This window comes from Nitrosomonas sp. Nm166 (assembly GCF_900112825.1).
Classification (GTDB): domain Bacteria; phylum Pseudomonadota; class Gammaproteobacteria; order Burkholderiales; family Nitrosomonadaceae; genus Nitrosomonas.
The window spans coordinates 1-57671 of the sequence record NZ_FONE01000005.1 but is presented as its reverse complement, the minus strand read 5'-3'; the positions used below and the strand labels follow the sequence as shown (position 1 = coordinate 57671).

General features: G+C 49.4%; 38 protein-coding genes and 1 pseudogene (1 of these 39 running past the window's edge). 19 read left to right on the top strand and 20 right to left on the bottom strand.

Annotation, left to right across the window (positions count from 1 at the left end; translation table 11 throughout):
* On the top strand, positions 1-323 hold the 3' portion of the coding sequence (locus tag BM021_RS02545) for a VOC family protein (protein WP_090718536.1). 103 nt of this gene lie to the left of the window's left edge; 323 of the gene's 426 nt are visible here — the last part of the coding sequence; the start codon falls outside the window, past its left edge; its stop codon occupies positions 321-323.
* Between the two features lie 308 nt (positions 324-631).
* On the opposite strand, the gene BM021_RS02540 is transcribed toward BM021_RS02545, so the two are convergent.
* A complete protein-coding gene (locus tag BM021_RS02540; RefSeq protein WP_143074279.1) occupies positions 632-997 on the bottom strand; it encodes an outer membrane protein assembly factor BamE in 366 nt (121 codons plus the stop codon).
* Positions 998-1282: 285 nt separating this feature from the next.
* On the opposite strand from BM021_RS02540, the gene BM021_RS02530 reads away from it, so the two are divergent.
* Positions 1283-1660: a VOC family protein gene (locus BM021_RS02530; RefSeq protein WP_256207736.1), complete on the top strand. Its 378-nt coding sequence runs from the start codon at positions 1283-1285 to the stop codon at positions 1658-1660.
* Positions 1661-1664: 4 nt separating this feature from the next.
* Here BM021_RS02530 and BM021_RS02525 read toward each other — a convergent pair whose 3' ends face one another.
* The 9 genes from BM021_RS02525 to BM021_RS02485 form a co-directional block, all read right to left on the bottom strand.
* A complete protein-coding gene (locus tag BM021_RS02525; protein WP_143074278.1) occupies positions 1665-3872 on the bottom strand; it encodes a penicillin acylase family protein in 2208 nt (735 codons plus the stop codon).
* 85 nt (positions 3873-3957) lie between these two features.
* Entirely contained in the window at positions 3958-5589 is a 1632-nt protein-coding gene (locus tag BM021_RS02520) for a fatty acid--CoA ligase (protein WP_090718522.1), read from the bottom strand.
* Between the two features lie 21 nt (positions 5590-5610).
* Positions 5611-8757, bottom strand: coding sequence for an efflux RND transporter permease subunit (locus tag BM021_RS02515; protein ID WP_090718519.1), 3147 nt, complete (start codon positions 8755-8757; stop codon positions 5611-5613).
* A 49-nt stretch (positions 8758-8806) separates the two neighbouring features.
* Positions 8807-10084, bottom strand: a complete 1278-nt coding sequence (locus tag BM021_RS02510) for an efflux RND transporter periplasmic adaptor subunit (protein WP_090718516.1) — start codon at positions 10082-10084, stop codon at positions 8807-8809.
* Positions 10071-11438, bottom strand: a complete 1368-nt coding sequence (locus tag BM021_RS02505) for an efflux transporter outer membrane subunit (protein ID WP_218147800.1) — start codon at positions 11436-11438, stop codon at positions 10071-10073. The genes BM021_RS02510 and BM021_RS02505 overlap by 14 nt, the downstream gene beginning before the upstream one ends.
* Before the next feature lie 68 nt (positions 11439-11506).
* Positions 11507-12484 (bottom strand): alpha/beta hydrolase, encoded by a 978-nt coding sequence (locus tag BM021_RS02500; RefSeq protein ID WP_090718510.1) that lies wholly within the window; start codon positions 12482-12484, stop codon positions 11507-11509.
* Between the two features lie 54 nt (positions 12485-12538).
* Positions 12539-14797: a TonB-dependent siderophore receptor gene (locus BM021_RS02495; protein WP_090718508.1), complete on the bottom strand. Its 2259-nt coding sequence runs from the start codon at positions 14795-14797 to the stop codon at positions 12539-12541.
* Between the two features lie 66 nt (positions 14798-14863).
* Positions 14864-16165 (bottom strand): lysine N(6)-hydroxylase/L-ornithine N(5)-oxygenase family protein, encoded by a 1302-nt coding sequence (locus tag BM021_RS02490; protein WP_090718505.1) that lies wholly within the window; start codon positions 16163-16165, stop codon positions 14864-14866.
* 10 nt (positions 16166-16175) lie between these two features.
* Positions 16176-17279, bottom strand: a complete 1104-nt coding sequence (locus BM021_RS02485) for a GNAT family N-acetyltransferase (RefSeq protein ID WP_256207735.1) — start codon at positions 17277-17279, stop codon at positions 16176-16178.
* Between the two features lie 298 nt (positions 17280-17577).
* Here BM021_RS02485 and BM021_RS02480 point away from each other — a divergent pair, with 298 nt between their 5' ends.
* On the top strand, positions 17578-19248 hold the full coding sequence (locus tag BM021_RS02480; RefSeq protein ID WP_090718503.1) for a cyclic peptide export ABC transporter: 1671 nt from the start codon (positions 17578-17580) through the stop codon (positions 19246-19248).
* Between the two features lie 3 nt (positions 19249-19251).
* Positions 19252-20511, top strand: coding sequence for a PepSY-associated TM helix domain-containing protein (locus BM021_RS02475; RefSeq protein ID WP_090718500.1), 1260 nt, complete (start codon positions 19252-19254; stop codon positions 20509-20511).
* Positions 20512-20905: 394 nt separating this feature from the next.
* Here the strand turns inward: BM021_RS02475 and BM021_RS02470 are convergent, their stop codons facing one another.
* Entirely contained in the window at positions 20906-23902 is a 2997-nt protein-coding gene (locus BM021_RS02470; protein WP_218147799.1) for a YncE family protein, read from the bottom strand.
* 211 nt (positions 23903-24113) lie between these two features.
* Between BM021_RS02470 and BM021_RS15930 the strand changes: the two are divergent.
* A pseudogene (locus BM021_RS15930) lies at positions 24114-24909 on the top strand (phage integrase N-terminal SAM-like domain-containing protein).
* A 241-nt stretch (positions 24910-25150) separates the two neighbouring features.
* Here BM021_RS15930 and BM021_RS02460 read toward each other — a convergent pair.
* The 6 genes from BM021_RS02460 to BM021_RS02440 all read right to left on the bottom strand — a co-directional run bounded on the left by BM021_RS02460 (position 25151) and on the right by BM021_RS02440 (position 27858).
* Positions 25151-25576 carry a hypothetical protein gene (locus tag BM021_RS02460; protein WP_177186279.1) on the bottom strand — a complete coding sequence of 142 codons (426 nt, stop codon included), beginning with the start codon at positions 25574-25576 and terminating at the stop codon, positions 25151-25153.
* Positions 25518-25772 (bottom strand): hypothetical protein, encoded by a 255-nt coding sequence (locus BM021_RS16545; RefSeq protein ID WP_177186278.1) that lies wholly within the window; start codon positions 25770-25772, stop codon positions 25518-25520. Before BM021_RS16545 ends, BM021_RS02460 begins: the two co-directional genes overlap by 59 nt.
* On the bottom strand, positions 25694-25912 hold the full coding sequence (locus BM021_RS15400; RefSeq protein WP_177186277.1) for a hypothetical protein: 219 nt from the start codon (positions 25910-25912) through the stop codon (positions 25694-25696). Before BM021_RS15400 ends, BM021_RS16545 begins: the two co-directional genes overlap by 79 nt.
* Before the next feature lie 159 nt (positions 25913-26071).
* Positions 26072-26800, bottom strand: a complete 729-nt coding sequence (locus BM021_RS15925; protein ID WP_256207734.1) for an energy transducer TonB — start codon at positions 26798-26800, stop codon at positions 26072-26074.
* The gene (locus tag BM021_RS02445; protein WP_090718490.1) at positions 26797-27204 is read right to left on the bottom strand and encodes an ExbD/TolR family protein; all 408 of its coding nucleotides are present in this window, start codon (positions 27202-27204) and stop codon (positions 26797-26799) included. The genes BM021_RS15925 and BM021_RS02445 overlap by 4 nt, the downstream gene beginning before the upstream one ends.
* Before the next feature lie 3 nt (positions 27205-27207).
* On the bottom strand, positions 27208-27858 hold the full coding sequence (locus tag BM021_RS02440) for a MotA/TolQ/ExbB proton channel family protein (RefSeq protein ID WP_090718488.1): 651 nt from the start codon (positions 27856-27858) through the stop codon (positions 27208-27210).
* 578 nt (positions 27859-28436) lie between these two features.
* On the opposite strand from BM021_RS02440, the gene BM021_RS02435 reads away from it, so the two are divergent.
* The 11 genes from BM021_RS02435 to BM021_RS02390 all read left to right on the top strand — a co-directional run bounded on the left by BM021_RS02435 (position 28437) and on the right by BM021_RS02390 (position 39879).
* Positions 28437-29018: a DJ-1/PfpI family protein gene (locus BM021_RS02435; protein WP_090718485.1), complete on the top strand. Its 582-nt coding sequence runs from the start codon at positions 28437-28439 to the stop codon at positions 29016-29018.
* A gap of 139 nt (positions 29019-29157) precedes the next feature.
* Positions 29158-30006, top strand: coding sequence for a hypothetical protein (locus BM021_RS02430; RefSeq protein ID WP_090718482.1), 849 nt, complete (start codon positions 29158-29160; stop codon positions 30004-30006).
* 15 nt (positions 30007-30021) lie between these two features.
* Positions 30022-31059: an RNA 3'-terminal phosphate cyclase gene (gene rtcA, locus BM021_RS02425; protein WP_090718480.1), complete on the top strand. Its 1038-nt coding sequence runs from the start codon at positions 30022-30024 to the stop codon at positions 31057-31059.
* A gap of 2 nt (positions 31060-31061) precedes the next feature.
* The gene (locus BM021_RS02420) at positions 31062-31337 is read left to right on the top strand and encodes a DUF504 domain-containing protein (RefSeq protein WP_090718477.1); all 276 of its coding nucleotides are present in this window, start codon (positions 31062-31064) and stop codon (positions 31335-31337) included.
* The gene (locus BM021_RS02415) at positions 31334-32212 is read left to right on the top strand and encodes a M28 family peptidase (RefSeq protein ID WP_090718475.1); all 879 of its coding nucleotides are present in this window, start codon (positions 31334-31336) and stop codon (positions 32210-32212) included. Before BM021_RS02420 ends, BM021_RS02415 begins: the two co-directional genes overlap by 4 nt.
* Positions 32213-32537: 325 nt before the next feature.
* The gene (locus BM021_RS02410; RefSeq protein ID WP_090718470.1) at positions 32538-35510 is read left to right on the top strand and encodes a type I restriction endonuclease subunit R; all 2973 of its coding nucleotides are present in this window, start codon (positions 32538-32540) and stop codon (positions 35508-35510) included.
* A 15-nt stretch (positions 35511-35525) separates the two neighbouring features.
* Positions 35526-36740 carry a restriction endonuclease subunit S gene (locus tag BM021_RS02405; RefSeq protein WP_090718468.1) on the top strand — a complete coding sequence of 405 codons (1215 nt, stop codon included), beginning with the start codon at positions 35526-35528 and terminating at the stop codon, positions 36738-36740.
* Entirely contained in the window at positions 36737-37324 is a 588-nt protein-coding gene (locus tag BM021_RS15700; protein ID WP_218147798.1) for a DUF1016 N-terminal domain-containing protein, read from the top strand. The genes BM021_RS02405 and BM021_RS15700 overlap by 4 nt, the downstream gene beginning before the upstream one ends.
* Positions 37272-37733: a PDDEXK nuclease domain-containing protein gene (locus BM021_RS15695; protein ID WP_218147797.1), complete on the top strand. Its 462-nt coding sequence runs from the start codon at positions 37272-37274 to the stop codon at positions 37731-37733. The genes BM021_RS15700 and BM021_RS15695 overlap by 53 nt, the downstream gene beginning before the upstream one ends.
* A 67-nt stretch (positions 37734-37800) precedes the next feature.
* Positions 37801-39408 (top strand): type I restriction-modification system subunit M, encoded by a 1608-nt coding sequence (locus BM021_RS02395; protein WP_090718465.1) that lies wholly within the window; start codon positions 37801-37803, stop codon positions 39406-39408.
* 159 nt (positions 39409-39567) lie between these two features.
* On the top strand, positions 39568-39879 hold the full coding sequence (locus BM021_RS02390; protein WP_256207733.1) for a YgjP-like metallopeptidase domain-containing protein: 312 nt from the start codon (positions 39568-39570) through the stop codon (positions 39877-39879).
* Positions 39880-39893: 14 nt separating this feature from the next.
* Here the strand turns inward: BM021_RS02390 and putA are convergent, their stop codons facing one another.
* Positions 39894-43010: a bifunctional proline dehydrogenase/L-glutamate gamma-semialdehyde dehydrogenase PutA gene (putA, locus tag BM021_RS02385; protein WP_090718462.1), complete on the bottom strand. Its 3117-nt coding sequence runs from the start codon at positions 43008-43010 to the stop codon at positions 39894-39896.
* A gap of 706 nt (positions 43011-43716) precedes the next feature.
* Here putA and BM021_RS02380 point away from each other — a divergent pair.
* Positions 43717-44352: a hypothetical protein gene (locus tag BM021_RS02380; RefSeq protein ID WP_090718460.1), complete on the top strand. Its 636-nt coding sequence runs from the start codon at positions 43717-43719 to the stop codon at positions 44350-44352.
* Between the two features lie 162 nt (positions 44353-44514).
* Here BM021_RS02380 and BM021_RS02375 read toward each other — a convergent pair whose 3' ends face one another.
* Positions 44515-46752: an NAD(P)-binding protein gene (locus tag BM021_RS02375; protein WP_090718457.1), complete on the bottom strand. Its 2238-nt coding sequence runs from the start codon at positions 46750-46752 to the stop codon at positions 44515-44517.
* A gap of 438 nt (positions 46753-47190) precedes the next feature.
* On the opposite strand from BM021_RS02375, the gene BM021_RS02370 reads away from it, so the two are divergent.
* A complete protein-coding gene (locus BM021_RS02370; RefSeq protein ID WP_090718454.1) occupies positions 47191-47517 on the top strand; it encodes a DUF4156 domain-containing protein in 327 nt (108 codons plus the stop codon).
* 111 nt (positions 47518-47628) lie between these two features.
* Positions 47629-48678 (top strand): endonuclease/exonuclease/phosphatase family protein, encoded by a 1050-nt coding sequence (locus BM021_RS02365; RefSeq protein WP_090718451.1) that lies wholly within the window; start codon positions 47629-47631, stop codon positions 48676-48678.
* A gap of 21 nt (positions 48679-48699) precedes the next feature.
* Here the strand turns inward: BM021_RS02365 and BM021_RS02360 are convergent, their stop codons facing one another.
* Positions 48700-57627 (bottom strand): amino acid adenylation domain-containing protein, encoded by an 8928-nt coding sequence (locus BM021_RS02360; protein WP_218147796.1) that lies wholly within the window; start codon positions 57625-57627, stop codon positions 48700-48702.
* Positions 57628-57671 lie beyond the last annotated feature (44 nt).

The following is a 57671-nucleotide window of genomic DNA, read 5'->3' as shown; positions in this document are numbered from 1 at the left end:
TGCGTTATAAAGACAGCCCGGAACCACCGCCGCCAGGCATGCTGCCGCCGGGATTTGAAAACAAGGTGATGCACGCAAGCTTCCGTATCGGCGACAACATCCTGATGGCCTCAGACGGCTGCGAGAAAGGCCAGCATTTCAGCGGTTTCTCGCTTTCAATCTCAGTTGCTACGGAAGTCGAGGCAGACCAGTTTTTCACCGCATTATCCGATGGTGGACAAGTAGAAATGCCCTTAGCCAAAACATTCTGGTCACCGCGCTTCGGTATGCTCACCGATCGTTTTGGCATCAGCTGGATGATCAACGTCGTGGCAGCAGAATGATGTAACCGTTGATGAATCCACCGGGATATGGTCATCAGAGGATGGCTATATTCGCTGGTATTTATTTAAAAAATTTATTCGTGATTATCTGGGCCACAACAAATCCCGCTACCAGTGCAATCACTGAATAAAAAACAAGTTCTATCATCTCAGTCATTGGATGTCCTATATTTCTTACTTAAATCAAACCCGATTTAATTCTCTGCTGGGTTCAATTCTCCGCTCCTTGGGGCGAAAGCTGGTTGAAAACCAGCAGATTGAAAAGCGCAGTTAATACCCCGCTGCTTGCGGCGGGGTGCTTTATTCTTTTATTCAGAAGACCAATGCTTCAGCATTCCATCCTTATCAAAGAACAGATAAATTCCATTTCCAATACCAAGAAAATCGGATCCCGTCACTAAATTATCTGATCCAAAAGTAATATACTCCCACGTGTCTCCACTCGGGCTTCTGCGTGTCCCAAAGCACCATTTACAGGGCAGCCCCCAAGAAGCAATGACTTGTTCTTTTGTCATGCCAACCATGAGCTCTCTGTAATCGACTGCCTTGCGTATTTCTTCCGTGGTACTGGCATCAGATAATACCGCTTGCCTGATTCTATATTCTCTCACCGATCCACATCCGTTCAGCAATATGATGGCTGCTATTAAGACAATAGAGAGTTTGTTATTCATAAAAGGAAACATCTACAGAATGACCAAATTTAATGCACAACCTGATAAGGATTGCTTGTATATCCCATCATACTTTACTTTTCGGATAAATAACAACGCACTATTTCTGAATAGTTCAGCCTTGCTTGCTTTTGATATTGATTAATATGATCATAATAGAAAAGGAAGTCTAATTATTTCAGTCTCGGATTCGGCTTACTTCTAAAGATTTAAATGAACATTTTTTTCTTCAGTATTTTTTTAAATGCTTAAGAAATTTTTCGCCAGATACTCTTCGAAGGAAAAATGATGACTATTACACTTAATCACACCATCGTACCCTGCTTTAATAATGTGGAATCTGCAAAATTTTATTGCAGGCTGTTTGGTTTTGAATATGCCGGCGAGTTTTCACATTTCGTGGTCGTACGGGTAAATGATACCCTGAGTCTGGATTTTGACAATCGAGAAAAATTTGACTCAAATCACTACGCATTTAAGGTTTCGGAGCAGGAATTTGATGAGATATTCGAACGAATACAGATCGAGAATATTAAATATGGCAGCGGCCCTGGCGAAGCCGATAATATGTCTATCAATCACAATTTTGGCGGCCGTGGGGTTTATTTTCGTGATCCGAATGGACATTTACTGGAAATGCTTACGGCTGATTATGTGTTGTAGTAGTTCAGATTTGATCTGAACTACTACTGTAAGGTACCAAGACCTCACGCATTGCCACATTCGACTCAATCTCATCCAATGTACGCCAGGCGGGACGGAGCTGCTGCTTGGCGGCCAGACGCAATTGGTCGCCTATCTCAAAAACGCTGTTCTGAGTGGCATTACCATAGGTTGTGAGCACCTGAGCACGAACAGGCTGCGAGAATTCAACCAGCGCGATATAAGTATCACCAGAGAATGACTTAAGTTTGCCATCTTCATCCGGCTCATAAACAATTTCACGAAAAACGCCTAGTACAGTGCCGGCACCGTTACCAGGCAAATCAATCTTGCCGCGGCGCAGGCGGGCAATATCGCCCCACGCCACATCGAGTGCACCTTCAGTTGCCTGCAACTTACCGGCAGCATCATGCAGGGCCAGTAGCGCCAGCGGTACATCCGCCAAGCCATGCGGCGTAGTCAGTGGCTGGGCCGGGTCAAAAGGTTGAGCATAGAAAAGACCACCGACAAGCTGACCATAGGTAAAATTGTTATCGGTATCAGCATCGGCGGCTTTGGCAATTGTTCTTTCCAGCCATTTCTCGAACCAGATACCGAAAAGCCATGCTCCCTGGCTTGCTGCCAGATATTGACGGTCCCAGCGATCCAGCACATCGGCAGCCTGCTGCAGCAACTGGTCGCCACTCCCGCGCGCAGCAGCAACTAACTCATCGAGCAACTGATCAGCAACCAGTGCGCGTGTCGAATGTTTGGCAGCAATCAATTCCGCGTAACTCATCTGCTTATGGGCGTTCAGCATCTGTAATCCGCGCAGCTCGCGATTATTGGTCACATCAGCCGCGATGTTAGGAGAGTAATGGCTTTTGTCGAGGAAAGGCATCGTCATGTACCAGGGTGCGCCATTGGCATTCTGTACCCAACCACTGGCAGGATCAATCGATTTGGGCAAATCCGCATAGGAATGCGTCTCGCTCCAGATCAGACTCGAATCATCTCCAGGAACAGGTGCTCGCCAGAATATTACATCGCCCGTAGTCCGCACGGGAATAATGCCATTGAAGGCAAGCATAATATGCTTGTCAGCATCCGCATAAATCACATTGAATAAGGGCAGATGCTGACCTCGCAGCACATCCTCAAATTCTTTCAGGTTACGCGCATGCCCCATTTCCCACCACTGCCGGTTCATACCGGCCAGCAATGACGTTTCCAATAAGGCAAAGCGCACCGCCAGAATCTGGTCATCTGTCTCGATTACTGGTCCCTGTTTGGACCGGCGGATGAATAAAGATTCGCTTGTCATGCTGCCGTCCTGCTGGCGGATTTGAATAACTTCGATAGTGACATTAAAAGGTTGTGCCAACCCATCTAGCAAATAACCATCATCCAGCGTAGCGCCTGCCCGCTTCAGTTGATAGAGATCACAACCATCCATCGTATTGACAGTATGCGTCCAACCCAGGTGATCGTTAAAAGCAATCTGTAAAACAGGAGAACCCACCAGTGCTGTACCATAAAGATTAACATTCGGCAGCAGAAAGTGTGACTCATAGAACATCTCTAGTCCATGCCAACTCAGATGTGGGTTGGCAAGTAACATGGCATTACCGCTGGCTGAATAAGTAGGGCCTAGCGCCCAGCCATTCGAAGCAACCGGCTGGTCAAAAAAGTCAAAACCCGGCAATACCGCACTGCATTCAGAAGTACCGGCGATAAAAACGGTCATCACACGCGTCGTATGCGCGATGACATCTTGCGGCGTCACCGGCAATACAGCTTTGACCATATCGGAAATGGTCTCCGGATGTTGGCGGGCGAAATCATTGATGCCGGCAGCAAATGCGTCCAGATTGGCGCGGAAGGCAGCATCTTGTTCCATATACCACTTCTCGGCCAAACCAGGAATACCCAGCATCCGCACAGACCGATCCGCGGGCAGGTAACTTTCACCAAAAATCTCTGCACCGCGCCCACGTGCTACGGCATAAAGTTTGAGTAATAAATCTGCATGGCTTCGCATCTGCGCCCAGCCAAAAGCATAGAAGGCATCGCTGTCTTTCTGGACAACAATATGCGGAATGCCCCAGGTATCCCACAAAATTTCCGTACCGTCATGGACCTGTGCAGGTGGCTGGACGGGCTGGCAGGCACTCAGCAACAGAGCTGTCAATAGCACACACCGGAATGAGTGCAGTATGAGTCGGATTTTCATATTGATTTCCTCAATTGAAACTAATTGTCTGATGATGTGATGAAATTCAGCTAAACACAGTAAAAAAATTGGAATCGCAAACTGCTTAATGTCCAACAGAGTGCTCAACACGCAAAGCTTTTTTATCGATTTTGCCTACGCTCGTTTTGGCAATGACATCAACCTGCTTGAATTGCGTCAGCAATGCATGTTTTGAAATCGATCCCTGCTCGATGAATGCACGCAGTTGCTGATAGGCAATTGATTCATTGAACAAATTGTTATCCACGATTAGCAACGCCAGCGGGCATTCTCCCCAGCGTTTATCAGGCATGCCGATCACGGCAACTTCCTTGACACCGGTAACCAGTGCCAAGGCATTCTCCAATTCCAATGATGACACCCATTCGCCGGCGACTTTGATGACATCTTTCAAACGATCGGTAATGCGCAGATAGCCATCCTGCTGAATGACACCGATATCCTGCGTATGCAAGTAATTACCGTGCCAGAGTGCTGCGCTGGCCTCCGGATTATCGAGATAACCCTGCGTCAGCCAAGGCGCACGCACAACGATTTCACCACTGCTTCGTCCGTCATGCGCTTGCGGTTGCATCGCATCATCAACGATTTGCAAATCCACCAGTGGTATTGCACGTCCGGCACAGCATAAGTCAGCCAGCGCATCATCCGTAATTGGGTCTTGCATGCCACGACTGATATTCAATTGCGCAAGCGTCAATATGGGTGCAGTTTCTGATAAGCCGTAGCCAGCGAAACAATCGACTCCCATTTCTAGCGCTTGTTTGGCGAGTGCTTGCGGTAATGCCGACCCACCCACAACCACTTTCCATCCACGAAGATCCACACCTGATGTCTGTGCTGCAGTCAGTATCATTTTCAATAAAGTAGGCACGCAATGCGAGCAAGTAACATGCTCTTCACGGATCAATTTCAGCAACATATCGGGCGCGTAACGCCCAGGATAGACCTGCTTTACTCCAAGCAATGTAGCGATATAGGGAATACCCCAGGCATGCACATGGAACATCGGCGTCAACGGCATGTAAACATCTTCGCTGTGAAATCGCTGCCGAGCTGCCGGTGCCATTAATGCCATACCTGCTGCAAGCGTGTGCAGCACCAATTGCCGATGGGTGTAGTAAACCCCTTTGGGCGCGCCGGTGGTGCCGGTAGTATAAAACATCGTCGCTCGGGTATTCTCATCAAAATCCGCAAAATTCAAACCATCTGTTTGATCCGCCAACCAGGATTCGTACTCATCGTCAAACTGCAGCGTAGTTTGCGGCAGCACTGCCTCCGCCGATGTTCCATCCGTCAGCAAGATAAGCTTTCGTATGCCCGGCAACTGCGTGCGGATACTTTCTATGACCGGGATGAAGTCCGCATGCAGCAGTAACATCGAAGCGTGTGAGTGATTCAAGGTATAGGCAATCTGTGCCGGTGTCAGTTTCGTGTTGACCGTCATCAGAGTCGCACCGTACATCGGTATGGCAAAGTAGCATTCGAGATAACGATGGCTGTCGTGATCCATAACGGCGATCACGTCACCTTGCCGGCAACCACCAGCTGCCAGGGCAGCGCCGAAGCGACCAATGCGAGCATATACCTGGCGATAACTCAGGCGCAATTGATCACGATAAATGATCTCTTGATCGGATGCATTCGCCAAAGGCGTATGCCAGAGTTGTTTCAATAGTAGTGGATACAATGTCATTTTCTCTAATGAGTGAAAGGTTCAACCAAAGTGCTTCTCCCCTGCGCTAACCAGTAATTTCTGACTGGATATTTCCTTCAATATCACACAACTGATCGGCACCAACAGCAAAGTGATCAACGTCGCAAATAAAATACCAAACGCAAGCGTAATCGCCATCGGTAGAATTTTCTCAGCATGCGAACTCTGCTCAAATAGCAGGGGTAATAAGCCAATAAAGGTAGTGGCGGTAGTCAGAAATATGGCTCGAAAACGGGCTTTACCGGCTGATAGCACCGCATCAGCCATGGGTGTACCTTTTTGCACAGCTTCATTGATTTTGGCCACCAATATCAAGCTATCATTAATCACAATTCCTCCCACAGCGAACAATCCCAAATAGGATTCCAGCGTGAGCGGAATGCCCCATAACAGATGTCCCACTACAGAGCCAATGAAACCAAACGGGATAGCCGACATAATGAGTAATGGCTGGGTATACGAACGTAACGGAATAGCCAGTAACGCATAGATTGCCAGCATCGCCAGCGCACCGTAGCTCCATAAAGCAGTCATGGCCTTCTCTTGTTTCTGTCTGGCTTGACCAGGTTCAATCCTGAGGCCGGGATATTGCTTCTCCAGTTCAGGAATCACATGAGCACGCAACTCGGCAAGAATAACTTCAGCATTTGCCTCATCTTTATAAACCTCGGCACTGATTAACTGAATACGCTCACGACCCTGCCGGGTAATCACGGAAAACCCCGCCGCATATTCGGTTTCAGCTACATTAGCAAAAGGAGTAGTGCCGCCGCCGGGAAGCCTGATCGGCATATGGTATAGATCATCCAGAGAACGGCGATGCTCGGCAGGAAAACGCAGCATCACCCTGACTTCATTCCGATCTTGAAAAAAACGTTGTACCTCCAGACCTCCAAAACTATGGCTCACCTGCTCTGTCAAGCTTTGCATCGTTAGTCCATGGAATGCTGCTTCAGGTTTAAGTTTGAGGCGCAATTCCGGTTTACCTGTCTTCATAGAACTGCTAATACTGTGCACGCCGGCATATGATGCCAGCTTGTTTTTAAGCACTTCTCCCGCAGCACTTTGTTGGGCAGGATCCGATGCAATCAGCTTCAATTCAATCGGCTTCGCCCCTTGGCTCGCTGGCATACCGAGGTTCTGCGGCCAGAAGCTCTGGAAAGATATGGTAAAACCAGGTGGTGCTTCGCCAAAACGCTCTTGCCAGCGCTTCTTAATTTCATCCACCCGGGCGCGAATGCGTTCATCAAAGGCTGTCTCAATAAAAACCAGGCTTTCAAGTTCTTCAATGATAATAAGGATATACCGGAAGCTATCGTGCAGCTTCTCATCGGGCGAACCTACACCGAGTTCAGTGTTCAGCTCTCCTCGAATCTCATCAGCGATATATTTCAGCTGCATGACCACCTGTTCAGTCTCAACAAATGGAGTGCCGGCTGGATATTCCAGTTTCCCAATCAAATAATAATCATTGACGGGTGCTTCCAACGTACTTGGCACGCGACCAGACTCCACGAGCGCTCCTGTTATCATCAGCATCACAATAAATCCGGCCAGGGTGATATAGCGCAAATGCAGCAATTTTTGCAGCGTTGGCTGATAGATATGGTTAATAAGCCATTGCAACTTCGCATCTATCCGTTTTTGGATGGCATCAATTGCAGAGGACCAGGCATTTTTATTTGCGGTTGAGGTAAAATCAACAGCCAAATGAGAGGGTAAAATCAGCAGTGCTTCTAGCATGGAAAACACCAGCGTCACAATAATGACCATGGAAACGTTGTACATCAGATTGCCACTCAGTCCCGGCAAAAAAAGCCCGGGGATAAAAGCAATCATCGTGGATAACACCATCATTACCACCAGGGGTGTGACTTCCAACGTTCCGCTGATCGCACCCGCCAAGCCCACTCGTCCTTGCTGCTGATGGGTATAAATATTCTCACCTACAATAATGGCATCATCCGCCAGCACCCCCAGAATTAAAATAAGCGCAGAAATGGAATATGCATTCAAAGAAATCCCCAGCATCGGCATCATCCAGAATGCACCGGCCAGCGAGATTAAAATACCGCTACTCACCCACAAGGCTAAATAGAATCGCAAAGTAAACACCAATATCAGAAAAACCAGAATGAAACCTGATATCGCGTCTTCTATCAGCATATTCATGTATTCATTATATTTGACCGACCAATCTTCCCAGGTAAAGATGTCGACACCTTCCGGCAATTCCGGACGAAATTCTTCGATGACCTGATTAACCGCTTCCACTGTCGCTTTAATTTGATTCTTAGGCAACACATAAACCGTTACGAAACGCTTGCCATCAATATTCATTGCTGCATCTCGTTCGCCGATGGTTTCACGAATCTGCGCAATATCTCCCAGCAACAAACGTGTACCTTGATACGCAGGCCGCAATTCAATGGCCGCAAAATCAGCAACCGTCATTGCCTGATTCTTATTTCTCAGGAGAATGCTGCCATCGATTTTTTTCAATTCACCTGCTGGCAAATTTTTTGAGGCATTTTGAATAGCGGCTGAGACTTCTTCAAAACTGAGTGCGTAGCGACGTAAATCCGATTCAGTGATTTCAATCGACATTTCATAGGGATCCTGCGGCCAATAATAAACCATGCCAATGTCAGGATGCTTGCTCAACCGAGTCCGTAATTGATCGCGTAGGCGCAGCAAAATTACCACATCAATTTCTCCACGCACGGATACATTGACTGCTTGTGTACCCGTCTTGACTTCTTCGATCTTTAATCCTTCGATTGTTTTTGGAAACGTCGGAATGGCATCGATTTTAGCCTGGACAGCAGTTTGGAAACGTGCCGCTGACCCAACTGCCGGATCAAACTCAACAAAAAGCTCACATTTTCCTTGCATAGCAAACGAGTTAATATTCTTGATACCTTCCAACAGGTAGATAGCTTCTTCGATCGGAATGCAGAGCGCCTGCTCCACTTCGCTGGGACCCGCATTCGGATAGAGGATGTCAATTTCTAATTGATTCTGTGGTGCGGGAGGAAGCGTATAGCGATTGACCATCGATAATCCCAGCGCACCACCTGCAATAATGAGTATCATCAATAAGTTGGCAGCAATTGGGTTTTTGGCAAACCAAATAATCAGTTTCATACAATGACCTGCGTACCCATAGATGATTCTTTGGCCATTTTCCCTCCACTCATGGAATTAGATCTTTCGCCGCAGGAGAATTAGATTCTATCGGAGTGACCACCAATCCTTCGATAGGATGAAGCAGGCCAGAGACCAGTATGCGCTCGTTCGCTTGCAAACCGGCTTTGATAATGATTTGTTCGCGCTCCCTTTTTAACACTTCCACATTACGAAAGCGCACCCGGTTTTCCTCATCAATTACTACCACGCGATTATTCGAAAATAGTGCACTCGCTGGCAAAATGACTAAATTATCAAGCCAGCGCCCCTCAATGCTGGCTTCTACATACAAGCCCAGCGGTAAAACGGCCGTGGCTGACTGGGCGCCGGATAATTCTGGTTTCTTGGCAGCCAGACCAAATGGGTCAGGAATTTGGGCAACCACCATCACCATGCCGGTTTCTTTGTCAACAATACCTTCACTGCGCACAATATGACCTGACCACGCCTGCTGCTGGCCTTGGTAATTGGCAGTGAGTCTCACCAGCGCTCCACGTGCGGGTTGAGTACGATTGGGCAATTCCGGAAAATCGACAAAGGCCAGTTCCTGAGTGCTCAAGGGTAAACGAATTTCTGCCAAATCACTGTTGTAAATGACCCCCAAAATGGCACCTTCGCTGAGATATTGCCCCATACCTACTTCCTTGCTGCGTACCCGGCCATCAAAAGGCGCACGAATGTCGGTACGTTGACGCAGTAATTTGGCATTCTTCAACTCTTCCTGTTCAGCTGCCAACTTGGCTTTCTTTTCCTTGAGTTGGGGAATCCTCAGACTCAATGGATTAGGATCTCCCTGCCCCAAATGCCGCCATTCATCGCGTGCCTGCTCGGCTTCCGCTTCTTCGCGTGTCAGTTGATATTGAGCCTCCATCACCCGGGCCTGGGCTTGTGCCACGCGCAGATCGTATTCCGCCGGATCAATCGAAACCAGCAAATCCCCTTTCTTGAAAAAGCCGCCACTGACAAAAGCAGGCGATATCTTGATGATATTGCCTGCCACGCCGGTGACCAAGTCTATTTCCGTTTGCGCCGCGACACGCCCTTGAGATCGCACATCCATGCGTAATCGCTCGGGCTTTACCTGTAAAACCTGAACCGGTGTTGGCGGTTTAACCGTATCTTCCTGCTGATCGGTTTGCGGCGGAAAGCTGACAATAGCGACAACAGCCAAACCTCCTACAATCGCAATGATGAGTGCGATAAGTAATTGCCGACGCACTTTCATAATGATAGAACGATTGAATTCAGAGAGATTAATGGCATCAACGGCATCACACGTCTCCACCCAGTGCCAGGTAAAGATTGATGCGATTGCTGAGCAATTGCCGGGTAACCGATAGGTGGGCCGTCTGAGCGTTGAGCGTACTGCGATAACTATCCAACAAGGTAATGATTTCAATCAAACCATGACGATAGGAATAAACTGCCAGCTTCTGGCTGGATTCGGTTTGTTCGACGGCCTTGCGCAAAGACGCCTCTTGCTGCCGTAACCATTCCTCGGCTGCCAGGGCTTGCTCCACTTCCCGGAATGCATTCAGTGCGGTATTTTTGTAAATATTCAGCGTCTCTTCCGCGCGTGCGCGGTTGCGAAAAATTTCGCCCTCGATACGCCAGCCGGTAAACAAAGGTTGCATCAATCCGGCAAAAACATTCCAGGCCGCGGCTCGAGGATCGATCAGCTCCGTCAGATCGGCGCTGCGTGTACCGCCAGCAGCGGTCAGAGTAATACGCGGCAGACGCAATTTTTCCGAACTGACTGTGCGAAGATCGGCAGCCTGCAGGCGGCTAAACACTGCGACCAGATCCGGCCTGCGCTCCAGCAGCTCGGCAGGTAATCCGGCAGGAATAGTGGCAGGCAACTGCGGCAGTGTGGTTAACCCCATTTCTTCTCCTGCCGGATAATGTCCCAGTAAAATCTCCAGGCGCCGGGTCACCATTTGAATTCTGTTGCTCGTCTGTTTGAGTTGTGCTTGCGCATTTGCCAGATCGGTGAGCGCCAGACGCAAATCCAGGCCACGTACTAAACCACGTTGAAAGCGCCCGCGCACCAGCTTGGCGATAACAGTGCGATCTTTGATCGACTGCTCAACTACTGCTGCTTGCAGCTTTGCTTCCACCAACTCGAAATAGCTCTGTGCCACTCGCGCGGCCAAGGATAGTCGTGCGCCATAATAGTCAGTGTTGGTTGCATCCGCTTCCTGCACCGCAGCTTGCTGAAAATCGCGTATCCGCCCCCAGACATCTACTTCCCAGCTCATACCAAACAACGCTTCGAACACGCTGAATCTTGATGAACCGAAACCCGCTTCGCGGATCTGAACTTGTTGATGGTCCGCAGTAAAGAAAATCTGCGGCCAGCGACCCGATCCATCAATACGCGCCTGCGCGATCGCTGCATCAACCCTTGCCGCCGCCGCTTTGAGTTCATAATTATTAGCCAGCGCAATGTCAACCAGGGCGCTGAGTTGAGCATCGCCAAAAGTCTCCACCCACTGCGTCGGTATGGGTTGACTGAAATCCTTGCCTTCTTCACCCCACTGATTCGGTATCGCCGCACCCACTTCCTGAATATGCCGCTGAGGCAGCATATTACATCCTGCCAGAATAATCAGCACTATCCAAATAAAAATCCTACTCACCCGGATCCATCCACTTCCAATATGACACCTAATCATCAATAACAGCCTAAGAACATAGGATCGCTATGCTAATTCATATTCTGATTGGGGTAAAACGTCTTAGCGAGTGCATGGGCGATATCTTTACGCACTTGATCGGCTTCACTGACGATGTTCCCCAGGCGGGCAAAATCGTGCGTCATGCCAGGATAGATCTTAACCAAGGTAGAAACACCAGCAGCTTTCAATTTATCAGCATACAGAATTCCTTCGTCCAACAAAGGATCGTATTCAGCCAGAGCCAGGAATGCTGGCGCAAGATGACCTAGATTATTCGCTTGCAGCGGCGCAAAACGCCAGTCCACTCGATCGGTTTCAGCGAAAAGATAGTTATTAAACATCCATTGCAGTGTCTCCGCTTCAAGTAAATAGCCTTGCTTAAGGCGCTGATGCGATGCAGTATCTTGCCAGGCGCTGGTACAAGGATACAGCAATACCTGATAGGCTGGCTGTGGCCATTTCTCCTGCTGTGCTGCGATCGCCAGGCCAGTTGCCAATGTCCCGCCCGCACTATCCCCTCCTACTGCCAGACGGGTGACATCCAGATTGTACGCAGTGCCGCTTGACAGCACCCATTGATAGGCGTCTTGAGCATCATGTACAGCAGTTGGAAATCGATATTCAGGCGCTAGCCGATAAGCTACATTCAACACGCAGCAGGGCGTCAGCGCTGCCAGTGACCGACATAATGAATCATGAGAATCAAGACCGCCAATACAATATCCTCCACCATGAAAATAAAGCAATACCGGGAAAGGCCCCGGTTTTCCGATAAACTCAGTCGGCGAATAAAGCCGCGCATTGATCAATTGCCCATCCCGGCAGGCAATATCAAGGGTAGTAACGCTTCCAACCGCTGGGCCGGGAACATCCAGTATCTGTGTGGAGGCATCGTATTCTATCCGCGCCTTTTCAGGCGACAACATATGCATCAATGGTGTTTCTCCGCTTATTGTCCTTGCCTCAACAAGTTCGAGAAACGCTGCCAGATCCGCATCAAGTGACATCAAATGTTCTCCATAAGAATTAGACTGATATAAAAAATAAACTTACGCAACATACTAGAATCTGAACGTCATGGTACCTATCACTGTGCGCTCCGTTCCAAGAAAGTGTCTGCCAAAGAAAGTAGAAGCAATATATTTGTTATCAAATATATTGCTGGAATTGATTGTAAATAACATGGGGCCTTTTTCGTAACGAAGTGTTGCGTCAAATAAGGTAAATGACGGCGTCGAACTTGTATTTTCCTGATCATCAAAAACCTTACCCACATAACGAACACCGCCTCCCAACCCAAACCCCCGCAACCAGTCAATGCCTAATGCTCCAAAGGAATAATCCAGCCAACCGGATGCCATGGTAGTTGGTACTTGTACAGGCATCTTTCCTTTGAAATCAGTATCTTTTATATTTTTCACATCCAGATAAGTAAAGGAACCGATCGCATTCAAACCAGGCAATACTTCTGTACGTGCTTCCAGTTCAACGCCACGTGATCTTACCTCACCTGTCTGCATAAGACGAAAACCCGTTTCATCATTGGGATCCCGCGTCAACACATTTGTTTTGGTCAGATCAAAAAATGCCACAGTGTACAAGCTTCTTCCATTCACCGGCTGATACTTGATACCCGCTTCATACTGTGAACCGCGTGTAGGGTCAAAAGGCTTCCCATCACTGCTAATGCCCGGTTGCGGCAAGAAGGATTGCGAGTAACTAAAATAAGGAGCAATGCCATTTGAGAAAAGATAGGTCAAACCAGCCCGACCGGTAAATGCACTATCCTTGGTTTTTATGGATGCGACATTCAGGAGATCATTATCCTTAGAGTGAATTCTGTCATAACGCCCGCTCAAGGTCAGAATCCAATTTTCCTTATAACGCAGTTGATCTTGAATGTAAAAACCGAGCTGGTCAATTCTCTGATTCAGATTCATTCCCAATACATCGGGCCTGGGGATTGGTTGAGAATACACTGGATTCAAGATGTCAATGGAAGGAGGAATAAAGCCGCTGGCATATCCCTGAAAGTATTTCAGCGCTAGATTGGTCTGATTCCAGTCAGCACCTAACAACATGGTATGGTTAACCGGACCGGTATTCAGCTTTGCCTGCAAGTGGGTATCGAGTACTATTTGATTCAGCCGCTCATTGGTGGCATATGCGTCACGGTCTGCCAGCGTGGGTTGATCAATTGAATTGAATCCGGTCGTAAACAGATCCTGGAAACGCCCCCTTTGCTGGGCATAACGAAAATTCTGCCTCACGGTAAAGATTTCGTTGAAATGATGCTCAATCTGATAGCTGAATGACGCTTGGTTAGCTGCGTATCGGGTGAATTTCGGATCACTTTGCAGTACATTGGTACGAGTGCCATCGGGGGCAGCAATATAGAACGGTGATGCCCCACTGCGATTATTGAGTATATCTCCCATCAATGTAATGGTTGTATCAACGGTAGGTCGCCAGGTTATCGATGGTGCAATATAAAAACGTTCAATCCCTGCCCGTTCACCGCCCGTATTGGGGAATCTGACCTGCGTATCGGTATCAAGCGCCGTCGTAACCAATCGAAACATAATTGTTCCGTCTTTACTTACAACACCTAAATCAGCCGAAATTCTTTTGCGATCGAAATTGCCATATTGAAATTCGATTTCCCGAATCGGGGTGGCGCTCGGACGCTTGGTTACACGATTGACAATACCCCCTGCATCACCACGCCCAAATAACACTGAAGACGGACCACGCAATACATCAATTCGCTCCAACCCATAGGGGTCTGTTATAAACTGGGTAAAAAAACCGACTGCCGAATTACTCAAACCATCCCGGAAATTTGCGGTATTCAGGCCGCTAAAACCCCGCAGCAATAGATATTCAAACCCGCGCCCTTCAAACCCGAATTGATCCACGGTAACACCTGGCACATAACGTAATGCCTCAGTAAAATTTTGTACGCTTCGCATGTCCATTTCACGACGCGTAACAACAGAAATGGATTGCGGTATCTCAATAATCGGCGTATCGGTTTTGGTTGCGGTCATGCTGCGCTTGGCGACATTTCCCACGACTTCTTCGGATGCCTTATCTTTAACGGTTACCGTAGGAAAAACCGGAGGGTTTGATTTATCTGATTCTATCTTGCTTGCTTCTGCAGTATCCTGAGTTTGCTGGGTTTTTGATTCAACAGGCTTGTTTACACCATGTTGCTGCGACTGCGCATGGCTATTAAAAATAAACAATGGTAGAGCAGATAACAGCATTAAATGTTTTAGTTGATTTTTTTGCTTATGGCTTTTTTTATATAACTTCATGATTTAAATAAATCTTCTTATTAATTTTAAAATTAATGACTCAATACCAGAATAAACTTCATGTAACTACACCAGTGCAGAAGACATCGTTCGTTTTGCCTGTAGGCTTTTTGACTGACTGAATAAATTGATAACCGCCTGGGATATTTCACTGGTACGCACGGCCGTCACCGACAGTAAGGTATCGCTCAGGCCATGGCTGGCTTCGCAAGCACCTTGAAGGAAAATTGCTGGTTTGAAATGCAGTGTGCTGCATACCCGATATTGACGATCGACCTTCAAGTCATTGAAATAAGGCATCAATGGGTTTAGCAGCGATTTGTAATGATCACGGTGGTAGCCTGTTGCAAGCACCACTGCGTCATAAGTGACGATACGCTCCTTATTGGTGTTCAAATCCTGCAAAATGAATTGAATCCCTTTGGGCTGTGCGAGTGCTTTTTTGACTACGTGCCGTCGCAAAAAACGGTGCCGCTCAGCACCGGCAACTTTCTGCTGATAAAACACATTAAAGATCTGCTCAATCAAAACCAGATCAGGTGCCGCATAGTTGGTATGCCAGAACTCGTTGAGAATCTTGCTGCGCTCCTGTTCAGGGCTATTGAAAACATAATCGGTAAAATCGGTATTAAAGATCTCATTCACAAAAGGGCTATCATCCGATGGCTTGATCGAACGGGCTCGCATTATCAGATCAATCTGTGTGGTATCAAAGCGATGATGCAAATCCATAAAAATTTCCGATGCACTCTGCCCCGCACCGACCACAGCAATTTTTTGGGCATGCGTATGCTGTGCAATTTCTTTCAAATAGTTATTGGAGTGAAAAACACGCGCATCCCCTTTTAAGGATGAAAAGCAATCTGGAATTCTGGGGTGGCCGCCAATACTGATCACTAAACTGCGGGTCAGCCGTTCATGAACGGTTTGAGCATTGTCACGCGAGCGAACTCGCAGCAATGAAACTTCATCACCTTTTTTTTCCGGAAGCACTTCGATGACTTCTTCGCCATAGGCACAACAGTGATCAAAATGCGCTGCCGCCCATGCCAGATAATCGTTGAATTCACGGCGGCTTGGAAAAAAAGTCTTGAGATTAATGAAATCCTGCAACCGATTTTTTTGGTGCAGATAATTGATGAACGTGAAATGACTGGCAGGATTACGCATGGTGACCAGATCCTTGAGGAAGGAAACCTGCATATGCGCATTATCCAACATCATATTGGCATGCCAGGCAAAGCTGGGCTGTTTTTCGATGAAAAAAGACTCGGCATGATGCCCGGTCTGTTTTTGCTCTTCGAGTGCAATGGCAAGCGCTATATTGGAGGGACCAAAACCAATGCCGATCAAATCATAAATTTTCATAACCAAATCCTCAAGATAAAGATACAGAATAGGGTGACGCAGTAGCACGTGGCACCCATAATTGTTCAGTAAAGAAACGTTCGCGTAACAACATGCCGAGCATTGCGCGCTTGTGTGGGAAATCGAATTCCTTCAGATTTGCATATCCGCATTGCGCAAGATTGCGGATCATCTTGTGATTGTCAGCGCGGGGTTCAATGACAATTCGCTGTGTTCTGTCATCATCTAAAAACAGATAATGCGAGATAGAGGGCAACCAGGCAGTAACGAAAGGTTTGCCTCGCATGCGGGGCTCCCCGATCAGTACATGCCAGCCACGGTCAAAATCATCCACGTCGTAGTAAGGGGCGATGCGATCTTCCTTAGCCCAATAAATTTCGAAATAGCCAAATGGCTCATCATTCAGGCAACCGATAAGATTAATCACATGCGGATCTGCCTGGACGCCTTCAAGATAAGCACGATGCTTGGCAAGGTCACCTGTTTCCTGCCAGAACTCTGCCACCACGGGATCATTCATCCAACAATTGAAAAAGCCTAGATCAGTAGCAGGATCAACGGTTCGGAATGTCAAAACACGACCCAGCCACGTGATATAGCGCTGGTAGACGGTACCCCTGGGCTTTGGTGGCCGTAGCGGATGGCGCCTTCCATGACTGAAGACGTAACGAATCGGAAAAGCCTGGCGGCGGGCTAAGGGATGCCATATCCGGGCTTGTTGCCAAAAAAGCTCTGCATAAACAGACAATTGATTATCTTCAGCAATGAAAATACCTGAATCAAGCAACTCTGCAAACTGATCGACAGGAACAGATAGGCTTAATTTTTTCTGGTAGGGATAATGGGCAAATGCAGCTTCCACTGCCGCCAACAACTCGGTCACTTCAGGCTGCTCTGAATGAGAATCAGCCAGTGCCAGTTTCAGTTGGTCCGATTGTCGGTACAAATGCCAGATCGTTTTTTTCTTGGTAGCGTCATTTTGCACATACAGTGCAGTATTTTCGTGAGTGACCTGGTAACGAATCTGATCCGGACAGCATGACAAGCTTACCGGTAGCATCGGCGATGCTCCCAGTAATTCACCAGACTGATCATTTAATCGACTTAACTCCATTTGTCTTCAAGAAAGTTTGATTGAGTAATACGCTTATCTTATTGGTTGAAGACGAATGAGAAGTATTATTATTTATAAATTTCGTTACTAATAAATATCGATTGCTTGGTTAGGCGTGAGAAATTGAGCACAAAATGTTTATGGTATGGATGAATATTATTCTTGGCTCATTATAAAGAACCAGTGAATTAAATACTTATCATTGAAGACTTACTGAAAGTATTGCGCAGCAGAGTAAACATTTATCCCTGTCATTCGTCTCTCTAAATATATTCTCTTTTATTTAAACGGGTAAGCCATGCTGAAATATCTTATTAAACAATCTAAACCTCTGCTTCTGGGCGCATCGTTTGCAAGCATATTGCATGGTATTCTTAGCGTTTTCTTAATCGCGCAAATCAGTTCTGCGCTTACGACGACAGAGTCTGATTATGAAGAAATGGCATTAATTTTTGCAGTGACTGCACTATGTGTGATGCTAAATTATATAGCGACTGCAATTTTGTTTGAGTGGCTTGGGCAACGTGCTCATTCTGAGCTGCGCAGTTTTATCGCAGAGAAAGTGATTGTGGCAGATTACCGCCAACTCGAGTTACTGGGGGCCGCACGTGTACAATCCGCCCTTTCTGAGCACTGTACCCGGGTTGCCGAATTTTTCGTCAGTTTTCCAGTCATTCTCACCAATGCGGTCATTGTGATTGGCTGTCTGGTCTATATGGCCTTTCTCTCATGGCAGGTTTTTCTTCTCGCAATCCTCGTCCTAGGGTTCGCTTCACTGGGTTATCATCTCGCTCATTTGCGCGCCATTCGGCATCTCGATATTGCCGCCAAGGAGCAGGATAATTTGTTTGCCTATTTCCGCTCACTCACCGACGGCGCAAAAGAATTACGCCTTAATCGCGATAAGCGCATCACTTTTTATGATGACGTACTCAAGCGATCCATTGAGAAAGTGCGCAAAGAACGCACGTTCGGCATGTCTATTTTTGTAGCTTCAGCAGGTTGGGGTAATTTTTTACTGTATGCATTCATTGGTATGGTGTTGTTTCTATTGGTTGGCGATATACCTGATCGAACATTAGTCATGACTGGATATGCATTAATTTTTGTTTATATGATAGGACCGCTCGAAGCACTACTGTTGAATATTCCTCGTGCCAATCTTGCGCAAGTATCCGCTGATCGAATCGAGGAGATTACGGATTCCATGTTCTCCTCGGAATCTCAAACCAGCAAAGTCGAGCTGCCAGCGCTGCAATCGATCGTGTTACAGGGCGTGTTGCATCGTTATTATCATGAACAAAAAGATGAAATGTTTACCTTGGGACCTATTGATTTACAGTTTCACCCAGGAGAAATCACTTTTCTGGTCGGAGGTAACGGTAGCGGCAAAACTACCCTGGCAAAATTACTGGTAGGGCTTTATCCGCCAGAGGAAGGCAAAGTCATTCTCAATGGCAATATTATTGACGATACCAATCGTGACTACTACAGACAGTTTTTCACGACCATCTTTTCTGATTTTCATCTTTTTGATCGATTGCTTGAAACAAGTCATGGCAAAGATCTGGATCAGAAAGGCAATCAGCTGTTGGAAAAACTCCATCTGCAAAATAAAGTAAAAGTTCAGGATGGCGCTTTTACCACCCTCACCTTATCGCAGGGACAACGTAAGCGGCTTGCTTTAGTGGTTGCTTATCTGGAAAATCGTCCATTCCTGGTATTTGACGAATGGGCCGCTGATCAGGATCCTGTCTTCAAAAATATTTTTTATCATGAACTGTTGCCAGAATTACGTGCAATGGGCAAGGCAATACTGGTCATTTCGCACGATGATCGTTACTTTCATCTAGCCGACCGGCTCCTGCGCATGGAAAATGGCCGTTTGACTTTTGATCATCAGAAATTATTTAATAACGAAGCTGAAACCACCATGCCATCCATGATCGCTGTAAATAGCGCAATTTAACCCATGAAAAAATTCATCGAATCCAACCTGTCTGCTGACATCGAGCAGGAAAAACCATCCACTAAATCCAGAACAGGTCGTCAGATCCTCACTCTCCTGCACCGCTGGGCTGGTCTATTTCTGGCAGTGTTCCTGTTTATTTCAGGACTGACCGGCGCGATCATCTCCTGGGATCATGAACTCGATGAATGGTTGAATCCGCAATTGTTTGAAAGACAAAGCGAGGGCGATCCCCTCTCTCCTTTAGTCCTCGCCGACCAGCTTGAAGCATCTGATCCAAGAATACTGATCACCTGGTTACCACTGTCACTCGAACCTGATGAGAACCTGGGACTCGGCGTGATTGGCCGCCTCGATCCCAATACAGGCAAAGCCTTTGATTTAGGTTTCAATCAAATCGCGCTGGATCCGGTCAACGGGGAAGTGCGTGGTTCGCGCATGTGGGGTGAAATCTCCCTCAGCCGGGAAAATTTCCTGCCTTTTCTGTATAAATTACACTACAGCATGCATATTCCGGACGTATTCGATATTGAAATGGGCATTGTATTTATGGGCATACTGGCGATGGTATGGTGCATTGATTGTTTCATCGCCTTATGGATTTCGTTTCCTAATTTTCAGACCTGGCGCAAATCATTTGCTTTCCGCTGGAAACAAGGCAGCTATAAGCTGAATTTCGATTTACACCGCTCCGGCGGAGTATGGCTATGGGGCATGCTGTTGATACTCGCCATAACTGCGGTATCGATGAATCTCAAACTGGAAGTCACACGTCCCGTTGTGGCGTTTTTTTCTGAACTGGCACCCAATCCATTTGCCATGCGTACACCTAACCCGCACGATGAGCCCATCGAACCCCTAATCGGACGCCATGAGATCATTCAGCTTGCCAGCGCAGAAGCAAAAAAAAGAAACTGGGATACGCCGCTCGGTGGACTGTTTTATGCGTCGGAATATGGTATCTATGGGGTGACATTTCATGAACCAGGGCACGATCACGCTGAATTTAGCCTCGGCAACCCCTGGCTTTATTTCGACGGACGGGATGGCGCCTATTTAGGCGACAGAATCCCCGGAAGCGGCAGTGCCGGCGATATTTTCCTGGACGCCCAATTTCCATTGCACTCCGGCCGCATTCTTGGCTTGCCTGGTCGCATTATGGTTTCCATATTGGGATTATTGGTCGCAACACTCTCGGTGACAGGCGTAGTTATCTGGCAAAGAAAACGCTGGGCACGAGCGAGAATGATTAATAATCACTGAGAGCAGTCTTCGTTTATATCTGGAGCTACTATATTTATCGATCGAATCTTTCGATCATTTCTTTGATAAGAAATTCGCAAATTCAGGAATACCTAATTCCATTTCTATTTCATAAGTGAATTTATAATCAAGCAACAATGCATTGGATACATTCACGATCCTTCTCCATGTCACGCAGTGCTGTTTCCAAGTGATTTTCAAGTGCGTCCAGGCTATCGAATTGTGCTGAGTTGCCCACCTTCGTCCCTCCTATTGCCTTCCAACCGCATACGCCCAAAATCTCTGACTTTGTGAGATGCTGCCTAACAACCTCGTGTGGGGCGCGACGATCAAGGCGCGTCCCACTCCACGCGATAGTTAGGCAAAGCCTTCTTTGTTCGTGTCTGACTCATACCTACTCTCCAAATACATTTTGTTGATTTTGACTGATACTTTGGGGAGAATAGCTTCGCCGTGTATCATGGTCATCGCTATCGAGGATACCATCCTCATCGCGGTCGATGCCAATCCGTATGCCGGAGCCGGGGGGCACGCAAGTGTAGGTGATCTCTCCTTTAGGCAGGAGCGCCGTGGCGCGGAGGATCCCATCCGGGATATCCGGTATCCCCTGGCGTGAGAATTTAAACCTTCCTTCACCGATATAGAGGAGTCCACCCCAGCGATTCTTTGCTACCAAGTCACACTCGTGCGCGTCGGCTCGCGCGATGAGGAGATCGATGCGCGGTCCGACTACCGCGGTATTGTGTTCGGTGAGAGTTACCTGCTGGCCTACGATCGGTGCCAGGTTGCTATCAAAGGCGAGCATGAAAGCTTCAAGCGCGCGGCGCTGAGTGATGCCTTCCGGGGTCGGCGGCAGGCCACCGATATTGCCAGGGTCAGGCACCATTTCGGGCGGTGTGCGCGGGTCGAGGCTTGGAATTGTCCCGGGCGCTCGGGGGAGGAAGACCGAGCCACTCACGAACCGGAACGCGGTATCAACGCTGCCGTCATGGAGGAAGCCGAAGCCGCGTACCTGAGGCCCCATCGGACCGTTGTTCGCGAGCGGGGCGAAGAGTAAGCTCCCGAGCGGCGCCACCTGCGACGGATCGAAGGGCGGCGGTGACGACGGTGGAGGCGGAGCCATACCGAACATCCCGATCTTCTGGTACAGGTTGCGCAGATGCGGAACCTTGAAGAATTGCGACTCACCCTCGAAGGAGAACTGGCCATCGGTGCCGAAGAAGCCCGGCCGCTTCACCACGGGAAACTCGCGGTTGCCGTTTCGGTCCAGCACGTGGCAACCGTTGCAGTTGAAAAAGGTATCCGACTTGTCCCCGAAGTAGAAGTTCCGGCCAACCTGCTGTTGCGCTGTGAGCGAGTTATCCAGGTTGCGGATCGGGTTCGGCGGGTAGGTGATTTCAAGTATAAAGTCCGTGAATTTCTGCATATCCTGCGCGGGGATGAACTCGTGCCGTCCGTTGAGGCCTACGAAGGCGACATTAAACTTGCGAAAGGCGAGGTCCTCATTGAATGCGCCACCGTTGGGTTGCTCGTTGGGTCCGGCGTCCTCGTCCAGGATGGCTTGGTTGCCCCCGGTGCGATCCCCGCGCCAGTGCATCGAGCCGTGATTATCTAGACCGCGCAGGCTCTGGGTGGTCATGGGGCCCTTCATAGGGCGAAAGTGCGGATTCTCGGGGAGTCCGCGCAAGAGGAAGAAGCCGATCCGCTCATCGACGCGGAACGGCCCGGTGTTCGGGGCCTCATTGTCGTCTGGGTCGCCGAGGTCCCAGGCGAGGCTGTCGAAGTCGCCAAAGACATGGCAGCTCGCACAGGCCGAATCCCCATGACTGGAGGTGAAGGAGGCGTCGTAGAGGAAGGGCCTGCCTTCGACGATATGCCTCGGCTCGGGGTTGTACATCGGGATGTGAGCGACCTCGGTACGGCTCGCTGTATCAATGATCGAGATGGAATTATCGAAACGGGTTAACACGTAAAGGCGGTCGCGGGTCTCATCAAGCACCACGCCACTGGGGCCACCGCCCGAGACCGAGATCTGATTGGCGGTGTTGGGAGTAAAAGAGTCGTTCTCAAGCTCGTCCGTGTCGTAGACCCCAATCTCACTCGTCCCAAACATCGCCACATAGAGCGTCGAGCCGTCCTGGGTGATCGCCATGTCCTGCGGAGATGCAACACTGGTCTTATTCTCCGCGTTTGGGATCGGGGCGCAGCACTGGCTGAAGTCGATGTGTTTGTTCAGGTGCCGCGGTTCGACGCGGGCGGTACGGCCCAGCACGGTGATATGGCTCTCGTGAAGGTGACCGCGCACCGTGCGTCCGCCCGAGAATACCCCAGCCCCCTCGAAGCGATTGTGATTCTGGGCCTCGGTGTTCGCTACGTATACATAGCCGCTAACCGGGTTCACGATCATGTTAAAGAGGACTGTGCCCACCCCACTGTACTCTCCACCCTCTACCGCCCTAGGCGGGTTGGCCATGGCGTCGATTGTGAAAACATCCTGATCCGGTAGCTCGAACATCACCATGTCATCCCAGGATTGCCCTAGCTCGTCGACCCAGTGCGTGCCATCAAACTTCACGATGAGACCTACCCTAGGCTGGGGAATGCCTGCGTGATTGGTGAGCGGCCCAGGGTAGATACGGGCAAAGGGTGGAGCGGTGCCCTGGCGCACCAGGAACTCGTTGATCGTCGTGGTGCGGTTTCCCGTCTGGAAGCCTGCGGCGTACACAGATGTCCCATCCGGGGTGGCGGCAAGGGCACGCGGTGTATCTGTAAAGAGGGTGATCACGGTGAGCGGAGTGCCTTCGAGTGAGGCACCCAGATGGTCGGCATCGAACACCCACACATCGGCACGACCAACACTCGGGGTAGTGAGTTGTGGGTCGCGGCCTGTATTTTGGCCACGGTGCGCGGTCGTGATAAACGCCCGCTTGTGGCCCGGGCCAGCGAATACAATATCTCGCGGCTCATCGCCCACCAGTAGCGTGCGCACCACGCGACGGGAGTGCGTTCTACTCACGTCAACGATGCTCACGCTGTCCGAGAGGTGATTCACGACCCACACCTCGGTGTTGGAGCGCGCCGCAACTGCGACCGGCTCAAGGCCAACGGGAATGGAATCGATGTGCGTGAGCCCGCGCTTGCGGACACGGAATATCTCGAGCCGGTTATCCGGGGTGTTGACGGCGAAGAGGTGTTTGCCGTCAGGCGAAAGCGCAAGGGGGCGGACCTGACCGCTCTCGAACAGGGTAAACGAGGATTCAGACCGTGCTGGCAAAGTCGCGATGACGCATAAGATCGCAACCACGGCTACTGCCCATGCACGAAACTTCTGATGGAACACCATTACAAGAACAGCAACATAAATTACGATGACAAGAGTGATAATCTCCACGACTGTATCCTCCGTAGTACGATTCTGGTATTCGTCCGTGGCCTGTCGCTAATTAGAATTAGACCTCCGAAATGACGTAATACTTTACGTTAACAATAAAATCTAACACGGCAAACTGCATGCTCTTAACTTAAGTTTTATGGAATTGCGTCGATTTAGTTTTCATCATAACAGGCTTTGTTAGATCCACAAATATATGATGAATAAACCCATGGAAAACAAACCCCGGAATTTGGACCAGGTGCGGGACAAACTCAGGCTCAAGCATTACAGTTACCGCACCGAGCAATCTTATATTGTCTGGATAAAGCGTTTTATTTTCTTCCACAGCAAGCGGCATCCGGATACGATGGGGAAAAAAGAAATTGAGTCGTTTCTGTCTTATCTCGTTGTAAAACGCAATGTGGCTGCATCTACACAAAATCAGGCGTTGTGCGCACTGCTGTTTTTATACAAAGAAGTTTTGGGGCGTAAATTGGCATGGTTGGAATCGATGCAACGCCCCAAACGCCCGGCACGTTTGCCAGTGGTGTTGACAGCATTGGAAGTGCAAAAGTTATTGAATAAACTGCAAGGGCGTTCCTGCTAATGGCAAGCCTGTTGTACGGCGCTGGTTTACGTTTGATGGAGTATGTGCGGCTGCGTGTAAAAGATATCGAGTTTTCCCGTCAGGAAATCTTGTGCGAGAGAGCAAAGGCGGCAAGGATCGGGCAACTATGCTGCCTGCTTCACTGGTTACGCCGCTGCAATCCCACTGGCTTTACATGCTCAGGATTTGCAGGAAGGATTTGTCGAGACAAGCAGTCCAGGCAGCAGAGATTCACAAACCGGCCAGTTGCCATACCTTGCGCCATAGTTTCGCGACCCATTTACTGCAGGCGGGATACGATATCCGTACCGTACAGGAATTGCTCGGGCACAAGGATGTTTACACCACGATGATTTACACCCATGTGTTAAACAAGGACGGAAAAGGTGTTATCAGTCCAATGGATCGGCAGTATTAACTGCTAATGAGAGGGAAAAGGGGTATCAGCACAGAGGCCAAAAGAAGAAACTGGCATACGCCGCTTGGAGGACTGTTTTATGCATCGGAGTATGGTATCTTGATTGCTCAACTCATAAACACATGTTCAAGGTATTCTTGAAATTTAAGTTTTACATTCCCTAGATGCATCACAATCGTGTTTACGAGTTGAAATAACGGATAATTCGAGGTGTTAAGTAATTGATATTGATTGATCATTTTCAAAGTATGAGGACCTTCTCCGAAATATCATCAGTTTCTTCTCTTACCAATCTGCGCCCTAATTCATGGTGATGGGAGCCTTCACTGGTAGCCGTGGTGATGAGATCTCCCAATCCTGCCAAATGATAGGGGCTGCCTGTCTGTCCACCAATCAGATGAACAATCTGATTGAGTTCATGTAAAGCTGCAACTGCAAGATAACCACGCATGTTATCACCCAGTTTGAGTTCATCGGCCATGCCAAATGCCATGGCATAGACGTTCTTTAAAATCACTGACCAACTGATGCCCGTGATGTCAGAAGTATGGTCGATATATAGCTTAGTGTGGCGAAAACAGGTCTGAACGGTATGCAATGAAGCAAGATCACGGCAATCCAATTGGCCAAAAGCATAACGATCCGCCCGGATTTCTTCGGAAATCATGGGGCCATAAAGCATACGATTGATGCATGGCCAGGTTTTCTGAAAAGATTTGTGCCGCGGTTTTGCCCGTTTCATCCAATCCTTTAGCGTTGCTGACGCAAAGGCAAGTTTTTTTCATCAATGGTGCGATTTGCTGGACAACTTCATGATGCGGATTAACTGGCAAGCAGAACAATACGATATCTGCATGCGGCACACACTTTCTTCCAAGACGGCATGCGGGTAAGTACTTTGCGGAAATTTTTCCCAAATATCCAATTGATGATGATCTTGGAGCAAATATTCCATTGCATGCCCCATTTCACCATGGCCCAGGATTAGAACTTTAAGAGGCATTGTCATATATTCATATGTTTTTTAGCGAAATTATCTGATAAATTGCCTAGCTCATAAGCAAGTTCATCTGGTTGTTTTTACCATCGCTATTCAGATTCTTTTAAATGCAGCTCAAAGTTTACTGACACACCATTAAAATAGTGGGAGATCATTTCACTTCTATTCTTCCAATACAAAACTAAACGGCTGCAAGGCAATAGCCCGCACTGGCTGACCGTTCTGTAGAGGGGGATTGCAACGCCAACTTTTTACGGCAGCAATGGCAGCCTCATCAAGACGTTGATATCCGCTGCTATTGAGCACTTGGATCTCTTTCACCCGGCCGTTCTCATTCAACTCGAGCTTCAGTGTCAATTTACCCTCTTCGCCAAGCTGGCGAGACTGACGAGGATAGGGAGGAGGATTCAATACCGGACAAATAACCGATAGCTCTGAGGACAACATCACTGGATCAGAGCCCCCTCCTCCTGTTCCTGCTCCTGTTCCTATTCCTGTCCCTATTCCTGTTCCTGGCTGCATAGCGGCTACATTTGAAGCGGTTGATGTTTCTTGAGCACTAGCGGACTGCGGTAATTCTGTTTCCACCTTGGCCCTGTTCTGTGATCGAGCAATTGGTCTTGGCGGAATAGGCGCTGCTGTTTTGTTTTTGTCTTGATAAATTTTCTTGGGAGGAAATGGTTTCTTTTCCGGCAAAAATCCAGACTGTCCTCCGGCAGGCAAAAGGGATACTTGAGGAAGTGATACTAATTTAAGCGTAACTATTGTTTCGGATACTGGATCATTTCTCTTTGTAAAATGAATGGGCACTATAGTAATAGCGCCATGCACAAGGCATGTCACCAAGATAGGGATAAACCAATCCCCTACCCCATTCATGGCGCGATTCATGGCGCATGGCCTTCAGGATTTTGAGTCGCAATACTCACTGCTATAAATCCGGCTGCCTGAGCATCGCTCAAAATCTGTACGACGCGTTGAACCGATGCAGACTGATCCGCTACCAATAGCACGGTTTCAAAGCGAGATACCATCGGTTGCAAAACGTCTCTCAACTCGTCCAATTCAATCTTCTTACCCTGTACATCGATTGCACCTGTTACCGGGATCGTAATGACAAGAGATTCTGCGTCGGCTTTGCCAGATGATTTTGCTTCTGGAATCGAAACTTCCATTGCCTGAATCCGATGAAAATTGGCACCCAGTACAATAAAAATGACCAGGATAAATACACAATCAATCAAAGCCGTGAGATTGATCGTGGGTGAAGTACGATTACGTGTTTCAAATTTCATCCGTCACTCCGGTCTGACTTCACCGTTGGGTGCAACGTATAACATGCATTGAATAATATCGCTCAACTGCAGGCGAACCTCGTCTAAGCGGCTTGTAAGATAGCCATATGCTGCAAGCGTGGGAACTGCAATCGTCAGGCCGGCAGCCGTTGTCACAAGCGCTTCCCAGATTCCCGAGGATAATTCTGACAGATTGATGCTGGAATTACCGGATTCTTGAAGGCCCATGAACATATTGATCATGCCAAATACCGTGCCCAGCAAACCCAGCAGCGGTGCAATTTGAGCAATAAAGGAAAGCAGTGAAAGGTTCTTTTCCAATTTCTGCAGCTCGAGGCTGGCTACTCGTCTAGCCTCAGATTCAGCAAGATCAGGCCGCTCTTTGAGCGCTTGCGCGACGGCACATACTACGGCAACTGCAGGGTGAGGATGGTGATTACACGCTCCGCTCACGGCGTCGAAATTTCCCAAACGGATTAGGTTGAGGGTATTTTCATACCAGCTGAGGTCGGACAAATGTACCGCCCGGTACTCTATGAGCTTGCGAAGAAACACCGTAAGCGCCACGATTGAACACGCATAGAGCGGTATCATGGTCCAACCGCCTTGCGCAAGAATTTCTCCTAGTAATATCATGGTATCGCCATTCACCATCGTTCTCCCTCATTCCACTTCACCTATTATGGGTCTGAATATGTTCTAACTAACTCTTCTTCTTTTGACCATATATTAAAGAATTATTTCCATAAACAAGAATTATAATTATTATTATTTACATCGTAAGAAAAAATACTTTTTTACTGTTTCAATTTAATTTAAGCCTGAACATTCAAGGTTGTCTAAAAAATTGTAAATAACACCTTGAAATTACTTTGAAAAAAAAGATACTGTTGACACGGCAACAGAAATGCATTGAAAGTATGCAGGCAATTTCCCAGATCCTGGTGCAGCTAAAAGCCTCATCTGCGCAGCTCATGTCTTAATTACTAGCTTTTGCACCAGCTACGGATGGATTCTGATGTAGGCCAGCATCAATCATCAGATCTCATAAATCGGATTATCAATCAATCGCTCTAAGCGGTTTAAAAATATCTTTCCATTGAAATGCAGTTTTTTATAAACCATTTTAACGAACACCGATAAAGTGCATTATTTTTTATCCTATTACCTTCCACTTCAGAAAGCTCCCCAAGGCCGTGTATAGTTACAAAATACAAGACAAGGAGTTTACGATGAGTGCAAAGAAGATTTTGATGTTAGTCGGCGATTATGTGGAAGACTACGAGGTCATGGTACCTTTCCAGGTACTTTTGATGGTAGGACATACCGTTCACGCCATCTGTCCCAACAAAAAGGCGGGCGATACCGTGCGCACGGCAGTGCATGATTTCGAGGGAGATCAAACTTACAGCGAAAAGCCTGGTCACAACTTTACATTGAATGCAACGTTTGCCGAGGTTAAGGCCGAAGACTACGACGCGTTGATCATTCCTGGCGGGCGTGCACCGGAATATATTCGCCTGAACAGGATTGTGCTCAAAATGGTGCGGCACTTCTCGCATGCCAACAAGCCGATTGCGTCCATCTGCCATGGTGCGCAGCTGCTGGTGGCAGCAGGCGTTCTTGAGGGCAAAGCATGTGCTGCTTACCCAGCGGTGGAACCTGATGTTACTCGTGCAGGTGGCGAATATGTAGATATCCCCATGGATAAGGCTCACGCAGATGGCAAGCTGGTCACCGCCCCCGGCTGGCCTGCGCATCCTGATTGGCTTGCCAAATTCCTGCAAGTGCTGGGAACGAAGATTGAACCATAAAGCACTCTAGGCAAGCTGCGTAAAATAGACGATGAGGCGGTAGAGTCATATCGACGTGTCAGATAATTAACATTTGCGCGATAACATTTCTCACCATTCACCTCTTGTACATGGCAATTGACAAGGAGGAGGAAAACGCATGGCAAAGCTTAACATCGCAATCATCGGGTTTGGGCGAGTGGGACGTGCGTGTGCACTTGCATTACGTGACACCGACGATCTCGTGCTTGCCGGCGTTGTGCGCCACCTAGACACGCCAAAGACACTGCCTGATCCATTCAGTCGAGTTCCAGTAGTTACGCATGTTCGTGACTTAAAGCGTGTCGACAGAGCGCTTGTCTGTGTGCCAGCAAATATTGTCTTAGGCGTTGCGCGCGAATTACTACAGGCACGAATCCCGATCATCGAGTGTGCGATCCTCGAAGAACATGCGCTCAAGGCGCACTATGAAGCAATCGACAATGCAGCGCATCACCATGGGGTGCCCGCCATGGTTGGCGCAGGATGGAATCCAGGTATTCTGCCGCTGTTTGAGCGCGCATTCGCAATACTGGTGCCTGATGGTCATACTACGCACACTAATCGGCCAGGCGCCAGCCTCCATCACACCGAAGCGGTAGAGCGCATTCAAGGCGTAAAAGATGCACTCACTACTGAAACGCGAGACGCGGAAGGGCAACTGACCCGCTATGTTTACGTCGAACTTGCAAAGGGTACAACACTTGAAACGGTCGAAGCTGCACTCGTCGCTGATCCGCTTTTTGTCGGTGAAAGAACGCTGGTATTTGAAGTCGAGAGCATTGCCGCACTCGAGGAGGAAGGCCGCGGCATTTTACTCGAACGAACCGGCACAGAGCGAACAGGTGCGCATGCTGCGCTGCTCCTTGAGGCCCGGTTCGACGTATCGACTTTCACTGCACGGATCATGCTGGATGCCGCGAGGCGCATCTCAAGCTTCAAATCGGGCGCGCATCGCTACTCGCTCTGAAGGTAGAACAGATCCATGCTCGACATTGACGGCAGTTACGGTGAAGGAGGTGGCCAGTTGCTGCGGCTCTCTGCAGCGTTGTCCGCCATCACTGGTATCGGGGTTCGCATCACGAACATCCGCGCGCGACGCGACAAACCTGGCCTTGCACCCCAGCATCTCGCTGCCGTGCACGCGGTGGGAAAGCTCTGCGACGCGAAGATCGAAGGCCTTGCGCTACGGTCACAAATGATTACTTTCGAACCGAAAAGGCTTCGTGCTGGCGAATATCGCTTCAATATCGGGACTGCGGGCAGTGTGACGCTCGTGCTGCAGGCCCTGCTGCCGGTCATGCTGGTGATGCACGCGACCTGTAAGGTCCATATCACCGGCGGCACCGACGTTCGGCAGGCGCCTCCCGCCGATTATCTGTGCGAGATACTCATCCGCCTCATCAAGCAGCTCGATGCGCAGGTGGAAATGCGCATACTGCGGCGCGGCTACTATCCGCAGGGCGGTGGCGAGATCGAAGTCGTAGTAAGGCCAGCGCAGCTCATACCTGTAAAATTCTCTGCATTCGGGCACATAAAGGCGATTCGGGGCATCGCGCACGTGACCAATCTTCCCGATCACATCGCGATGAGGATGAAGCAGGCAGTGCTCGACCGGCTTGGCATTTACGGTACCCAGGCGCGCATCGAAACCCAAACATTGAGTCACGAGGCGGCTTTCGGTCCTGGCGGTGCAATCGTAGGCTGGACTGAGAGTGAACACACGATATTAGGCTCAGCGCGCGTCGCAGAACGAGGCGTACGGGCAGAAGCACTGGGTGAAGCCGTCGGCGAGGAACTTGCGGCAGATCTCGCTAGCAGTGCTGCGCTCGATGTGCATGCGGCTGACCAGATGCTCGTCTACTTAGCCCTCGCGGGTGGCGGATCATTCAGCACACGAACCATTTCGCTGCATGCGCGTACGGCCATGTGGCTGATTGAACAATTCCTGCCAATAACATTTGACGTCTCGGAAGCGGCAGGGCTCATACACGTCACTGTGATACCACGTCGGGAGCAGTAATCATGATCCCCATCCACGAACTGCTCGCCCGCATCCGCTGGGACCCTGAATTTGGCAAGGGCCAGTTCGAACTTGCCTATGAGGATAGGGTTGAGTACCAGCTCAAGCGCGTGCCGCTCGCACAGATAGTTATCGAACCCGGACAGCACTTCATGTTCGAGTCGGTGGAGGACGACGGCACGCTGCACACTGTGCCATTTCATCGGGTACGGAAGGTATGGCGAAATGGTGTACTCATCTGGGAGCGGCATCCCGAAATAAAAGGAAAAGCGAAATGAAATCATTACTCGAGCAACGCCTACAGATGCACGTCGAACAACTTGCCGGCCAGATCGGCGAGCGCAACGTGTGGCGGCCGCAGGCGCTTCATGCTGCTGCCGAGTACATCCGCAGCGCCTGGCATCAGCTCGGCTACGAGGTTCATGCCCAGGGCTATGATATGGAAGGCGTCTGGAGCGAGAATCTCGAGATCGAAATTCAAGGTGGCGCGCACGCCAGCGAAATCGTGCTCGTGGGTGCGCACTACGACAGCGTGCGGGGTAGCCCAGGTGCGGATGACAACGCCTCGGGTGTTGCCGCTCTCCTCGAGATTGCGCGACATCTCTCAGCAATAAAACCCGAGCGCACCCTGCGGCTGGTCGCATTTGTCAATGAAGAGCTTTTTAATTCTGCTGAAATGGGCAGCAAAATCTACGCACGGGCTGCGCGTAAGCGCAATGACGATATCCGCATCATGCTCTCGCTCGAGATGCTAGGCTGCTATAGCGATCAGCCAGACAGCCAGAACTATCCATCCTTTTTGCGCTGGTTCTATCCCAATCGCGGCAACTTCATCGGCTTTGTTTCAAATCTCAAGTCACGCCGCGCACTTAAGGAACTCGCCCGGGCATTCGCTGCGAACTCAAACTTCCCGTTTGAGACACTCGCAAGCCCAGCTTCCGTACCCGGAGTCGGATGGAGCGACCACCTCTCGTTCTGGCAGCAGGGCTACCAGGGAGTGATGGTCACCGATACGGCGTTTTATCGCTATCCACACTATCATCGGGCTAGCGATACACCCGAGAAGCTTGACTATAACCGGATGGCACGTGTCGTCGAAGGTGTTGCCGGTGCACTGGCTGCGCTGGTGGGAACTGTCAAACCTGAGTCTTAAACTACCATTATTAAAAAAACAGACAGCACCGGTATGAATTTTTCCTTGATATGTTTCAATCTTGACGTAACATATCACGCATTTTGGGCGTAATTTTAGTGATCCAGCCTGGCGAAGCTCCCATATTATAGCCATTTGTGAGGTAGCTATTGGCATCACACTCTAGTAAGTGCTTAACTTCCCAAGACCCTCTGTTTTTTGCAACATTGATGAATATAAGGATTTCTCACCGCTCGACTTCATTCTCTACCAAATTTTTTCATTGCTAACGAAGAAACAATCAAAACCGGTAGAATTTATCAAGTTGAACTTCTGAATCGCTCCAATGACAGCAATCGAACCCCAGATCGAACAAGGCCTGATCGCCAAACTAGCCGACCTCAAATACAACTACCGCCAGGACATTCGTGACCGCGCCTCGCTGGAGCAGAACTTCCGCCAGCATTTCGAGGCCCTGAACCGCGTCAACCTCACCGATAGCGAGTTTCACAGGCTGCTGGAGCAGATCATTACCCTGGATGTTTTTGCGGCCGCCCGCCACCTGCGCGAACTCAACAGCTTTGAGCGTGATGACGGCACACCCCTTTTTTACACCCTGGTCAACATCAAGGACTGGTGCAAGAACAGCTTCGAGTTGGTCAACCAGCTGCGCATCAACACTGACAACAGCCACCATCGCTATGATGTGATTCTGCTCATCAACGGCTTGCCGGTGGTGCAGATCGAGTTGAAAACCCTTGCCATCAGCCCGCGCCGGGCCATGCAGCAAATCGTTGATTACAAGAGCGACCCCGGCAACGGTTATAGCAAAACCCTGCTGTGTTTCCTGCAACTGTTCATCGTCAGCAACCGCAGCGATACCTGGTACTTTGCCAACAATAACAACCGCCACTTCAGCTTCAACGCCGACGAACGCTTTTTGCCGCTCTACCAGTTCGCAGGCGAAGACAACAACAAGATCACCCATCTGGACAGCTTCGCCGAGAAATTCCTCGCCAAATGCACGCTGGGTGAAATGATCAGCCGCTACATGGTGCTGGTGGCCAGTGAGCAGAAACTCCTGATGATGCGCCCCTACCAGATCTACGCCGTCAAGGCCATTGTCGATTGCATCCACCAGAACTGCGGCAACGGCTACATCTGGCACACCACCGGCAGCGGCAAAACGCTCACCTCCTTCAAGGCATCGACCCTGCTCAAGGACAACCCGGACATCGACAAATGCCTGTTCGTGGTGGACCGCAAAGACCTCGACCGGCAGACGCGGGAAGAATTCAACAAATTTCAGGAAAAGTGCGTCGAAGAAAACACCAATACCGAAACGCTTGTAAGGCGGCTGCTCTCCGACGACTACGCCGACAAGGTGATCGTCACCACCATCCAGAAGCTCGGCCTGGCGCTCGACGGCGGCAACAAACGCAACTATCTGGCCCGGCTGGAACCGCTGCGCAATCAGCGCATGGTGTTCATCTTCGACGAATGCCATCGCTCGCAATTCGGCGAGAACCACAAGGCCATCAAGGAATTCTTCCCCAACGCCCAGTTGTTCGGCTTCACCGGCACGCCGATCTTCGACGACAACGCCAGCTATCAGCAGATTGAAGGCCAGCAGGCGTCATTCAAGACCACGGCGGACATCTTTCAGCAGCAACTGCACGCCTACACCATCACCCACGCCATCGAAGACCGTAACGTGCTGCGCTTCCATGTTGATTACTACAAGCCCGATGGCAAGAACAAACCCAAGCCGGGCGAAGCACTCACCAAGAAAGCGATTGTTGAAGCAATCCTGACCAAGCACGACGCCGCCACCGCCGGACGCAAGTTCAATGCGATTCTGGCCACGGCCTCGATCAACGACGCGATCGAATACCACGCCCTGTTCAAAACCGTGCAGGCGGAAAAACTGGCCGCCGATCCTGACTTCCAGCCGCTCAACATCGCCTGCGTGTTCTCGCCGCCTGCCGAGGGCAACAAGGACGTGCAGCAGATTCAGGAAGACCTGCCGCAGGAAAAGGCCGACAATGAACAAGCACCGGACGAAAAGAAAGCGGCGCTCAAGGCCATCATTGCCGATTACAACGCGCAGTACGGCGCCAACCACAGCATCAACGAATTCGACCTCTACTATCAGGATGTGCAAAAGCGCATCAAGGATCAGCAATACCCCAATCAGGACCTGCCCCATGCGCAGAAGATCGACATCGTCATCGTAGTGGACATGCTGCTCACCGGTTTCGATTCCAAATACCTGAACACCCTCTACATGGACAAAAACCTCAAATACCACGGCCTGATTCAAGCGTTTTCGCGCACCAACCGCGTGCTCAACGACACTAAGCCCTACGGCAACATCCTCGACTTCCGCCAGCAGCAGGAGGCCGTGGATACGGCCATCGGACTCTTTTCCGGCCAAGCCGGCAAGCCCGCCAAGGAAATCTGGCTGGTGGACAAGGCGCCGGTGGTCATCGGCAAGCTGCAAACCGCCGTGCAAAAGCTTGGCGACTTCATGCAATCCCAAGGGCTGGACAACAAACCGGAAGCGGTGCCCAACCTCAAGGGAGACGTCGCTCGCAGCCAGTTCATCAACCTGTTCAAAGAGGTGCAGCGCCTCAAGACCCAGCTCGACCAGTACACCGACCTGACGCCTGAGAACAAGGCCAGCATCGAGCAGGTGCTGCCCAGGGAACAGTTGCAGGGCTTCAAGGGCGTCTATCTGGAGACGGCTCAGCGCCTGAAAGAACAGCAGGACAAACACGACGACAACACCGCGCCGGAAGTGCAGCAGCTCGATTTCGAGTTCGTGCTGTTTGCAAGCAGCGTGATCGATTACGACTACATCATGGCGTTGATTGCCCGCTACGCCAGCCAAGCGCCGGGCAAGCAGAGAATGAGCCGCGAACAGCTCATTGGCCTGATCCAGTCCGATGCCAAGTTCATCGACGACCGCGAAGCTCTCACCGAATACATCGATAGCCTCGACACCAGCAAACCCCATACCGTGCAAGGCGTTCGAGAGGAATATGCTCAATATAAGGTCGCCAAAACCAACCAAGCCGTCGCCGATGTGGCCGCCAAACATGGCCTCGCCACCGCCGCCCTGCAAGACTTTGTGGACAGCATCCTGCGCCGCATGATCTTCGACGGTGAAGTCTTGAGCGAACTCTTCGCCTCGCAGGAACTGGGCTGGAAGGTGCGCACGCAAAAGGAGCTGGCGCTGATGGAAGAGCTGATTCCGCTGCTGCACAAACTTGCTCAGGGGCGCGAGATTTCAGGGCTGGGGGCATATGAGCAATAAGCGGAAGATGTGGCTATGACGGCGGTGAAGAAACGCGGATGGGTGCCCAAGCTGCGCTTTCCTGAGTTTCGGGAGGCGGAGGGGTGGGAGGAACATTCGCTTGAGGCCTTGGAAGAATTCGGCTGGCTAGAACTTGGCCGAGGTAATGTTATTTCAGCTCAAGACATGAATGAGTGCCTCGGCCCATATCCGGTCTATTCTTCTTCGATCAAGAACAGCGGCCATATGGGATCATATGGCCGATTCATGTTTGATGAAGAGCTCATTTCTTGGTCGATCGATGGGGGCGGGGACTTCTTCTATCGCCCCAAACATAAGTTTTCAGTTACAAACGTTTCCGGTTACATGAGGCTGAAGGCGGATCGATTGATGTATCGGTTCACCGCTGGCCAGCTTCAACATCTACATCGAGCGCTCACATTCGACTATCAGCTAAAGGCACATCCAAGTGTCATTCGCAAGCTCTACCGATTGGGCGTGCCAACCACCGCCGAACAACAAAAAATCGCCGACTGCCTCTCTTCCATCGACGAACTGATTACCCTGGAGGCGCAAAAGCTCGACACGCTCAAGGCCCATAAACAAGGGCTGATGCAGCAACTTTTCCCCGCCGAAGGCGAAACCCTGCCCAAGCTGCGTTTTCCTAAGTTTCGGGATGCGGGAGAGTGGGAGGAGAAGAAGGCCGGAACCTTGTTTGCAAACCGAATTGAAGAAGGTGAAGACGGGCTTCCAATCTATTCGGTCACAATGAATGATGGGATGGTCAAACGTTCATCTCTTGATCGTAAAGTTGATGATATTGCAGAATCATCCGGCAATAAAAAAGCATATAAAGATGATATTGCATACAACATGATGCGAATGTGGCAAGGGGCTTTTGGTGTGTCTGCGGAAGACTGCATGGTAAGTCCTGCTTACGTTGTTCTTGCACCAGAAGATAAAGTCTGTTCTGATTTTTTTGGCTACCTTTTTAAATTGCCGAAATATCTGCTACTTCTTACATCGCATTCACAAGGGTTAACACTGGATAGATTGCGACTTTATTACAAAGATTTTGCACAAATTTCACTATTAATTCCCACTTTTCTTGAACAACAAAAAATCGCCGACTGCCTCACTACCCTCGACGACCTCATTGCCGCCCAAACCCAAAAACTCACCGCGCTCAAGACCCATAAAAAAGGGCTGATGCAGCAGCTTTTCCCTGCGTTGGAGGAGGTGAAGGAATGAGCGTATTGACCACATTTCACGCGGATATCAAAAACATCTTCGAACAGGCGCGCGGCAAGGCGCGTTCGGCGGTGAATGCCGTCATGGCGGAGGCTTACTGGCTGATTGGTCGGCGGATTGTTCAAGAGGAACAGCTTGGGCAGCACAAAGCCCAATACGGTACACGCCTGATTGAAGACCTGTCGACGGCGTTAACGGCGGATTTCGGCAAGGGTTTTTCCTATGCCAACCTGTACAACTGCCGTCAGTTTTACCTGATCTTTCCCGATCAGGAAATTCTCTACACGCTGTGTAGAGAATTAAGCTGGAGCCACTTGCGCTTGATCATGCGGGTCGATTCGCCGCAGGCCATTGAATATTATTGCCGCGAAGCCAGAGAGCAGAACTGGACGGTACGCCAACTGGAACGCAATATCAAAAGCCAGAGTTTTCAACGCCTGCTGTCAACCCAGACCCCACCATCGCCAACACAGGGGCACATCTGCCCACCTGGAGTTTATCAAAGACCCTTATGTGCTGGAATTCTTGCAATTGCCGGAGACTGGCGAGGTAAAAGAGAGCCGGCTGGAGCAGGCGATTATTGATGAATTGCAAAAGTTTCTGCTGGAACTTGGCAAGGGGTTCTCGTTCGTCGCGCGGCAGATGCGTATTAGCACTGAGACCAGCCACTTTTTTATTGACTTGGTTTTCTACAATTATCTGCTCAAGTGTTTTGTCATCGTCGACCTGAAAACCGGCAAGCTCGGCCATCAGGACATCGGTCAAATGGATATGTATGTGCGCATGTTTGACGACCTCAAACGCGGCGAAGACGACAATCCCACTATCGGTATTATTCTGTGCGACAGCAAGGATGAAACCATCGTCAAATACTCGATAATCAAAGAGAGTCAGCAACTTTTTGCCTCCAAGTATCAGCGCATACTGCCGACCGAAGAGGAATTGATTGCCGAGATTGAACGGGAGAAGCGGCTGATTGAGGAGGGCGCATGACGTCGCTGGAAATGGCGACAACTACCGAGGAATACTTGGTAGTTCATATACGCGAATAAGACAAAAAATGACCGAACAAGACAAAAAACAACTGGGCAACACCCTTTGGGGCATTGCCGACCAGCTACGCGGCGCGATGAACGCGGATGACTTCCGCGACTACATGCTTTCCTTTCTGTTCCTGCGCTATTTGTCGGACAACTACGAGACGGCGGCGCAAAAGGAACTGGGGCCGGATTATCCGAGGCTGGATGCCGGCGATCGCCGCACACCTTTGGCGCTATGGTATGCGCAGAACCCGGACGATACCGTTGAATTTGAAAAACAGATGCGCCGTAAGACGCATTATGTGATCCAGCCCGAATACCTGTGGGGCAGTATTACGGAGCTGGCCCGCACGCAAGACAGAGAATTGCTGCATACTTTGCAAAAAGGCTTCGATTACATCGAGAACGAATCCTTTGCCAGCGCCTTCGGCGGGCTGTTCTCCGAGATCAACCTGAACTCGGAAAAGCTCGGCAGGGGTTATGAAGCGCGCAACGCCAAACTCTGCACTATCATCAAGGCCATTGCCGAAGGATTGGCGCAATTCTCCACCGGCACGGATACCCTGGGCGACGCCTATGAATACCTGATCGGACAATTTGCCGCCGGTTCCGGCAAGAAGGCGGGCGAGTTCTACACGCCGCAGCAGATTTCCAGCATTTTGTCGGGCATTGTCACGCTGGACAGCCAGGAACCTGCCACCGGCAAAAAGAAGCAACTGGAGAGCGTATTCGATTTTGCCTGCGGCTCCGGCTCGCTGCTGCTCAACGTGCGTCATCGACTCGGCCAGCACGGCATCGGCAAAATTGTCGGACAGGAAAAGAACATCACCACCTACAACCTGGCGCGCATGAACATGCTGCTGCACGGGGTGAAGGATTCGGAGTTCGAGATTTATCACGGCGATACCCTCACCAACGACTGGGATTGGCTTCGCGAGACCAACCCGGCCAAAAGCCCCAAGTTCGACGCGGTGGTGGCCAACCCGCCGTTTAGTTACCGCTGGGAGCCGACCGAAAGCTTAAGCGAGGACATGCGCTTCAAGAACTACGGTCTGGCACCCAAATCCGCCGCCGATTTCGCCTTTTTGCTGCACGGCTTTCACTACCTGAAGCCCGAGGGTGTCATGGCCATCATCCTGCCACACGGCGTGTTGTTCCGTGGCGGCGTGGAAGAACGCATCCGCACCAAACTGCTGAAAGACGGCCACATTGACACCGTGATCGGCTTGCCTGCCAATTTGTTTTTCTCGACCGGTATTCCGGTCTGTATTCTGGTGTTGAAGAAGTGCAAAAAACCGGATGATGTGCTCTTTATCAACGCCAGTGAATACTTTGAGAAAGGTAAACGCCAGAACCGGTTGTTGCCGGAGCACATTGAAAAGATTATTGCCACCTACCAGTTCCGCAAGGAAGAAGAACGCTATTCTATGCGGGTATCGATGAAGCGAATCGAGAAAGAAGGTTACAACCTGAACATTTCGCGCTATATCGGTACCGCGAAGCCGGAAGAAGCAATCGATTTGGGGACTGTGCACACGGAATTAACGGAACTGGAAAAACGGATCAAAGAATATACCGGGGAACACAACGAATTCCTCAAGGAACTGGGGTTGCCGCCATTGCCCTAGTTTGGGCGAATGTTGCAAAGCAGGTGATCAATGAAGAACCCCATTGAGTGTTAGCGGTTTCCAGTGTATCGCGTGGCCGTGCTAGAGCTGATTGCGAAGTAGGAGCCGATTCCAGGCGTTAGCGTGAATCGGTTTTTTTGTGCAACAGATGAAAACTAAATGGGAAGTTGTAACCCACGTGCAGGCATGATTCGCCTGAATACCGGATTGGCGAAGAAACCGAAAGAGTGCCTGGAATATATCGTCGTGCATGAAATGGTTCATCTTCTTGAACCCACACAATATACGTTTCGTCGCACTGATGGATCAGTTCATACCCAAGTGGCCATTCTTCCGTCATCGGTTGAATCGCCTTCCTGTGCGACATGCCGGTTGGGGGTACTGACCATTTATAATGTGCAGCAATCTTATATCCTTGCCTGTTTTTGTCTGGCAATCCTGCACAACCCAAAAAGTTATATTTTCTTTTAACCTAAAAAACCGCTTTAAGATTTCATCTCGCGAAAAGACAATAGATCAGTATTACCCCCTACCGCTGCTGTATTGACAGTGACTACCCGCTCAGTCGCAAAGCGCTGCAGATAATGAGGGCCGCCAGCTTTGGGACCGGTGCCGGATAATCCTTCGCCACCGAAAGGTTGCGAACCGACGACAGCGCCAATGATATTGCGGTTGACGTAGGTATTACCGCAACGGACATGTCGGGTGATGTAGTCGATCGTGGTATCGATTCGGCTATGGATACCGAGGGTGAGGCCGTAACCGCTGTTGTTGATGGCTTCAACCACTGCATTCAATCGGCTGGCTTGATAGCGAATGACGTGCAGGATAGGGCCGAACACTTCGTGCTGAAGTTGGCTGAGCTTTTCGATCTCATAAACGCGCGGGGAAAAATAACTGCCCTGCTCGTTCCCTTGAGGCAATTGCATTATCTTGATCAGACGTGCCTCATTGTTCATTCGCTCGCTGTGCCGTTGCAGATCGTCACGGGCAGATAAACTGATGAGAGGCCCGATGTCTGTGCTGAGACGCATGGGATTACCGATGTGCAGTTCATCCATTGCACCGCTGAGCATTTCCAGGATTTGCGGCGCTATTTCCTGCTGCAGAAAAAGCACGCGCAGTGCTGAGCAGCGTTGTCCGGCACTGTTGAAAGCGGAAGCGGTCACATCTTTCACTACCTGCTCCGGCAATGCGGAACTGTCCACGATCATGCAATTCTGGCCGCCGGTCTCGGCAATGAACGGCAGAATGCATTCATTTTGCGCAAGCGCCTGGTTGATCTGCCGGGCGGTGCTGGTAGAACCGGTGAAGGCAACACCGGCAATACGTGGATCGCTCACCAGCTTCATGCCGATTTCCCCGCCGCTACCTGGAACAAAATGCAGCACCGCTTGAGGAATGCCGGCCCTGTGCAGCAAATGGATCACGTAGGCGGCACATAGCGGCGTGAATGCCGCCGGTTTGACGATCACGCTATTACCGGCTGCAAGTGCGGCGGTAATCTGGCCGGTAAAGATGGACACCGGAAAATTCCACGGACTGATGCAGATGAATACGCCGCGCCCCGCCAATTGCAATTGACTCGTTTCCCCTGTGATGCCGGGCAATGCGATGGGGCGCTCGAAATGGTGGCGCGCCTGAGCGGCATAGTAGCGGCAGAAATCAATCGCTTCGCGCACTTCGTTCTGCGCATCATGGATGGTGCGTCCGCCCTCGCGGATGATGCGCGCCATCACTTCAGCGCGTTCCGCTTCAAATAGCGCTGCAGCTTGTTCCAATAGTGCTGCCCGTTCGTTTGCGCTGCTGTTAGCCCATTCGGGCGCGGCATCATGCGCAACGCTGAGCGCCCTGTCAGCAGCACTGGTATCGGCAAGTGACACTTCACCGATTACATCAGTATGATCAGCGGGGTTGAGGATAGCTTGCGCATTGCCAGTGAGAACCTTTCCATCGACGATGGGCGCAGCATGCCATGATTGTCGGGATGCTTCCTCCAATGCTTGATCGAGATGCCTTTGCGCCTCGCGATCAGCAAGATTGATACCGCTTGAATTGAGTCGTGCTTCACCGTAAAGATGGCGCGGGATAGGGATATGTGATTGTTGATGTTCCAGTTGACTGACAGGATCGGCGATGATTTCTTCGACGCTGTGCCGCTCATTGACAATCTGGTTGACGAATGAGCTATTGGCGCCATTTTCCAATAGCCGCCGCACCAGATAGGGAAGCAATTCCTGGTAGCTGCCGACGGGCGCGTAGACACGGCAATTGAATTGCGGGTATTCATCGAGTACCGTGTTATAGAGGACTTCACCCATTCCATGCAAGCGCTGAAACTCAAACGAACGGGCACCGGCCATGGCGATGAGGGTGGCGACAGTACGGGCGTTATGGGTAGCGAACTGAGGATACAGCAGATCATTGCTTTCGAGGAGACGGCGGGCACACGCAAGGAATGAAACATCGGTCGCCGCTTTGCGGGTAAACACGGGGTAGCCGTCGAGACCACGCTCCTGCGCCTGTTTGATCTCGGTATCCCAGTAGGCACCCTTGACGAGGCGGACTGGGATCTGACGGTTACACTCACTCGCCAGTTGCGCCAGCCAGTCGATGATAGGAACGGCGCGTTTCTGGTACGCTTGTATTGCCAAGCCAAAGCCATTCCAACCACTCAGCTTGTCATTACGGTATACGGTTTCAAACAGATCGAGCGAGAGATCAAGCCGCTCCACTTCCTCGGCATCGATGGTCATGCTGATGTTGGCAGCCTTGGCGGCAAGCGCTAAGTCCAGCAGACGCGGCGATAACTCCTCGAGCACACGCTGCCGCTGGGTGTATTCGTAGCGGGGATGGAGAGCGGAAAGTTTTACTGAAATACCCGGATGAGCCAGCAATTCGCCCTCGCCAACCTGCTTACCCAAAGTGACAATGGCATGATGATACGCATCCCAATAGTGCACAACATCGGCCCTGGTGAGCGCTGCCTCACCGAGCATGTCGAAGGAATAGCGATAGCGCCTGTTTTCATCATCGTGACTGCGCGTTAGCGCTTCATCGATGGTATTGCCCATCACGAACTGATGACCGATGAGACGCATTGCCTGTTTGATCGCCACACGAATCACCGGCTCACCACTGCGGCTGATTAGACGATCAAGATGTGACGAGGATGTTTCCAGTTTGACAAACTTGCCGGTGAGCAATAGTCCCCAGGTAGACGCATTGACCAGCCAGGAGGCGCTATGACCCAGATGTTGACTCCACTCAGCGCTGGAAAGCTTGTCCCGGATCAATCGGTCAGCGGTCTCAGCATCCGGAATGCGCAACAGCGCCTCAGCCAGACACATCAGCAACACACCTTCCTCGGTACTGAGATCATACTCATGGAGCAATGCCTCAATCCCATTCCGGGCCTGCTCCAGGCTGCGCACTCTATTCACCAGCCGCCGTGCCAGCTCCTCCACCTGCACTTGCTCGTTTTCATTGAGTTTGATGAGAGGAAGCAAAGCATCAAGATGTTCGGCTTCATCGCGAAGATAACTACGGTTGATAGCGGCTCTGGAAGGGGTCAAGGAAGGAAATGGAGTGTCATGGATCATGGTGGTCGATGCCCCTTTTATTGTTGGGACACTGAAGAAGTAAATTATTCAATTATCATTGCACAAACCCCAAGATCTCGATGTCTTCGGGCTTCAAACAAATGACGGGCAAATGAGGTAACTGTTTTACGTAAAACCCGATGTTGCTCCATAAATGATATGGAAGGGGCGAGACCAGTCATAGGAAAACTCATCAATCCACCAAAAAACCACAACTAGAGCCGCAAAAACTACTGCCAAGACCTCAGCATTCACTCGATGAAAAAATCATGAAGCTGACACCGCACAGCCGCATTGAGTTCTTTCAAAGGTTTGAAGCTTGCAGGCTTTTAAACACTGACTAGCATAAAATATCGAAAGAAAGCTCCGAGGTTTTTTGAGACTAAGCATCTGTTTATTCAAAAAGATAATTTAAAGATGTACAGAACCTCATCCTTATTTCCTAAGTATTTTCCTTATATAAATATAAGATTTTTCTTATAGATAAAATAAGATTTTGCTTATTCTGATTTTCTTCTTAAAAGAATAACTTGTTACCTAACCAAGTAAAGCTTGAATTCAGCAACTATAACTTGGAGCGATTTAAATGCGATAAGTTTATTGCGGTACGCTTGGTTAAAGGCATGTGAGCTCAGAACAAGCATAAATATTCTGTTCTGGGCAAAACATAATAGCTAACCTAATTATTCTCACAGGAGGAATAATCATGAAAAAATCAATCTTAACATTGGCTGGAACGATGATAATGACTGGAGCATTCTTGTCGACCACTACAGTATATGGTTCGGATGAAAATGACAAGCATGGTAACAACCATGATAAAGACGAACTCGCTTGTTATAAGTGGGACATTTTTCCGGATGAGCGATTCAAGCTCGATATCAAAAAGCACAGCCCTCTCTCTGAAAGAAAGGAAGAACATAAGTTTGGTCATGCCAAACAAACTGCTTTCAGTGTCCATGGTAAGCATGTGCTCCATGACTGGATGGCAACGGTGGAAGGAACTGTAGTCACCGCTGCCCCATCCAATAACTCTTCTAATACTAAATCTAGTAAAGATACTGGAGCTCACCTGGGTCTGCTCGCTAAATGGGTTAGAGGAAATGGAAACCATGACTTCGCCCGGTCAGTAACGCTAGATTGTACAACGTCTGAGGTTAGTTCAGCGCCCAAAACTTGGCACTGTGAAAGCAGGAATGAATTCAATGTTTATCATGGCTTTTCCAAGCTCACTTGGGTAGATGAGACAAAAGATCCAGCTTGCAGCATTTTTCAAAATGGTAAAGGCAGAGGAGCAGATTCTTTACCGGATTCCGGCAGTATGATGGAGCAGCAAAGATAGTCATAGCAAAGGATAGGACAATCGTTACACGTATGTATAAGCAAAATCGAGTAGGTAAAAAAGGCCGCATATGCGGCCTTTCTGTGCTGACAGCTACTTCGTCAAATCGGATAATTGTCAGATCAGATCTAAAATACAATACCTTATTCCTTATGTGGAATGCTAACTGCTTTCTCTGATTTTACAAAGCGCTTCTTCAACGGAACGGAGCGAGCCTTCAATAAACCCTTGGTAATCCGAGAACGCTTCGCCGCATACGTGAATTTTACCTTTCCATTGCCCATTCTCAGGAAATGCCGCTAAATACTCGATGTGATCGCGTGATTTTTCGCCGGGCAGCCAACCATGGGCCGCTGCTCCAAACGGTGCCTTGCCCCAGTCGTGAATGCCGCAAGCCAGCAAGTGATCCGCCAGAAAATCATGATGCTCATAATCTCTGGCAAATTGCACAAATCGGTTCCAGAGCCGCTCTTGTTGTATTTTCTTGTGTTGCAAATAATTCTTCGCAGCTGTTCTTTTAGTATCTTCATAATACTTACGCAAGAGATCAGTTTGTTCTCTCGTTGACATCGAAGTCCACCATTTTTGAATGCTGTTCCACACACGCGCCACTGCATTCAGATCATCTGGATCGATTTCATGGTTGGGGGTATCTGAGTTGTTGTCTTTCCACAACTGAGCAAGCTCCTTCCAGGCCCCTTTCCAGTCCTTTATTCGATCAAACTGCTCCGGTTTGGGAGGTAATACAAATTTGTCCCGCCACCAAGTCGTATAGTAGACCTGATCTGGCTCTGCAGCTTGTTTGAATTCCCGTAAGTAATCTGACCAGAAGGTGATGGCAGGATGATCGGTATAGATCATGATCATGCCCCTAGTTTTGTCTTTGCTGCGGGAATAAGTAATTTCTCGCGTCGGAATATCGGCTGCCGCTGCGTTTAATTCCCGATCTTCATGCCACCAGGGATGCTCTAGAATAAAAAAACACTTCAGCAAAGAAAGGCACTTCACTGAGGCTAATGCGGACTCACACTTTTGGGCGTCATCATTGAGATCACAATTTCTCAAAACTTGAGGAAGCGGTGTTGCGAGTTTGTCCAGAGGCAGTTTCGGCAGAGCCAGGATGGCGTGCCTTGCAAAAACATGGGTATCTCCCCCTTGATTAAATGTCAGCTTCACTATGCCAGAATCCATGAGTTCAATGGATGTGAGTGTTCTCTGAACTTCAATCAGGGGATCTTCTTTTCGAGCAAGACATTGATTTAAATATTTCTGTTGCGCTAGAGCACTCTCATCAATTGGCTTATTCCTTTTAGTCTGAGTTTGCAATTCGCAGAGTTTGAACAGCAAAGTATAAATGATGCGACTCATACCGCCCTGGATACCTCTGAGCGAGTGCGTCCCTTTGAATGCCTTGAGCCAGAAAACCAGCCATTCCCCAGCATTCAGGTTTTCATGCAGAAAGTGATAATAGCTTCCCCAATCTCGAATCTTCACAACCGCATAATGGCTTAAAACATCGCTCATCAAATTCCAGAAACCCATATCCCATAAAGGGTGCCCGTCTATTTCAAAATAGATCCGTATTTTGTAATAGTCTGAATTTTGTTCCAGCCATTTTCGCAATTCCTTTTCTTTAATCTTTTCATCGGCTTCTTTTAATGTCTGATAAAACTCAGAAAATAAGCGTGGGTCATAATCCTCCAGGTGATTGATCCAGTCTAATAACTCCCCTTTCCAGTAATGCTTATAAAATGACTTTTGACTGACAAGATTCTTCCAGGCCTTATTGGCTTTAGGCTGACACCAAAGTTCGTTTCCTTGGTGATGTGTATCTTTGACTTCAACGATCTCCAGAATTCGCCGGATACCCAGCAGCAGCAGATCCATGATGTTTTTTTGTTCAGCTTCTTCCTCTTTCAGAATGAATTTTGCCGATTCCGGCTCTTGGGATGTATAGGGAAAAAAGGGTACAAGATCATTCAGCGATTCAGAAGCGCCCGGTCCCGGTTCTGTTATGCCAAGCTCGTTGAGAAATTCTCGCAATAACGTCTGGTCTCGTGGTTCAATGCGCATCGGGCCAAACTCAGCCCGCAAGTATTCCGCGGTTTCATCATATGGGCTGGTGTCAGGATCTTTCAATTCACCGAGCAAATGCCGGGGATCCCAGGTCGGTGCATAGCCGATCTCGCTTGAATCTCTTTTTAACGACCATGTTTCAATTCGACCCCCTAGGTGATCACTGGACTCGAACAGTCGAATTTTTCTTATCTCTCTAAACTGTTCCTTGTCTTTCAGCAAGCGATAAAGGCAATACAGCCCTGCTATCCCACCGCCAACAATTGCCACACCCAGGGGATTGTCTTCCGTGCCCATAATGTCTGTATTTTCACCATCTTCCATTTCACACCTTCCTCTTTAATATCAGGTCAATTAAAAGACGCTGGACAATTTGTGCAAGCATGAGAAAAATAAACAATTTTTTGTACGATTATATATCTGAGATCCAGTATGAGATCAAAAGTGCTGATCACAGCATCAGATTCTATCTGGCTCACAAGAAACTCCAAAGCACTCCTTGCATGGTTGCGCTTCAAATGCCGTAAACATGGCTGCTGAAAATTAATTTCTCCCCCCGTTTTGCATTAATATTCCAGCTAAAAAGCAGCGCTGCTGTCAGGCGATAATATGAGGTAAAGTATCCGTAGAAAGTATGATTTTATAGTGTAGATAGACGAGGAAGCGAGTACCGCGCAACGAAGCGATTCGCCCGTGCAGTCAATTAATTAGCGTTTCCCTAGAGCTTTAATAAAATTTCTTGCCAATCAACGAGGTTATATAATGAAAAGAATCCTTATCGCTGTCTGTGGTGGCTTAATATTATCTTCCTGTACATGGGTTAAGGTTACTTCGAAAGGTGAAGGTGTACGTTTGGTGCAATCAGCCAGAGCAGTCGAGCCATGCAAAACACTAGGAAAAATTAATGCTAAAGTCGTAAGCAAAGTAATGGTGTTTAACCGTGAAACTGAAAAGGTTGCAGCTGAACTTGCTGATCTTGCACGTAATGAAGCGGCTCTGATGGGCGGCGATACGATTGTTCCCATTTCGGAAATTAATGAGGGAAGGCGCAGTTTCGAAGTTTATCGATGCTTTCCAGTCAAAATGTAATGATGGGTATTTTATTTGCTTGGGAGAGTGTTACTTTGTAAGGTTACGCACCATAATTTAAATCCGCGTTAACTTTACAAGATCTTCAATACCTTTTAAATCAAAAGAAAAATGAAAATCTCAATTGCCACCTTTAATACAGAAAATCTTATTACAGCAGGCAAGCCAATTTATGACGAGCCCGACCCCTATTACAACCGAGATCAATACCAGAAGAAAACAGATTGGATAAAGAACCAGCTTTTGAAGATGAATGCAGATATCGTTGGCTTCCAGGAAATCTTCGAAGAACAAGCCCTCAGAGAATGTATACCTGACGAGATGAAAGGTCGGCATCTTTTTGTCGCCAACCCTACGTGCAAAAGTCCCGTGAATGCTATCTTGAGCAAATTTCCCATTATTAAAATTGAAGTAATTGAGGATTTACCTTTTGTTTTTGACTTTTTTGATGAAAAGGAGATAGCTGCACCTTTGGAAAGCACTCCTGTGAACATTCCTCTGAAAAAGTTTTCAAGAGGTGTCTTAAATGCAGAAATCAAGATCAATGAAAATATTTCAGTTTCGGTAATTGTTTTACATTTAAAATCAAAAAGACCTATCTTAGCTGATGGTATTGACCGCAATACAGCAACCTATCCTGAGTTGGCAAAAGGTAGTGCTCGTTCTTTAATTAGGAGAGCAATTGAATCTTGTGGTGTCAGACAAATTTTATCTGATGAAATCAATAGCGATGATAAAAAACCCATCTTTGTTCTGGGTGACTTGAACGACAATGACACGGCTGTGACCAACCAGGCTATTCTTGGAGAAGAACCCTTTCGCAAACTGCCGCGCGAGGAAAAATTAGAAAAATGGAAGCACGTTTTTCAAAACTGTAAAGATGTCCAGGCACGCAAAAGCATTGAAAATTTTTATTACACCTACATCCATAACGGGCATTACGAAAGCCTGGACAACATTTTTGTCAGCAATCACTTTGCTGAATTAAACGCCAACAAAATAGGGCGGATAATTGATGTCCGCTTATATAATGATCATGTCATCGATGACAAAACCTCGATGGATAAAAAGCCAGCCTATGTGACAGACCATGGACAGGTTGTAGCTAATATTGATCTGTTTGAGTCAGCTTTACCTGTTCGTAACCCCATCTCTGGGTAGTTTAATTACCAAATACTTTTCCTAAAGATTTTCTTTTACACTTTCCTTATCATTAATACGATCAGTTAAATCAGTCATCAATAACGACTCTATTCCCGCTAGCAAAGATTCAGCCCGTACGATATCAAAATGATCTGCATCGATTTCAATCGAGTGTATCTCAGCTGGCTTGATTTGCTGCCCGAGCGCTAGCCGTTCATTTCTCTCGCGTGTCGTTGTCCACCAGCAAACTGCCCGTGTTTTCAAAGGACTCAATGCACTGGCTTGTAATGAGAGTGCTTTTAACTGGCGGGCTACCATAAAAGTATGCGCCAATTCTTCCGCCCCCATCTCGAAATAGCCTTGCGCTTGACCATCTGCACTGGTACTGGTAGCTGCCTTCATTCGACTTGTCTCAAACAATTGTTGCAGTAGATGGATGACTTCTTGTTTCGATAATGCAGAATCGTCTGATAGTGAGGTATTGAACGCTTCATCAGACTCAACACCAGGAATCACTACGGAAACAAAATCAAGAAAATCCTGCCGCCAATCCTCTCGCTGAGGTAGCTCCGTTCCGGGAATATACGGATCGATCAGTCCTAAAAATGCCACGATTTGTCCCTTGGCTTCCAGTATTGCGGCCATTATGGCCACCAATGCGCCACCCAATGACCAGCCCAGCAAATGGTACGGTCCTTCCGGCTGCATGGACTGGATGATCTTGCAATAGTCTTCTGCCATCTGAATTAGAGAGGTATCCTGATGCGCAGGATCCGTCAACATACGGCAAGGCAACCCATACACTGTTCGCGTACCTTGCAATTGCCGTGCCAGCGGCTGGTAATCAAACACCGTACCCAGTCCGGCATGGATGCAGAACAGCGGTTTAATTTTTCCGTCTCCGCATGGCTGGTTGAGCGCCAGTAATTCGCTTGCACCTGTTGCAGTTTGCTTGTCCAGCCCCAGCAGACTGGCGATGGTAGGCCGCTGTATCAAATCCCTCAGCTTGAAATCCAGCTTTATATCGGTCAGACCGCGTATGCGCGCCATGACTTTGAGGCTTGATAACGAATCGCCGCCTAACGCAAAGAAATTATCCGTCTCTCCGACGCGCACCACGCCAAGGACTTCTTGCCAGATGTTTGCAAGTGCCCGGGCTTCAGGTGTCGATGGCTCTTGATAAGTATCGCCAGGTAAGGCATTGGGCTCCGGTAACTGCTTACGGTCGAGCTTACCGCTCGGCAGACGTGGCAATACATTTAATGGCACAAAGTACGCTGGCAGCATGTACTCAGGTAATTGCTTACTCAGCGTTTGCTTCAGTTGAGTGGTCATGTTCTGCGCTGATTGCTCTACGGCAGGAACCACATACGCAATCAGCTGCACACCCGTTGCACTCTCATGCACAACAACTGCCGCATCGGCAACACCAGCTACCTCACGGATACGTGCCTCGATCTCACCCAGCTCAATACGAAATCCCCGTATTTTCACCTGATGATCGGCACGACCGATATACTCGATATTACCGTCACTCATCCACCTGACTAGATCGCCGGTACGGTAAAGGCGACCGCCCTTGTCATCAAATGGGTCAGCAACGAAGCGTTCAGCAGTCAGGCCCGCTCGCCCCAAATATCCCCGCGCCAATCCATACCCGCCGATATAAAGCTCGCCCACAATACCCATCGGCACTGGCTGCATATCCACATCCAATATGTACACAACACGCTCACCGACAGGACGTCCAATCGGCGCATAAGCGCAATCAAAGCTGTTGCTGGCCTCAGTTTTCCAGATCAACGGCGTGACCACAGTTTCGGTCGGCCCATAGCCGTTAATCAGCATCCGCGGCCGTAAAGTCTGACGAATCAAGTCATATGAAGCCTTAGGCATCGCTTCTCCACCAAACACATATAGCTCGACCGGTGGCGGATCATGACGAGGCACAGCCCATTCCGCAACCTGACCGAGATAAGCCGGCGGAAAGGCGGCATTGGTAATACCGTACTGATGCAAGGCATCATAAGTCTGCTCGGCTGTCCACAATTCCTGATCCCGCACCGCCAGCCCCGCCCCGACAGTCAATGCGGTCAGCCAGCGTTCATGTGCGCCATCGAATGAAAAAGACATGAACAGCAACTCACATGAACTGGGGCTCATCTCGTAAATCCGGGCGGTCGCCCGGCAATGCATGGCGAGCGGACCATGTGTTACCGCCACACCTTTTGGTAAACCGGTGGATCCGGATGTATAAATGATATAAGCCAAGTTATGCTCATGAACCGAAATCTCTGGATTGAGCACCGATTCAGTTTCAAACTTAGCTGTATCCACCAGGAATGTAGGTACAGTGATATCGAATTTGAGCTTGGGCAATACCTTGCTTTGCGTAATCAGCAACGACAATGCACTGTCTGTTATCATGAATGCAAGCCGATCGGCCGGATAGTCGATATCCAACGGTACATATGCTGCACCGGACTTAAGAATAGCCAGCAATGTCACAATAATATCCAGGGAGCGTTCCATCGCAACGCCGATACGGATTTCCGGCCCTGCCCCCTGCTGAATTAACCGGTGCGCAAGTTTATTTGCCCGCGCATTCAACTCTGCATAGCAAATCTCTTGTTCACCCATTAACAGTGCAATGGCATCTGGCTGAAGCACTGCATTGCGTTCAATCAAATGATGAACAGGCTGATAGCTTCGCGACAACGCAGCACTGGAATCCGTACTGCCACGCAGCAGAAACAGCTGATCCAGTTCCAGCTTGCCTAACCAGCCCAATTCTCCAACCATCTGCTGTGGATCACTCATCATCTCCCGCATCAGGAGCTCCATATGACTGCGCAGATCCAGCACAAATTCATCGGTAAAATCGTTACACCCGTAGGCATACTCGATTTCCAGCGTATCACCGACAACAACCTGCAAGTCCATTGCATAACCAGTCAAACCTTTACCTTCCATCTCACCGAAACGCAAGCCATATGTTTCGGTGTCACGTAATGCCGCGTTGATGGGATAGTTCTCAAATACGATAATACTGTCGAACAGCGGTTGACCAGGAAAACCTGCCCACCGCTGAATATCCGCCAGGGATGTGTGTTCATAGTCGCGCAAGCGTGCATTGGTTTCCTGCAACGACGTCAAATATTCACTTACTGTCAAATCACTGCACCGTTCAACTGGAATCGGAATGGTGTTAATAAATAATCCGAGAATTTCATCAGACCGCGACAGACTAGGCGGACGGCCTGCCACCGTGGCACCGAAAACGACAGTCTGTTTCCCGGTATAACGTTGCAACAGCAGCGCCCATGCGGCCTGGACAAAGGTATTCATGGTAATGTGCTGTTGCTGCGCAAAAGCTTGCAAACGACGTGTTTCCTCGACGCTGAGGTAAGTATAAATCTGCGCAAAGCCTGATCGGGTCTCGTCTTTCTCTGTCTTAGCAATCGCTTTCGATAATAATGCTGGACCCTCAATACCGCTGAGCTCCGTCTGCCAGAAGTGCTGTGCAGCCTGACTCGTCTGCTTCGCCAGCCATCGCACATAAACACCGTAGCCCGGTCCCGGCTGTGCCAGCGTTTCACCGTGATAACAGCGTAGCCAATCGCTAATCAGGATCGAATCACCCCAGCCATCGAGCAATATGTGATGCCGGGTCCATATCAATTGATGGCGGTTCTCGCCGGTCTGGATCAGGCTTAAGCGTGTAAGAGGAGGATTGAGGAAATCAAATTCACGTTTCAGTTCCTGATCGGCATGAGCAGCAATCTGTTCTTCCAAATCATCTTCTTCGCGCCAATCCAGATGAATAACCGATGCATCAGTTTGCTTGAATACAATTTGTAAAGGACGTGCCAATCCTGCTCGCCACAAGAAACCAGTGCGCAATACCGCATGCCGGACAATCATTTCCTGCCACGCACGCGCTAGTCTTTCGGCGTCAAGTCCTTCAACCTCAACACTGATCTGATTCACATAAAGACCGGTGCCCGGTGCTTCCAATGTATGGAATAACATACCCTCTTGCGTCGGCGATAGCGGAAAAATATCCGTTATCTGATGATTTCCGAATGACAGTGTCGCCAGCATTGATGCATCAAGGTAGTCTTCAAGGCAAGCATGTTCTGGCTGAGATGGCTCAACAGCCACTTCTGTCACGAGTTCTGCCATTTGCGCCAACGCGGAGATTGTTTGCCGCTCGAATAATTGCCTTGGCGTGATCTTACAACTCGCCTGGCGCGCTTTGGTGACAATCTGCAAACTGAGAATCGAATCTCCCCCCAGTTCGAAGAAATTATCATTGCGCCCGACCTGATTGATTCCTAATACTTCCTTCCAGATCGCAGCCAGCATCTCTTCCACTTCACCCTGCGGCACTTCATAGTGATCCGCGCTGACAAACTCCGGTTCCGGCAACAGCTTGCGGTCCACCTTGCCGTTGGCGTTCAGCGGCAGATTCTCCAGCACCACAATCGCCGTTGGAATCATGTAATCGGGTAGAGGCTTTGCCAGCGCTTCGCGCAGCTCACTGGTATCGACGGTATTTCCGGCATGGCACGATGCATAGGCCACCAATCTGGCGCCGCCCGGTCCATCCTTCGCCACCACCACCGCTTCACGGATTTGCGGTTGTAGCAGCAGTTGCGTTTCAATTTCGCCTAGTTCAATACGAAAACCTCTGATCTTGACCTGATGGTCCAGTCGCCCTAAGTATTCTATTTGTCCATCCGGCCGCCACCTTGCCAGATCACCCGTGCGATAGAGCCGGCCGCCATTTTCATCAAATGGATCGGCCACAAACCGTTCCGCGGTCAGGCCGGAGCGGTTCAGATAGCCACGTGCAAGCCCGGCACCGCCAAGATATAGCTCTCCTGATACGCCTTGCGGTACCGGGTTAAGGCTGGGGTCCAGAATATAGGTTTGGGTAGCGGCTATTGGTCGCCCGATCGGGATACTGTTAGATGCTTCAGTACGGCAGGTCCAATGGGTGACATCGATTGCCGCTTCTGTCGGCCCATACAGATTGTGAAGCTTGGCGTTGGGAAGTTTTTCAAATACCGCTTCCTGCATCTCCAGTTGCAGCGCTTCACCGCTGCAAATAATTTGTTTCAAGCAGGTGCAAGCGGCAACACCGTCATCCGCCATAAAAGCGCGTAGCATGGAGGGAACAAAATGCAGTGTCGTGACATGATGCTGCTGAATCAATGCAATGAGTCGCGCAGCATCGCGGTGATCGCCCGGATTGGCGACAGCCAGACGCGCGCCATACATGAGCGGCCAGAAAAATTCCCAAACCGATACGTCAAAGCTGAAAGGTGTTTTCTGTAATACGGTATCGCCAGCGTTCAGCGGATAGGCTTCCTGCATCCAGGCCAGCCGGTTATACAGCGCGCTGTGGCGGTTAACAGCTCCCTTGGGTTTTCCGGTAGAGCCGGAGGTGTAGATGATGTAAGCCAGATGTTCGCCATGCAGGTTCACGTCCGGATTGCTTTGCGGCCAATCGCTCAGATCCAGGGTATCCAGGTCCACAACCTGGCAGGATGCCACCTGCGGAATCCGCTCCCTGATATGACTTTGCGTCAACAGCAATTCGACGGCGCTGTCGGTCACCATGTGATTTAACCGTTCACGCGGATAGTCCGGATCCAGCGGCACATATGCTCCGCCAGCCTTCAGCGTCGCCAGCAATCCAACCACCATTTCTATCGAGCGCTCAACGGCGATCCCCACCCGGCTTTCAGGCCTGACTCCCAGTGCAATCAGCTGATGCGCCAACTGGTTCGCACGTTCGTTCAGTTGCGCATAACTCAGTTCCGTATCGCCAAAAATCAGTGCGGTTGCGTCCGGGCGCACCACAGCCTGGCGTTCGATCAGCCGGTGTACCGGTTCGCTATTATCATAACGCTTCTCATTAACGCCCCAGTCCTTGAGCTGTTGCCATTGCGCGATACTTAACAGCGTAATGTTGCCTAAACACTGGGTTGCGCTGCTAATGATCGTGCGAAGCAATTGCTCAACTTGCATTGCAATAGAATTTACAGTTGCTTCTGAGAAATTCTCACAGGCATAACTGTACTGCAAACTGAATCCATCATTCTCTGTGATCAATACAGTCATCGGATAATTCGTTGCTTCACGGGCTTTGATCCCCGAGAAAACCAGTCCACCCGGCATATTTTGTTTGAATGCTTCATCAACAGGATAATTCTCATACACCAGGATGGTGTCAAACAATCCTTGCCGATGCTGCCCTGCCCAACGCTGGATTTCATAGAGCGGCGTATGTTCATGTTCGCGGGAAGCCAGATTCTGTGCTTGCAAATCCCGTAACCATTCACCAATAGCCAGTTCTGGCTTAAGTACAATACTCACTGGTAAGGTATTGATGAAAAGCCCCAGTATCTGGTCGGATCCTGGTAAATCTGCCGGCCGGCCTGCGACAGTCGCGCCAAAAGTGACAACCTGCTGTCCTGTGTAATGGCTCAGCAGCAAAGCCCAGGCAGCTTGCATCAATGTATTGACAGTGATTCGCTCGCGTTTAGCAAAGCGCAGCAAATCATCGGTAAAGCTGGATTCAAGTGGATTGGCGTATAGTTCATAGCCCGGCTTCTGCACTGGATTGGATATTACAGATGCTAGCCGCGTTGGTTCCTCCATATAACGTAATCGCTCTTTCCAGTATGTTTCTGAAGCAGTTTGATCACGCTCGCCCAGCCATGCGATAAAATCCCGGTAGCGGCTGCCGGATGTCGCTGGCGCATCACCCCCATACCACCGCAGCACCTCGCCCATCATTTGCGAGGTACTCCAGCCATCCAATAACAGATGATGGGTCGTCATAATCATGTGATAACGATGATTGGGGAGGTGTACAACAGCGATCCGGATAAGCGGTGGTTTTTTCAGATTAATGCCTGATGCATATTCTGATTGCGCGAGCACATCAAGCTCATGCTCGTAAGAAGCTGGCGGATGAGCAGTTTGATCGCGCCAATCATATTCCATAAACGGCAATTCAACCGCTTTGGCAACCCATTGCAGCGGTATCTTTCCTTCCTGCACGAAACCGGTACGCAGAATATCATGACGATCAATCACAGATTGCCATGCAGTTTTGAATCGCTCGACCGATAACCGGTCGATGTCAGCCCTCCATTGATTAACGTATATATCCCTGTCGGTATCAAACATACTATGAAACAGCATACCCGCCTGCATCGGTGACAATGGATAAATATCTTCCAGTTGCCCGACAGGAATCGGCAAGTTATCCAGTTCATGCTGATTGATCTGTAGTAAAGAAAAATCAGACGGTGTAATACCACGTACGCCACTCATGCAATGCGCAATCACTGACTGCAATTCTGTAATAAAAATGTCAGCCAGTGCTTGGACGGTTGTTTTTAGATAGCGTGCCTCACTGTAGTAGATGTCCAGACAAAACTCACCATTGTAAACAAGACTGTTGATCGACAGCTCATGTAGTTGCCGCACATTTTGATCCATCAGATCGCCCATCGGCTCGCTGGCCAATATCCATTGTGTTTTCTCGTCAAAGCTGGCATCAAACTGTCCCAGATAGTTAAATACCACCTGCGCTTTGGGCAAGCTGGCCAGTATTTGCCGTTGCGCCTCGGTGCCATAGTATTTAAACAGTCCATATCCCAATCCCTTATTGGGTATTTGCCGTAAGCTCTCCTTGACATGCTTGATGCGTCGCGTCAAGTCCCCTGCCGGATCAAGGACGACTGGGAACAGCGAAGTAAACCATCCGATCGTGCGAGAAAGGTCGATGTCAGGATAAAGATCTTCCCGTCCATGACCTTCGAGATCCACCAGGATCTTTTCATGCCCGGTCCATTGGCATAAGGCACTCGCTAATGGGGTAAGCAGTAGATCATTTACCTGTGTGCGATAAGCGGCAGGTGCATCTTTGAGCAAGGCCTGGGTTTGGATCTGATTAAGTTTTACCGTAATTTTGGTGTAGTGGGACGCATTGTTAACACCTTGGGGAAAATCGCAAGGAAGTGCGGCGGGGATATCCACCAGGTTTTGCCAATATGTAAATTCATCCACATAATCATGCGTGTACTGCTGCAACCGGTGAGTCCATACCGGGTAGCCGGTAGTGGTTTCAGGCAAGATAATGGTTTCATGGTTCCTTGCCTGAGAATAGGCAGTTTCAAGATCCTCAACCAGGATACGCCAAGATACGCCGTCAATCACCAAATGATGCACAACCAACAGCAGACGCTGGGATTGATCGGCCATATTCACGAGCAAGGCGCGTATGAGCGGTCCTTGCTGCAGATTCAAACTGCGTTGCGCTGCATTACACAGCGCTAATAACTGCTCAGCATCCGCTGCGTCCCGCACCCACAACACATCCTGAGCAACGGATTGCATAGCAATTTGTTCCCATTGGCCGTTTTGCTCTCGATAGCCGAAACGTAAAGCGCTATGATGCTGCACTATAGCCTTTAATGCTTGATCCAGCCACTGCGTCTCTAAAGGCTGGCGGCTTTCCAGGAATATAGCCTGATTCCAGTGCTGCCGCATCGGGATGTCATGTGCGAAAAAATCAAGCTGAATCGGCAGCATGCCAATCGGCGCATCCGGTGAAACATTAAAATCATGGCTGGTTTTAGCAATTGTTTCGACCGGTTTCACCAGCGGTGCCAGCGCGGCAACCGTTTGCCGTTCGAACAATTGCCGCGGTGTGATCTTCCAGCCTGCCCGGCGTGCTTTGGTAACGATCTGCAAACTGAGAATCGAATCTCCCCCCAGTTCGAAGAAGTTATCATTGCGCCCGACCTGAGTGATTCCCAGCGCTTCCCGCCAGATTTCCGCCAGCATCTCTTCGACTTCGCCCTGTGGCACTTCATAGTGATCCGCGCTGATAAATTCCGGTTCCGGCAACTGCTTGCGATCCACCTTGCCGTTGGCATTCAACGGCAGATTCTCCAGCACCACAATCGCCGCCGGAATCATGTAAT

Coding starts and splice junctions, on each gene's coding strand:
- BM021_RS02370 (WP_090718454.1), top strand. CDS start 47,191: ATGAAAAGAATCCTTATCGCTGTCTGTGGTGGCTTAATATTATCTTCC.
- BM021_RS02435 (WP_090718485.1), top strand. CDS start 28,437: ATGAGTGCAAAGAAGATTTTGATGTTAGTCGGCGATTATGTGGAAGAC.
- BM021_RS02530 (WP_256207736.1), top strand. CDS start 1,283: ATGATGACTATTACACTTAATCACACCATCGTACCCTGCTTTAATAAT.
- BM021_RS02410 (WP_090718470.1), top strand. CDS start 32,538: ATGACAGCAATCGAACCCCAGATCGAACAAGGCCTGATCGCCAAACTA.
- BM021_RS15400 (WP_177186277.1), bottom strand. CDS start 25,912: ATGCCTCTTAAAGTTCTAATCCTGGGCCATGGTGAAATGGGGCATGCA.
- BM021_RS02490 (WP_090718505.1), bottom strand. CDS start 16,165: ATGAAAATTTATGATTTGATCGGCATTGGTTTTGGTCCCTCCAATATA.
- BM021_RS15925 (WP_256207734.1), bottom strand. CDS start 26,800: ATGAATCGCGCCATGAATGGGGTAGGGGATTGGTTTATCCCTATCTTG.
- BM021_RS02480 (WP_090718503.1), top strand. CDS start 17,578: ATGCTGAAATATCTTATTAAACAATCTAAACCTCTGCTTCTGGGCGCA.
- BM021_RS02500 (WP_090718510.1), bottom strand. CDS start 12,484: ATGTCACTTGATGCGGATCTGGCAGCGTTTCTCGAACTTGTTGAGGCA.
- rtcA (WP_090718480.1), top strand. CDS start 30,022: ATGCTCGACATTGACGGCAGTTACGGTGAAGGAGGTGGCCAGTTGCTG.
- BM021_RS02365 (WP_090718451.1), top strand. CDS start 47,629: ATGAAAATCTCAATTGCCACCTTTAATACAGAAAATCTTATTACAGCA.
- putA (WP_090718462.1), bottom strand. CDS start 43,010: ATGATCCATGACACTCCATTTCCTTCCTTGACCCCTTCCAGAGCCGCT.
- BM021_RS02525 (WP_143074278.1), bottom strand. CDS start 3,872: ATGAAAATCCGACTCATACTGCACTCATTCCGGTGTGTGCTATTGACA.
- BM021_RS02390 (WP_256207733.1), top strand. CDS start 39,568: ATGGGAAGTTGTAACCCACGTGCAGGCATGATTCGCCTGAATACCGGA.
- BM021_RS02415 (WP_090718475.1), top strand. CDS start 31,334: ATGAAATCATTACTCGAGCAACGCCTACAGATGCACGTCGAACAACTT.
- BM021_RS02375 (WP_090718457.1), bottom strand. CDS start 46,752: ATGGAAGATGGTGAAAATACAGACATTATGGGCACGGAAGACAATCCC.
- BM021_RS02440 (WP_090718488.1), bottom strand. CDS start 27,858: ATGGTGAATGGCGATACCATGATATTACTAGGAGAAATTCTTGCGCAA.
- BM021_RS02420 (WP_090718477.1), top strand. CDS start 31,062: ATGATCCCCATCCACGAACTGCTCGCCCGCATCCGCTGGGACCCTGAA.
- BM021_RS02380 (WP_090718460.1), top strand. CDS start 43,717: ATGAAAAAATCAATCTTAACATTGGCTGGAACGATGATAATGACTGGA.
- BM021_RS02430 (WP_090718482.1), top strand. CDS start 29,158: ATGGCAAAGCTTAACATCGCAATCATCGGGTTTGGGCGAGTGGGACGT.
- BM021_RS02405 (WP_090718468.1), top strand. CDS start 35,526: ATGACGGCGGTGAAGAAACGCGGATGGGTGCCCAAGCTGCGCTTTCCT.
- BM021_RS02395 (WP_090718465.1), top strand. CDS start 37,801: ATGACCGAACAAGACAAAAAACAACTGGGCAACACCCTTTGGGGCATT.
- BM021_RS02515 (WP_090718519.1), bottom strand. CDS start 8,757: ATGAAACTGATTATTTGGTTTGCCAAAAACCCAATTGCTGCCAACTTA.
- BM021_RS02460 (WP_177186279.1), bottom strand. CDS start 25,576: ATGATTTCCGAAGAAATCCGGGCGGATCGTTATGCTTTTGGCCAATTG.
- BM021_RS02445 (WP_090718490.1), bottom strand. CDS start 27,204: ATGAAATTTGAAACACGTAATCGTACTTCACCCACGATCAATCTCACG.
- BM021_RS02540 (WP_143074279.1), bottom strand. CDS start 997: ATGAATAACAAACTCTCTATTGTCTTAATAGCAGCCATCATATTGCTG.
- BM021_RS02475 (WP_090718500.1), top strand. CDS start 19,252: ATGAAAAAATTCATCGAATCCAACCTGTCTGCTGACATCGAGCAGGAA.
- BM021_RS02520 (WP_090718522.1), bottom strand. CDS start 5,589: ATGACATTGTATCCACTACTATTGAAACAACTCTGGCATACGCCTTTG.
- BM021_RS02495 (WP_090718508.1), bottom strand. CDS start 14,797: ATGAAGTTATATAAAAAAAGCCATAAGCAAAAAAATCAACTAAAACAT.
- BM021_RS02485 (WP_256207735.1), bottom strand. CDS start 17,279: ATGGAGTTAAGTCGATTAAATGATCAGTCTGGTGAATTACTGGGAGCA.
- BM021_RS15700 (WP_218147798.1), top strand. CDS start 36,737: ATGAGCGTATTGACCACATTTCACGCGGATATCAAAAACATCTTCGAA.